This window comes from Massilia rubra, assembly GCF_011682065.1.
Taxonomy (GTDB): domain Bacteria; phylum Pseudomonadota; class Gammaproteobacteria; order Burkholderiales; family Burkholderiaceae_D; genus Telluria_A; species Telluria_A rubra.
In genome coordinates, this window is record NZ_VUYU01000009.1 from 1 (window position 1) to 57,671 (window position 57,671).

The 57,671-nt window shown below is 64.9% G+C and carries 47 protein-coding genes and 1 riboswitch (1 of these 48 running past the window's edge); of the genes, 14 read left to right on the plus strand and 33 right to left on the minus strand.

The features are described from left to right. Positions 1–124 precede the first annotated feature (124 nt). Complete coding sequence (locus tag F0185_RS15510; protein ID WP_167225853.1) at positions 125–607, minus strand: chemotaxis protein CheW; 483 nt, start codon at positions 605–607, stop codon at positions 125–127. A 200-nt stretch (positions 608–807) separates the two neighbouring features. Here F0185_RS15510 and F0185_RS15515 point away from each other — a divergent pair, with 200 nt between their 5' ends. Then, positions 808–1,860, plus strand: coding sequence for an HDOD domain-containing protein (locus tag F0185_RS15515; RefSeq protein ID WP_370664022.1), 1,053 nt, complete (start codon positions 808–810; stop codon positions 1,858–1,860). After that, positions 1,857–2,255: an alternative ribosome rescue aminoacyl-tRNA hydrolase ArfB gene (gene arfB / locus F0185_RS15520; protein ID WP_167225855.1), complete on the plus strand. Its 399-nt coding sequence runs from the start codon at positions 1,857–1,859 to the stop codon at positions 2,253–2,255. Before F0185_RS15515 ends, arfB begins: the two co-directional genes overlap by 4 nt. Before the next feature lie 6 nt (positions 2,256–2,261). Here arfB and F0185_RS15525 read toward each other — a convergent pair whose 3' ends face one another. Together F0185_RS15525 and F0185_RS34840 are read right to left on the minus strand one after the other, a co-directional pair. Continuing rightward, positions 2,262–4,091, minus strand: coding sequence for a flagellar assembly protein A (locus tag F0185_RS15525; RefSeq protein WP_229477053.1), 1,830 nt, complete (start codon positions 4,089–4,091; stop codon positions 2,262–2,264). Between the two features lie 268 nt (positions 4,092–4,359). Further along, positions 4,360–4,743 carry a hypothetical protein gene (locus F0185_RS34840; protein WP_229477054.1) on the minus strand — a complete coding sequence of 128 codons (384 nt, stop codon included), beginning with the start codon at positions 4,741–4,743 and terminating at the stop codon, positions 4,360–4,362. A 272-nt stretch (positions 4,744–5,015) separates the two neighbouring features. Here F0185_RS34840 and ompR point away from each other — a divergent pair, with 272 nt between their 5' ends. Both ompR and F0185_RS15540 read left to right on the plus strand, forming a co-directional pair. Further along, positions 5,016–5,717 (plus strand): osmolarity response regulator transcription factor OmpR, encoded by a 702-nt coding sequence (gene ompR / locus F0185_RS15535; RefSeq protein ID WP_229477061.1) that lies wholly within the window; start codon positions 5,016–5,018, stop codon positions 5,715–5,717. A gap of 38 nt (positions 5,718–5,755) precedes the next feature. Continuing rightward, the gene (locus tag F0185_RS15540) at positions 5,756–7,090 is read left to right on the plus strand and encodes a sensor histidine kinase family protein (protein ID WP_167225859.1); all 1,335 of its coding nucleotides are present in this window, start codon (positions 5,756–5,758) and stop codon (positions 7,088–7,090) included. On the opposite strand, the gene F0185_RS15545 is transcribed toward F0185_RS15540, so the two are convergent. From F0185_RS15545 to F0185_RS15560, 4 genes are all read right to left on the minus strand, one after another. Further along, complete coding sequence (locus F0185_RS15545; RefSeq protein ID WP_167225861.1) at positions 7,087–8,163, minus strand: hypothetical protein; 1,077 nt, start codon at positions 8,161–8,163, stop codon at positions 7,087–7,089. The genes F0185_RS15540 and F0185_RS15545 overlap by 4 nt on opposite strands. A 214-nt stretch (positions 8,164–8,377) precedes the next feature. Beyond that, a complete protein-coding gene (locus tag F0185_RS15550) occupies positions 8,378–9,826 on the minus strand; it encodes a flavin-containing monooxygenase (protein WP_167225863.1) in 1,449 nt (482 codons plus the stop codon). Next, entirely contained in the window at positions 9,826–11,274 is a 1,449-nt protein-coding gene (locus tag F0185_RS15555) for a flavin-containing monooxygenase (RefSeq protein ID WP_167225865.1), read from the minus strand. The genes F0185_RS15550 and F0185_RS15555 overlap by 1 nt, the downstream gene beginning before the upstream one ends. Continuing rightward, positions 11,271–11,822, minus strand: a complete 552-nt coding sequence (locus F0185_RS15560) for a TolB-like translocation protein (RefSeq protein WP_167225867.1) — start codon at positions 11,820–11,822, stop codon at positions 11,271–11,273. The genes F0185_RS15555 and F0185_RS15560 overlap by 4 nt, the downstream gene beginning before the upstream one ends. A gap of 161 nt (positions 11,823–11,983) precedes the next feature. On the opposite strand from F0185_RS15560, the gene F0185_RS15565 reads away from it, so the two are divergent. Continuing rightward, entirely contained in the window at positions 11,984–12,352 is a 369-nt protein-coding gene (locus F0185_RS15565) for a YXWGXW repeat-containing protein (RefSeq protein ID WP_167225869.1), read from the plus strand. 63 nt (positions 12,353–12,415) lie between these two features. On the opposite strand, the gene F0185_RS15570 is transcribed toward F0185_RS15565, so the two are convergent. Next, on the minus strand, positions 12,416–12,763 hold the full coding sequence (locus F0185_RS15570; protein ID WP_167225871.1) for a hypothetical protein: 348 nt from the start codon (positions 12,761–12,763) through the stop codon (positions 12,416–12,418). A 282-nt stretch (positions 12,764–13,045) separates the two neighbouring features. After that, positions 13,046–13,360: a thioredoxin family protein gene (locus F0185_RS15575; protein WP_167225873.1), complete on the minus strand. Its 315-nt coding sequence runs from the start codon at positions 13,358–13,360 to the stop codon at positions 13,046–13,048. A 138-nt stretch (positions 13,361–13,498) separates the two neighbouring features. On the opposite strand from F0185_RS15575, the gene F0185_RS15580 reads away from it, so the two are divergent. After that, on the plus strand, positions 13,499–14,287 hold the full coding sequence (locus F0185_RS15580; RefSeq protein WP_167225875.1) for an oxygen-binding di-iron domain-containing protein: 789 nt from the start codon (positions 13,499–13,501) through the stop codon (positions 14,285–14,287). Here the strand turns inward: F0185_RS15580 and F0185_RS15585 are convergent. Next, positions 14,284–15,201 (minus strand): LysR family transcriptional regulator, encoded by a 918-nt coding sequence (locus F0185_RS15585; protein WP_167225877.1) that lies wholly within the window; start codon positions 15,199–15,201, stop codon positions 14,284–14,286. The two genes, F0185_RS15580 and F0185_RS15585, sit on opposite strands and share 4 nt — an antisense overlap. Positions 15,202–15,361: 160 nt before the next feature. Between F0185_RS15585 and F0185_RS15590 the strand changes: the two genes are divergently transcribed. Beyond that, complete coding sequence (locus tag F0185_RS15590) at positions 15,362–16,567, plus strand: MFS transporter (RefSeq protein WP_167225879.1); 1,206 nt, start codon at positions 15,362–15,364, stop codon at positions 16,565–16,567. Positions 16,568–16,746: 179 nt separating this feature from the next. Here the strand turns inward: F0185_RS15590 and F0185_RS15595 are convergent, their stop codons facing one another. After that, positions 16,747–17,457 carry a glutathione S-transferase gene (locus F0185_RS15595; RefSeq protein ID WP_167225881.1) on the minus strand — a complete coding sequence of 237 codons (711 nt, stop codon included), beginning with the start codon at positions 17,455–17,457 and terminating at the stop codon, positions 16,747–16,749. Between the two features lie 134 nt (positions 17,458–17,591). Between F0185_RS15595 and F0185_RS15600 the strand changes: the two genes are divergently transcribed. The 3 genes from F0185_RS15600 (at position 17,592) to F0185_RS15610 (ending at position 21,704) form a co-directional block, all read left to right on the plus strand. Next, positions 17,592–18,119 (plus strand): SRPBCC family protein, encoded by a 528-nt coding sequence (locus F0185_RS15600; protein ID WP_167225883.1) that lies wholly within the window; start codon positions 17,592–17,594, stop codon positions 18,117–18,119. Between the two features lie 86 nt (positions 18,120–18,205). After that, complete coding sequence (locus F0185_RS15605; protein WP_167225886.1) at positions 18,206–19,363, plus strand: iron-containing alcohol dehydrogenase; 1,158 nt, start codon at positions 18,206–18,208, stop codon at positions 19,361–19,363. Positions 19,364–19,421: 58 nt separating this feature from the next. Further along, a riboswitch (TPP riboswitch) is annotated at positions 19,422–19,520 on the plus strand. A 75-nt stretch (positions 19,521–19,595) separates the two neighbouring features. Beyond that, the gene (locus tag F0185_RS15610; protein ID WP_167225888.1) at positions 19,596–21,704 is read left to right on the plus strand and encodes a TonB-dependent siderophore receptor; all 2,109 of its coding nucleotides are present in this window, start codon (positions 19,596–19,598) and stop codon (positions 21,702–21,704) included. Positions 21,705–21,846: 142 nt separating this feature from the next. Here F0185_RS15610 and F0185_RS15615 read toward each other — a convergent pair whose 3' ends face one another. The 3 genes from F0185_RS15615 to F0185_RS15625 form a co-directional block, all read right to left on the minus strand. After that, positions 21,847–22,368 (minus strand): AAA family ATPase, encoded by a 522-nt coding sequence (locus tag F0185_RS15615; protein ID WP_167225890.1) that lies wholly within the window; start codon positions 22,366–22,368, stop codon positions 21,847–21,849. Then, a complete protein-coding gene (pnuC, locus tag F0185_RS15620) occupies positions 22,365–22,961 on the minus strand; it encodes a nicotinamide riboside transporter PnuC (protein ID WP_167225892.1) in 597 nt (198 codons plus the stop codon). Before pnuC ends, F0185_RS15615 begins: the two co-directional genes overlap by 4 nt. Positions 22,962–23,047: 86 nt before the next feature. Further along, positions 23,048–25,207: a S46 family peptidase gene (locus F0185_RS15625; RefSeq protein WP_167225894.1), complete on the minus strand. Its 2,160-nt coding sequence runs from the start codon at positions 25,205–25,207 to the stop codon at positions 23,048–23,050. 192 nt (positions 25,208–25,399) lie between these two features. Here F0185_RS15625 and F0185_RS15630 point away from each other — a divergent pair, with 192 nt between their 5' ends. Next, positions 25,400–28,705, plus strand: coding sequence for a WG repeat-containing protein (locus F0185_RS15630; protein ID WP_167225896.1), 3,306 nt, complete (start codon positions 25,400–25,402; stop codon positions 28,703–28,705). A 2-nt stretch (positions 28,706–28,707) separates the two neighbouring features. Here F0185_RS15630 and F0185_RS15635 read toward each other — a convergent pair whose 3' ends face one another. From F0185_RS15635 to F0185_RS15675, 9 genes are all read right to left on the minus strand, one after another. Continuing rightward, entirely contained in the window at positions 28,708–29,232 is a 525-nt protein-coding gene (locus F0185_RS15635; RefSeq protein WP_167225898.1) for an SET domain-containing protein, read from the minus strand. Between the two features lie 9 nt (positions 29,233–29,241). After that, the gene (locus F0185_RS15640) at positions 29,242–30,639 is read right to left on the minus strand and encodes an efflux transporter outer membrane subunit (RefSeq protein ID WP_187362552.1); all 1,398 of its coding nucleotides are present in this window, start codon (positions 30,637–30,639) and stop codon (positions 29,242–29,244) included. A gap of 8 nt (positions 30,640–30,647) precedes the next feature. Next, positions 30,648–33,857 carry an efflux RND transporter permease subunit gene (locus F0185_RS15645; protein WP_167225902.1) on the minus strand — a complete coding sequence of 1,070 codons (3,210 nt, stop codon included), beginning with the start codon at positions 33,855–33,857 and terminating at the stop codon, positions 30,648–30,650. Next, the gene (locus F0185_RS15650; RefSeq protein WP_167225904.1) at positions 33,854–36,952 is read right to left on the minus strand and encodes an efflux RND transporter permease subunit; all 3,099 of its coding nucleotides are present in this window, start codon (positions 36,950–36,952) and stop codon (positions 33,854–33,856) included. Before F0185_RS15650 ends, F0185_RS15645 begins: the two co-directional genes overlap by 4 nt. Positions 36,953–36,992: 40 nt before the next feature. After that, on the minus strand, positions 36,993–38,279 hold the full coding sequence (locus F0185_RS15655) for an efflux RND transporter periplasmic adaptor subunit (protein ID WP_167225906.1): 1,287 nt from the start codon (positions 38,277–38,279) through the stop codon (positions 36,993–36,995). Between the two features lie 419 nt (positions 38,280–38,698). Then, a complete protein-coding gene (gene sppA / locus F0185_RS15660) occupies positions 38,699–40,558 on the minus strand; it encodes a signal peptide peptidase SppA (protein ID WP_167225908.1) in 1,860 nt (619 codons plus the stop codon). 34 nt (positions 40,559–40,592) lie between these two features. After that, positions 40,593–42,086, minus strand: coding sequence for a sodium:solute symporter (locus F0185_RS15665; RefSeq protein ID WP_167225910.1), 1,494 nt, complete (start codon positions 42,084–42,086; stop codon positions 40,593–40,595). Positions 42,087–42,146: 60 nt separating this feature from the next. Beyond that, positions 42,147–42,614, minus strand: a complete 468-nt coding sequence (locus tag F0185_RS15670) for a metallophosphoesterase family protein (protein WP_167225912.1) — start codon at positions 42,612–42,614, stop codon at positions 42,147–42,149. Next, entirely contained in the window at positions 42,615–43,040 is a 426-nt protein-coding gene (locus F0185_RS15675) for a hypothetical protein (protein WP_229477055.1), read from the minus strand. A gap of 84 nt (positions 43,041–43,124) precedes the next feature. Between F0185_RS15675 and F0185_RS15680 the strand changes: the two genes are divergently transcribed. Next, positions 43,125–43,304, plus strand: coding sequence for an SDR family oxidoreductase (locus tag F0185_RS15680; RefSeq protein WP_167225914.1), 180 nt, complete (start codon positions 43,125–43,127; stop codon positions 43,302–43,304). Positions 43,305–43,355: 51 nt separating this feature from the next. On the opposite strand, the gene F0185_RS15685 is transcribed toward F0185_RS15680, so the two are convergent. Both F0185_RS15685 and F0185_RS15690 read right to left on the minus strand, forming a co-directional pair. Next, on the minus strand, positions 43,356–44,882 hold the full coding sequence (locus F0185_RS15685) for an NYN domain-containing protein (protein ID WP_167225916.1): 1,527 nt from the start codon (positions 44,880–44,882) through the stop codon (positions 43,356–43,358). A 43-nt stretch (positions 44,883–44,925) separates the two neighbouring features. Further along, a complete protein-coding gene (locus tag F0185_RS15690) occupies positions 44,926–45,534 on the minus strand; it encodes a cysteine dioxygenase family protein (RefSeq protein ID WP_167225918.1) in 609 nt (202 codons plus the stop codon). A gap of 332 nt (positions 45,535–45,866) precedes the next feature. Between F0185_RS15690 and rsgA the strand changes: the two genes are divergently transcribed. Further along, on the plus strand, positions 45,867–46,928 hold the full coding sequence (rsgA, locus tag F0185_RS15695; RefSeq protein ID WP_167225920.1) for a ribosome small subunit-dependent GTPase A: 1,062 nt from the start codon (positions 45,867–45,869) through the stop codon (positions 46,926–46,928). A gap of 79 nt (positions 46,929–47,007) precedes the next feature. On the opposite strand, the gene F0185_RS15700 is transcribed toward rsgA, so the two are convergent. From F0185_RS15700 to F0185_RS15715, 4 genes are all read right to left on the minus strand, one after another. Further along, complete coding sequence (locus F0185_RS15700) at positions 47,008–47,415, minus strand: hypothetical protein (RefSeq protein ID WP_167225922.1); 408 nt, start codon at positions 47,413–47,415, stop codon at positions 47,008–47,010. Between the two features lie 154 nt (positions 47,416–47,569). Continuing rightward, the gene (locus tag F0185_RS15705; protein WP_167225924.1) at positions 47,570–49,540 is read right to left on the minus strand and encodes an alpha/beta hydrolase domain-containing protein; all 1,971 of its coding nucleotides are present in this window, start codon (positions 49,538–49,540) and stop codon (positions 47,570–47,572) included. 45 nt (positions 49,541–49,585) lie between these two features. Continuing rightward, positions 49,586–50,479, minus strand: a complete 894-nt coding sequence (locus F0185_RS15710) for an NAD(P)/FAD-dependent oxidoreductase (RefSeq protein ID WP_167225926.1) — start codon at positions 50,477–50,479, stop codon at positions 49,586–49,588. A gap of 174 nt (positions 50,480–50,653) precedes the next feature. Then, positions 50,654–51,673 (minus strand): Fic family protein, encoded by a 1,020-nt coding sequence (locus tag F0185_RS15715; RefSeq protein ID WP_167225928.1) that lies wholly within the window; start codon positions 51,671–51,673, stop codon positions 50,654–50,656. A gap of 114 nt (positions 51,674–51,787) precedes the next feature. On the opposite strand from F0185_RS15715, the gene F0185_RS15720 reads away from it, so the two are divergent. Further along, positions 51,788–52,003 carry a DUF3820 family protein gene (locus F0185_RS15720; RefSeq protein WP_054263608.1) on the plus strand — a complete coding sequence of 72 codons (216 nt, stop codon included), beginning with the start codon at positions 51,788–51,790 and terminating at the stop codon, positions 52,001–52,003. 9 nt (positions 52,004–52,012) lie between these two features. On the opposite strand, the gene F0185_RS15725 is transcribed toward F0185_RS15720, so the two are convergent. The 4 genes from F0185_RS15725 to F0185_RS15740 all read right to left on the minus strand — a co-directional run. Continuing rightward, positions 52,013–53,905 carry a glycosyltransferase gene (locus F0185_RS15725; RefSeq protein ID WP_370664023.1) on the minus strand — a complete coding sequence of 631 codons (1,893 nt, stop codon included), beginning with the start codon at positions 53,903–53,905 and terminating at the stop codon, positions 52,013–52,015. A gap of 86 nt (positions 53,906–53,991) precedes the next feature. Further along, positions 53,992–56,178 (minus strand): putative bifunctional diguanylate cyclase/phosphodiesterase, encoded by a 2,187-nt coding sequence (locus F0185_RS15730; protein ID WP_167225930.1) that lies wholly within the window; start codon positions 56,176–56,178, stop codon positions 53,992–53,994. After that, positions 56,171–57,196: an EAL and HDOD domain-containing protein gene (locus tag F0185_RS15735; protein ID WP_167225932.1), complete on the minus strand. Its 1,026-nt coding sequence runs from the start codon at positions 57,194–57,196 to the stop codon at positions 56,171–56,173. Before F0185_RS15735 ends, F0185_RS15730 begins: the two co-directional genes overlap by 8 nt. Before the next feature lie 77 nt (positions 57,197–57,273). Beyond that, positions 57,274–57,671 carry the 3' portion of a LysR family transcriptional regulator gene (locus F0185_RS15740; RefSeq protein WP_167225934.1) on the minus strand. Its footprint extends 538 nt past the window's final position, so 398 of the gene's 936 nt are visible here — the last part of the coding sequence; its start codon lies beyond the right edge, outside the window; its stop codon occupies positions 57,274–57,276.

Sequence of the window (57,671 nt, forward strand, 5' to 3'; positions counted from 1 at the left end):
CATAGCACCTCAGATCATAAGTGCTATGGCCCCCCGCCTGCGCGGGGGCGACGGTGGTTTACGCGCGGCGCCATGCAGGGACGACTGTTACCACGGCAGCTTGTCCAAGGGAGACGGTGGGTTGTTACGCAGCCTGCTGCGCCACCGTCTCGCGCCGGATCGACATCAGCTTGTCGATATCGACCAATATCAAACGCCGCCCGTCGGTTTCGCCCAGTCCCATCAGATAATCGCAGCCGTTCTCGCGGGTCATGCCAGGAATCGGCGTGATCTGGTCCGGATACATGCGCACCACGTCGGTCACCCCGTCCACCAACATCCCCATCACGCAGCTCGACAACTGCAGGATGATCACGTCGGTCATCGGGCCGGGCGAGGCGGCGCGCTCGTTGAACGCCACCCGCATGTCGACCAGCGGCATGATCACGCCGCGCGACACCGCCACGCCCTTGACGATCGTCCCTTCCGAGGCGAAACGCTCGAGCGACTGGAACGTAAGCAATTCTTTCACCTTGCAAAAATCCACCCCGTATTCCATGCCCCCTAGCTGAAAGCTCAGGAACTCCAACTTCCCGACGGGGGCAGACTGCGTTGAAATCGTGTGCATGGTGGTCCTTTCGTCTCTGCGGGGCTGCGGCAAGGTCGCGAAACCCCATCGTAATGCGCGTGTGCAAGCGTCTCGTTGAGCGCGATCAAGGTTTGGGGCAGTCTGGCCGCGCTTGCAATGCAACGGGAAGTCTTTACAATGGGGCGGCAATATTCCACGGGGATCATTGCGAACTTGAAGGACGGACAATGTATCAATGGGTGAAGCGACTTTTTTCTGCTTCCGAGCCGGCGCCCGACGCGCCAGGCGCGGCGCAGGCCAGCCGGCCATCAACCGTCGCAGCGACCGGCGGCGCGCCACCCGGATCGGCGGCCCAGTTATCGTTCGAGCAGCGCGACGGCGTCAATGGCACCTATTTCAACTGGCTGTTCGAGAATGCCGACGTCACTGGCCTGGACACCACGCCGCACGAAAACCAGGTGCTCGACGCGCTCACGGCCATCCTGGAGTCGCAGCAATCCGGCGCGGCGCTGGTGCGACGCCTTCCCGGCCTGCTGCCGCAACTGCTGCAAAGCCTGCGCAGCGATAACTTCTCGGGCGCGCAGCTCTCGCGCACCATCTCCAACGACGTGGTGCTGGTGGCGGCCGTGATCCGCATGGCCAATACCTCGTTCAAGGGCAGCGGCACCACGATTACCAGCGTCGAACACGCGGTCATGCTGATCGGCCAGGAAGGCTTGCGCCACCTGATCACCAGCGTCGCCTTCCGCCCCATCATCGACCTCAATTCGGGCCAGTACACACGCTTGCTGGCGCCGCGCATCTGGGACCAGTCCGAGCGCTGCGCGGTGGCCAACCGCATGCTGGCCGAAGCCATGGGCGTCGATCCTTTCGAAGCCTTCCTCGCCGGGCTGGTACAGAACGTGGGCTTGATCGTCACCCTGCGCATCATGGACCAGATGAGCCAGGGAGAGAAAGAACTGGGCTCGGAGATGTTCTGCGCGCGCCTGGTGCGCGACGCCCGCATCCTGAGCTGCAGCATCGGGCGCGAATGGAATTTCCCGGAGAACGTGGTCACCGCCATCGGCGAGCAGGCCGGCATGCGCAAGGGCGTGCCGGTGTCGCCGCTAGGACGCTTGCTGACCCAGTCCGATTACCTGAGCAAGGTGCGCATCCTGGTCGATAACGAACGCCTGGGACAGGACGATGCCGTGTTGTTCAAGGGACTGTCGGCGCAGGCCATGGCGTGTTACCGCGCGCTCGACGCGATCGAAGACGATGTCGTGGCGGCGCCGGCGGCCGCGGCGCCGTGAACGCAACGATCGATCCGGGCGAGGTGGAGTTTTCCGCCATCCGCGCCCAGGGGCCTGGCGGCCAGAATGTGAACAAGGTCTCGTGCGCGGTGCATGCGCGCTTCGACGTGGGCGCGTCCTCGCTGCCCGAGGCGATCAAGGAGCGGCTGCTGGCCCTGTCGGACCAGCGCATCACCCAGGCCGGCGTGGTGGTGCTCAAGGCGCAGCAGTCGCGCAGCCTGGAACAGAACAAGGAAGATGCGCTGCGCAGGTTGCAGGAGCTGGTCGACAGCGTGGCGGTGCTGCCCACGATACGGCGCGCGACCAAGCCGACCAGGGGCTCGCAGCGCCGCCGGCTCGATTCGAAGACCAAGAGCGGGCAGACCAAGGCGATGCGGGGCAAGGTCAGCGAGTAGCGCGTCTCACGCCCCGCTCTTCCAATCGACCGCCCCCTCCTCCCCCGCAAAAATCACCTCCCCCTCGGCGCGCTTGCGCAGTTTGAGCTTGATGTCCTTGGCCGGCAAGTCGTAGATGCTGGCGCCGTCCGGCTGGTAGCTCATCCCCCGCACCACCGTCTCGCCCTCGATCCGCTTGACCGTCACCGAACTGACGCCGGCGCTGTCGACGCGCTGGCGCACCAGTTCCGCCAGCAGCGCGGCGCCGGCCTGCTGCTCCGTTTCGGCCGCCTTCACGTCCAGCGACACCCTGGCGATCGCCTTCAAGGCCGGCCCCGCCGCCAACGCCATCTTCTGGAACATCGGCACCTGCTCGTCGGTCAAGATCAACTCCTTCTTGCGCACCTTGGAGGCCAGCATGACGTACTTGCGCACTTCCGGCTCATTGGTCATCGCGTCCATCTCGGCCTTGCGCCGCAGCGCCAGCGCGGCGAACTGCGCGACCCGCGCCGTCATCGTCTCGATCACCTCGTCCAGGCGCGCGCTGTCGGGTTGCAGCGCGAAGATGGTCATCTCGCTCTGCCGGCGCGGCCCGGCGCTGTTGACCGTCACCGTGCGCGCCGCGATGGCGCAGCCCTCGGCCTGGCTGATCGTCACGTCCTCGCCCATGATCTCGCAGTTCACCGCGTGCATGATGGTCACGCGCGTGCCGGAAATGACGCAGCTCTCGGCGCGGTTGAGCACCACCTCGCCGGCGCTGGCCTGGATCACCGAGCCCGACGCCACGCCCTTGACGCGGATATCCCCGCGCGCGTTATGCGCCGTGCCGCCGACCAGGTTGCGGTTCAACAGCACCGTGCCGCCGCGCGAGATGATGTTCCCGAACACGTCGGCGTGAATTGTGATGCCCTCGCCTTCGACCACGCGCTTTTCCTGCACTTCGCCGAATTCTTCGAAGTCGCCGGTCAGTTTCAGGTTGCCGGTGGTGCGCGCGCTCACGCCATCGCGGCTGATGATCTTGTCGCCCACCGAAATCTGGCCGCTCTTGCTGTCCACATTCAAAAAACCGGCGTGCTGCGCGATCAGGAATTCACCCTCGCCCGAGACCTCGACCACGGTCCCCGGTCCGGCCATGGGCGCCACTTCGGTATCCTTCGGCACGGGCGCTTCGATGCGCAATCCGGACAGCTCAAAACCCGGCTTGCCCGCCACGCGCGGCACCTTCTTGAGCAGCCGCACCCCCTTCTCGACCTGCGGAAAGCGGTTCTGGAAGGCCATCAGATCGAGCTTGCCGTTGGCCAGTTGCAGCGGCGCGTCGCTGCGATGCAGGTCGCTGGTCACTTCGATCACATGCGCGTCGCGCCCGGCCCGTGGTTCGAGCAGCCTGGCCACCACCACGCGCTCGGACTTGCCGCCGTCGATGGCCTGGCGCACCGCCTCGACATCGATCCCGAAACGGATGCCCTTGCCCCACATGTCGGCGATGAATTCGTCCACATCGAGCCGCTCGGGGGTGCCCGGGCCATCCGGGTCGGCGGGGTCGGCCACGTACACCGGCTCGAAAAAATATTCAGCCTTGCCGCGGTTGATCTTGACCGCCTTGTAGAGCGGGCGCCGCAGCGGGCTGAAAGGCCGGATGGCCGAGGCCAAGCGGATGATCACATGGCCCTCGGCGGATTTGGGCAAGGGCGGGCCGGCGCCGTAAATGGCCTTGATCAGCAAGGGATAGTCGAGCTCGACCAGATAACTGGTGGCGAAGATGCGGTCGATGGCGGCGCCGAAGGTCGTGCCGAGCACGCTCGGGTCGCCGTACACGCCGTCGTGACGCTCGATGATGCAGTGATCCAGCTCGGGCATTGCATCGCCCGGGCCGGGGGCCGGACGGGGCGAACTTGCGCCAGAAAATTCAATCGACAAGACGTCACTCCATTGCTGATGCAAGCTTATACACCTGGCAAGTATATTTCGCTATTGGTAAGTTTTTTCTAGCGTAACAGGTTGTCTCATCCAAATAAACAATTGGATGCGCGAAACTCAGCAAATGTAACAATCGGGGGAATGGGGTGGTGCGCGGGGGAGGCAGGTGCGCGATGGCGCCGGGCGCCGTGGCGCGCCCGGGAGTGGGTCAGCGGCGCGGCGCGTTCTTGTAGATGTCGACGCCGGCTTCGTTGATCTGGCGCCGCAGGTCGCGCCGCTCGTCGGCCGTCATGCGGCTGCCACGCCGGGCGGCGTCGGCATTCTGGGCGTTTTGGTCCTGCTGGGCCTGCAACTGGCGACGCTGGTCGTCGGCGCGCGCTTCGAACTGGCGCTGGGTATCCTGGCGCTGCTGCTGGGCGCGCTGAGCGTCGGCCATGCGCTGGGCATCGCGTTCCTTGTCGCCGGGATTGGCTTGGGCCACGGACAAGCCGGCGCAAGCGAACAGGCAGCACACAGCAACGCGACGGACGAACGCATGCCTGCAACGATCTGCGAGGGTGGCTGTCTTGGTTTCGGTGTGTGCGTTATTCATCGTGATCCTCTTCCGCAGTGCCTGATAAACATATAAGCTTGACCTGCTACTGGAACTCAGTGTATGACCATTTGCATCTGGGCATAAGCCGAATTGGGTAAAGTTTGTAACAGTATGTAATGACCTTCGCGCATCGTGTTCTATCGGGCGATAAGACGTTACCATAGCGACATGAATCTGACAAATCTGACAGCCAAATGAACACACCAGCCTCCCCTACCTCAGGCAACAATACAACGCAGGCGAACGCCAATGGTCACGCCGCCAAGATTATGGTAGTCGACGACGACGTGCGCCTGCGCGATTTGCTGCGCCGCTATCTTACCGAACAGGGCTTTTTGGTGGTCACCGCCGAGAGCGCGCCCGCCATGAACAAGCTGTGGCTGCGCGAGCGCTACGACCTGCTGGTGCTCGACCTGATGCTGCCCGGCGAAGACGGCCTGTCGATCTGCCGCCGCCTGCGCGGCGCGGGCGACCAGACCCCGATCATCATGCTCACCGCCAAAGGCGAAGACGTGGACCGCATCGTCGGCCTCGAAATGGGCGCCGACGACTACCTGCCCAAGCCCTTCAATCCGCGCGAACTGGTGGCCCGTATCGGCGCCGTCCTGCGCCGCAAGGGGCCGGACGAGATTCCGGGCGCGCCATCCGAAACGCCGCAGTCCTTCGAGTTCGGCCAGTTCGTGCTGGACCTGGGCACGCGCACGCTGAAGAAAAATGGCGAGACGGTGCCGCTGACGACCGGCGAATTCTCGGTGCTCAAGGTGTTCGCACGCCATGCGCGCCAGCCGCTCTCGCGCGAAAAGCTCATGGAGCTGGCGCGCGGACGCGAATACGAAGTCTTCGACCGCAGCCTGGACGTGCAGATTTCGCGCCTGCGCAAGCTGATCGAGCCCGATCCCTCGTCCCCGCTGTACATCCAGACCGTGTGGGGCCTGGGCTATGTGTTCATTCCTGAAGGCCAGCCACGCTAGTGTTTGCACGCGATTCAAGCACGCCTCACAGCACGCAAATGAGCTGGCTCAGGAGCGGCCTGTTCTGGCGCACCTTCCTCTTGCTCAGCATCCTGACCACGGTGTCCATGGCCTCGTGGATCGGGATGATCAGCGCCGTGCAGCGCGGTCCGCAAGTCGAACAGACGGCCGACCTGGTCATTTCGGTGGTGACCATCACCAAAGCCGCCCTGACCCACTCCGCGCCCGAACTGCGGCGCGAGCTGCTGTTCGAATTGGTCAGCAACGAAGGCATCCGCATCTTTACGCTGGAGAGTTCCGACGCGGTCGATCCGCCGCCGGACAGCACGCTGATGCCGGAAATCGAAGCCATCATCAAATCCAAGCTGGGCGCCGACACGCGTTTTTCGAGCCGCGTGAACGGCACCGCCGGTTTCTGGATCAGTTTTAAGATCGACGACGACAGTTACTGGCTGATGCTCGAACGCGAACGCCTGGAAGGCTTGACCGGCGTGCAGTGGCTCGGCTGGGCCACGGTGGTGGGCGCCTTGTCGGTGGTCGGCGCGGCGCTCATTTCGAGCCTGGTCAACCTGCCGCTGGCGCGCCTGACAGCCGCGGCGCGCGCCATCGCCCAGGGCAAAAAACCGGACCGGCTGCCGGAAAAAGGCTCGAAAGAGATCATCGAAGCCAATCGCAGCTTCAACCAGATGGTGGAAGACTTGCAGCAGGTCGAATCGGATCGCGCCGTCATCCTGGCCGGCATTTCGCACGACCTGCGCACGCCGCTCACGCGCATGCAGCTCGAGCTGGAAATGGCCAAGCTCAGTAACGAAGCGCGCGAAGGCATGCAGTCCGATATCGAACAGATGGACGCCATCATCGGCCAGTTCCTCGACTACGCCAAGCCGACCGAGGCGGCCACGTTTGTTCCGGTCGATATCGGCGAACTGCTGCAGGACACCGCGCGCGAAGCGGAGCGCATGCTCGACATCCATGTCACGACCCATATCGAAGAAGGCGTGCACGTGATGGGCAACGCCACCGACCTGCGGCGCGTCTTCAACAACCTGGTGGAGAACGCGCGCCGCTACGGCAAGACGCCGGGCAGCGACTTTACCGAACTCGATATTTCGTGCCGCATCAAGCCGCACGGCCTGGGCAAGCGCGTGGTGATCGAAGTGCAGGACCACGGCCAGGGCGTGCCGGACGATCATATCGAACTGCTGCTCAAGCCGTTCACGCGCATGGACAGCGCGCGCGGACAGGCCAACGGCGCCGGGCTCGGACTGGCGATCGTGGAACGGGTGGTCTTGCGCCACAACGCCGAACTCCAGGTCAGCAACCGCGACGGCGGCGGCCTGCGCATCGCGCTGGTGATGGCGCTGGCGAGCTAATTGCTCTCCAGAAAGCGCCAGGTGCCGCTCTTACCGTCGCGGTCGCGGGTAGGGCTTGCCGACACGCAGAACAGATTTTGCTGGCACCCCGCGCCCCGGATATCCAGATACGAAAAATAGCCGTACGGTGCAAAGTTATTCAGCAAATGAATCCCCTGGCCCGAATAAATATGGTGGCGCGGCGCTTCCACTGTCCAGATACTGGAATCGATGCCGGTATTTTTGGTCAGCGAGGCCGATACGCAGAAGATATTCTCCTTGCAGCCAATGCCGCGCACGTCAAGATAACCGCCGAAAAGGCGATATGGCGGCATGTCGTCATTTGCCAGCGGATATTGGCTTTTCAAAAAGACTTTATCTCCCGGCCTGACTTGCTCACCTGCCATCTTGGCCTGCGCCGAGACAATCATCCAGGTACCGGTCAAACCGTCGCGATGATCCGAGGCCGACGTGGAAACACATAAAGTATTGCCATTGCAACCGCTGGCGCGCACATCCAGATAGCCGCCACCCCAGTTCCCGTAGCCGTTCTGCACATGATAAAGCTGGCCGTAACGGACCACGGGACCGTGGGCACGCGCCTGCGCAGTGACCATTGAGCACCACACCGTGCCGGTAATCTGGCCAGGAACGCCTTTGTACATGCAGACATTGGCGTCATCTTGCAAGGCGAGGAAAAATGGTCCGTCGCCACGCGCACTGTTCGACAGGCACCACGCGACATAACCGTCGGTCCTGTAGGTACACAGATTGCCGTCGGTCTGCACATTGGTGGCATAGGTTCCGGCGGGCGCCGCCGACGAGCGCGTGCACCAGATATAGCTACCGTCAACTTCATGGTAAACGCAGAAATTCCCGTCGGCCTGCGTGAGCAGGTAAAAATCTCCTTTAGGTGAACTGAGATATTCCCCCATTTTGATGGAATTTCCACCGACAACGGTTGATCCTTTATCGACCTCGGCCGCGAAGACGGGCGCGATGGAGAACAGCAGCAGCACGGCCCCCATCAATACGATCAGCTTCGACCATGTGATCGCACTCGGCAAAGGGAATCTAAAAGTGTTATTAAGCATGTTTTACTCCAGTTGAGATAGCTGCATGAACATGAATGACACGTCTGGTCGCTGCGCTGTCTTTACTGGACGAGCCCGGCTTGAGCTGATTCTACTGGGAATAAAATTGTTATTTAATTAATTTCCGGCGTGACCGATTCTTTGTGTTTCGATGTAGCTATAGCGCGACATTTAGTCGAATGAAGGAGGTTGAGCGCTATAAACACCGGCAAACTCAGGTTCGCAAGACGTAGTTGCCGATGTCAAAGCGGCGCGTGGCCCAGCGGTAGGCAAAGGTGAAACCCGGCCAGATGGCGTAATTACGGCCCTTGCCGTCGAGGTACCAGTTCTTGCAGCCGCTGCTCCACACCCCGCCGCGCAGCTTGCGTTGCAAGTTGTCGTTCCAGGCGCGCTGCGCTTCCTCCTTCACCTCGACCGACACCAGCTTGCGCGCGCGAATGGTCTTGATGGCGGCGAGCGCATAGTGTACGCCGGCCTCGATCATGTAGATCATCGAGTTGTGGCCCAGGCCCGTGTTCGGCCCGACGATCGTGAAATAGTTCGGAAAACCGGCCACCGTGCAGCCCTTGTAGGCTTCCAGGCTGTGGGCGAACATGCGCTTGCCGCCGCGCCCGCGCACGTCGACCGCGTGGAGCACGCGCTCGACTTCGAACCCGGTAGCGAAGATGATCACGTCCACCGCGCGTTCGGCGCCGTCGGCGCTGGCGATGGCGTTGGCGCTTACCCGGCTGATGCTGTTTGTGATCAGCTTGACGTTGGGGCGGGCCAGGGCCGGATAAAAATCGTTCGCCATCAGCACCCGCTTGCAGCCCATCTTGTAGCCGGGCGTGAGCTGGCGCCGCAGCAGCGGGTCGTCGATCTGGCGCTCCAGATGACGGCGCGCCACCCACTGCGGCAGCGCCAAGAGGCGCGAGGTGGTCAGGAACAGCGGCGCGCGCGATTCGTACAGCAGGTAGTTCAGGGCGCGGTACGCGAGCCGCAGCGGCGCCACGCGCGCCAGTAACGAGCGCTCGCGCGGGCCGATCATGCGGTCGGGACGCGGCATGATCCATTGCGCCGTGCGCTGGTACACATCGAGCTGCGCGACCAGCGGCGCAATCTGCGCAATGAACTGGACTGCGCTGGCGCCGTTGCCGATGACGGCCACGCGCTTGCCGCGCAGGTCGACCGCGTGGTCCCAGCGGCTCGAGTGAAAGGCGGGGCCGGCAAAGTCGGCCAGTCCCGGCAAGGCCGGAATGGCTGCGCGGCTCAGGGCGCCGGGCGCGCTGATGACCGACCTGGCCGTGAGCGTGCCGGCGCCGGTGCGCACCAGCCAGTAGCCGCCCTCCTCGTCGAATTGCGCGCCTTCGCAGGCGCAGCCCAGGCGCAGGTGCGGCGCCAGGCCGAAGTCGCGCACCAGCGAGCGGGTGTAGGCCAGCAGTTCGTCCTGCCCCGCGAAACGGCGCGTCCAGCGCGCATTGGGCGCGAACGAGAACGAATACAGATGGCTGGGAATGTCGACCGCGCAGCCGGGATAGGTGTTCACCCACCAGGTGCCGCCGAAGTCCTTGTCTTTTTCGAGGATGATGAAATTGTCGATGCCGGCCTGCTTGAGCTTTACGCCGGCGCACAAGCCGCCGAAGCCGCTGCCGATGACGATGACCTCGAAGTCGGGCGCGCCCATCAGGTGCGCACCACGTAATTGCCGATGTCGAAGCGGCGCGTAGCCCAGCGATAGGTGAAGGTAAAGCCCGGCCAGGCCGCGTAATTGCGTCCGCGCGCATCGAGGTACCAGCTTTTGCAGCCGCTGTTCCAGATCGTGCCGCGCAGCTTGCGATGCACCCTGGCGACGAAGTCGCGTTGCACCTGCGCCTTGACGTCGACCGAGTGCAGGCCCTGCGCGCGGATCGCCTTGATGGCCTCGACCACGTAATTGACGCTCGACTCGATCATGTAGATCATCGAATTGTGTCCAAGCCCGCTATTCGGCCCGGTGACCGTAAAGTAGTTCGGAAAGCCGGCCACGGCGCAGCCCTTGTAGCAATCCTGGTCATGCTCGAACAGGCGCTTGCCGCCACGTCCGCGCACGTCGATGGCGCCCGGCGCGTGCCCCACATGAAAGCCGGTCGCGTAGATCAGCACATCGACCGCCCGCTCGCCGCCGTCGGCGCTGACGATGCTGTTGGCGCGCACCTGCGCCACCGCGCTGGTGACCAGGCTGACGTTGGGGCGCGTGAGCGCCGGATAGTAGTCGCTCATGACCAGCACCCGCTTGCAGCCCATGGTGTAGTCGGGCGTGAGCCGGCGCCGCAGCGACGGATCGGCCACCTGGCGATGCAGGTGGCGCAAGCCAACCGCCTGCGCGAGGCGGAACAGGCGCGGGAAAAACACGTACAGCGGCGCGTTGATCTCATACAGGGTGTAATTGAAGGCGCGGTACAGCAGGCGCATCGGCGCGAGCCTGGTCAACAGCGAGCGTTCGCGCGGGCCGATTGCGCGGTCGTGGCGCGGGACGATCCACTGCGCGGTGCGCTGGTACACATCGAGCTGCGCGACGATGGGCGCAATCTGCGGGATGAACTGGATCGCGCTGGCGCCGTTGCCGATTACCGCCACGCGCTTGCCGCGCAGGTCCACATCGTGGTTCCAGCGGCTCGAATGAAACGCCGCGCCGGTAAACGTGTCGATGCCGGGCAAGGCCGGAATCGCCGCCCGGTTCATCGCGCCCAGGGCCGACACCACGCACTTGGCGCTCAATGGCCCGGCGCTGGTGCGCACACGCCAGTAGCCGCCCTCCTCCTCGAACTGCGCGCCTTCGTAGGCGACACCGAGGCGCAGGTGCGGCGCGAGGCCGAAGTCGCGCACGATGGCGCGCGTGTAGTCGAGCAGTTCGGACTGGCTGGCCAGGCGGCGCGTCCAGTTCGGATTGGGCGCGAACGAGAACGAATATACGTGGCTGGGAATGTCGACCGCGCAGCCGGGATAGGTATTGACTTGCCAGGTGCCGCCAAACTGCGCGTCTTTTTCGAGGATGACGAAGTTGTCGATGCCGGCCTGCTTGAGCTTGACGGCGGCGCACAGCCCACCGAAGCCGCTGCCGATGACGACCACATCGAACCGCGGCGCGGTCATCTGTTCGGCACGCGCGTTTGCAGCAGCTCGGCCCGAAAGCGCTGCTTGCCGTCGCGCTCTAACACATAACTGAGTTTGCTCCCGTCCGGCGAGACCGAGAGCGTCCAGACGTTGGTGGCGGCGGCGGGAATCAGGCGCGCCGTGTAGGCATCGGCGCGGAACATCTGGGCGATGGCGCTGCCGTCGCTGCCGGCGGCGCCGCCGTACATGGTTTGCTCGTCCGGCGCGCCGTCGGCATGGCGGTGGTCGTGCTGCAAGGTCAGGCCGGCCGGGGTGCGGGTGACGATCCAGGTACGCGAAGCGTCCTCGCCGACGACGAAGGGAATCCGGATCTCGCTGGCGTTGCAGGCGCTGACGGTAGCGACCAGCTTCTTGCCGGCAAAGGCTTCGCCGCCGTCGTCGGGCGCCACCGAGGCGCCCTCGTACACGGCGCCGCACAGCTTGCCGAGGTTGGCGAAAAAGGCGTCGCGCGCGTCACCGGCGGGGACCGCGTGGCACGGCAGCGCCAGCATGCCGGCCAGGACGATGGCAGTGGTGCGCAGGATCATGGAGCTCGCTCTCGGGTGGTGATGGTGGCAATGACGATAGGCGCGGCCCGCGCAAAAGTCAACGTTTTGCAAACGCAAGCTTATGAGCGATTCCGCACATACATGCATTTATGCAAGGGGTATAAAGATCAGACACCATTCGTAACCAGGAGAAGAAGATGATGAAAAAACTGTTAATTGCCGCCCTGATTGCCGGCTCGCTCGGCAGCATCGCCGCCCCTGCCATCTCGGCAGTGATCATCGTGCGCGAAGCGCCGCCGGAACCGCGCACGGAACGCACACCGCCGCCACGGCGCGGTTATGTCTGGGCGCCGGGCCACTGGGACTGGCGCAACAATCATCACGTCTGGGTCCGTGGCGCGTGGATTCGCGACCGCAAGGGCTACCATTACACCGCGCCGGCGTGGCAGGAGCGTGATGGACGCTGGGAAATGCAGCGCGGTAACTGGGCTCGTGGACAGCGCGACAATGATGGCGACGGCGTGCCGAATCGTCGCGATGAGCGCCCGAACAATCCGAATCGCCAGTAATTGAGGTTCCGCGCGGGGCACGCCAGCCCTGCGCGGCGATGCTGCCGGATGACAAGGCCTGATTCAGGCCGGAGAAACCTGGCCGCCGCATTGCATGACCAGATAGTCGCGCACCGCGCGCACATCGGTAAACGGCAATTCCCCGATCACCTGGCGGATATGCCGTAGCGCATCCCATAAAAATTCATAGTGACCCTCGTTCACCGGAACCAGGCTGTACACACCCGTGGTGGTGGTGAACAGGTGCCGCTCGTTGGGCACAAGAAAGGCCGGCATCAGCGGCGTGCCTTCGTCATCCCAGAAACGCCACAAAGTTGCCTCGACATCGACCGCGTCGCAATAGACGGACGCCGTCAGCGCGTCGGGAAAGACGAGCAGCGAACATTCTTCGGTATCGGCGGCAAAGATCATCTGGTCCTCGGGGGCGCGGGATGATGGATGCTTCGGCAGCACCCTTCCCTTAACCGTAACACATAAAACAACATTATGCGTTTGGTCGACCCGCTAATGAACCGCCCCCACCCGCGCGTGCAGATTCCTAAGTAAGTGTGCAGAAATTATTGTCATTTGTAGCGAACAGAAGCGGATGCCTGGCAAGGCGCACGCCGCGACGCAGTGCGAGCACTGCTAGCGGTGGGCAACGCAGCAAGGCACCGCTTATGGAAGCTAGAAATGACAAGAATTTATGCGCACTTACTTAGCTTCAAGCGCCTTGCGCAGCTCGGCCACGGCGTCCGGGCGCACCACGCGCGCGACTTCCTTGCCGTCCTTGATGACCACCACCGTCGGCCACAGCTTCACCTTGAATGAGCGGCCCAGCTTGCGGCCACTGCCATCCTCGACCTTGATATGACGCGCCTCGGGCATGGCGGCGAGCGCCTGTGCGATCAGCGGCGCCGCCGCGCGGCAATGGCCGCACCAGTCGGTGCCGAAATCGAGCACCACCACGCCCGGCGTGGCATCGATCTCGCTGCGTTCCGGCTGCGCCGGTAAATACGGTGTGCTCATGCGGCTGCTCCTGATGTCGGTTGCATAAGCCTACCGCAAAACGACGCGCCGCACTGCACAACTCACGAGTTTGAATTGGAAACATTGCCAAGAGCCAATTAAAGGTCTACAATAAACCCTTTCAAATGTAGGGTTATCATGGCGATCGAACTGTTCAATAACGGCAAGCACATCTGCCTGATGTTCTCCGATCTGGTCGATGAAGGCGAGGCCTCGGTCCAGTCGAACCAGTTTTTGATTGTCCAGGATGGCACCGGCATCTTGCTCGACCCGGGTGGGGTGCTGACCTACAACGAACTGTTCATGGGAATGAGCAAGTATTTTCCACCAAAACAGCTTCGTTATGTCTTCGCTTCGCACGCCGATCCCGATATCATCGCCTCGCTGCCGCGCTGGCTGGCCGGTTCGGACACCAAGCTGCTGATTTCGTCGATCTGGTCGCGTTTCGTGCCGCACTTTTGCGCGCAGGGCAAAACCGAGGGCCGCATCATCGCCATTCCCGACGAGGGCAGCCTTTTGCCGCTGGGCGACACCGAATTCCAGATCCTGCCCGCGCACTTTTTGCACGCGGAAGGGAACTTCCAGTTTTACGATCCGGTCAGCCGCATTTTGTTCTCCGGGGACATGGGCGCATCGATGCTGCCGGACGGCGTGGCGATGGACCCGGTGCAAGACTTCGACAAACACTTGCCTTACATGCATGGATTCCACTCGCGCTACATGGTGTCGAACAAAGTCTGCCGCTACTGGGTCGAGATGGTGCGCAAGCTCGATCCGGAATGGATGGTGCCGCAGCATGGCGCGCCGTTCAAGGGACGCGAGATGATCGGGCGCTTCCTCGACTGGATTGAAACGCTGCCTTGCGGTGTCGATCTGATGACCCAGGAGATGTATCAGGCTCCGCGCAAGATCACCGTCAGCCTTTAGCCGCTCGGCGTCAGCACCGTCGCGCCGAGCCGGTCCGCCAGGAAATCGACCAGCGCCGCCACCCGCGGCGCCAGCGCGCCTTGCTTGTAGAACACCGCCCATACCGGCTGCGACCATGGCAAGGTCAGCGGGTCGAGCACGGGCACCAGCCTGCCCGCCTCGACATCGGCGCGCGTCAGAAAATCCGCCAGGCAGGCGATCCCCGCACCCGCCAGCGCCAGGTGGCGCAAGGTTTCCCCGCTCGACGCCAGCACCGCCGGGCTCACCGTCACCCCCTCGCTACCCGTGTCCCCGCCTTGGTCCGCCAGCGGCCAGGTGTTGAGCGAAGCCGGCGCGGTGAAACCGAGCAAGCGATGCGCGCTCAATTCCTGCACCGTGGCAGGCGTGCCGTGGCGCGCCAGATAGGATGGCGCGGCCAGCAGCCGCAGCGCGCTGCTGCCGAGACGGCGCGCGTTGAGGCTGGAGTCGGCCAGCTGGCCGATGCGAATGGCCACATCGGCCCGCTCTTCGATCAGGTCGACCAGGGTTTCGCCGCTGGTCAGTTCGAGCCGGATCAGCGGGTAGGCGTCGAGAAAGGCCGGCACCAAGGGCGCCACCAGATGATCGAGCGCGGGCGTGGCGGCGTTGACGCGCACCAGGCCGGATGGCTGCGAACGGCGCGCCGACACTTGTGCTTCGGTATCTTCCAGCGCGGCCAGGATGGTGCGTGCGCGGCCGAGCAGCCAGTCGCCCTCTTCGGTCAGGTCCTGGCGCCGGGTGGTGCGATGCATCAGGGTCATGCCCAGCTGCGATTCGAGCCGGGCAATGGCGCGGCTGATGCCGGACGGCGTTTGCCCGAGCCGCTCGGCGGCGGCGGAAAATGAACCGGTATCGATGACTGCGGCAAACGCACTGAGCGCGTCGACGTCGATCATGTCTTTCTCCACAGTCAAAAAGCCATTGTACGGGAAGGCACAGCCTCGCCCTGTGATTAGTGACTGCCAGTCAAAAGTATAGTGTGCTGCGGGGCATTTTTCTTCCCGATCTTTGCGCGCAGACTGCATGCCATCGCAAACCGCCTCAACTGGAGAATCCATGCCACTCGCACTCTGGGCGCTGACACTCAGCGCTTTCGCCATCGGGACCACCGAATTCGTCATCGTCGGTCTCATTCCCACCATTGCCGCCAGCCTCGGGGTGTCGGTTCCCTCGGCTGGACTGCTGGTGAGCCTGTACGCGCTTGGCGTGGCCATCGGCGCGCCGGTCCTGACCGCCCTCACCGGCCGCGTGCCGCGCAAGCATTTGCTGCTGGGTTTGATGGCACTGTTCACCGTCGGCAACCTGGTGGCCTGGATGGCGCCCGGTTACTACGCCCTGATGGCCGCGCGCGTCCTCACCGGCCTGGCGCACGGCGTGTTCTTTTCGATCGGCTCGACCATCGCCACCAGCCTGGTGAGCAAGGAAAAGGCCGCCAGCGCCATTGCGCTGATGTTTACCGGCCTGACCGTCGCGCTGGTCACAGGCGTACCGCTGGGAACCTGGATCGGCCAAAGCTTCGGCTGGCAATCGACCTTTTTGGCGGTTTCCCTGCTGGGCGTGATCGCATTTATCGGCAGCTATTTCCTGGTACCGTCGCAGATCGCCATGAGTCCGCCGGCAAGCCTGCTGACGCAACTGGCCGTGCTCAGGAAACCGCGCCTGCTGCTGGTGTACGCCATGACCACCCTGGGCTATGGCGGCACCTTTATCGCATTCACCTATCTGGCGCCGATTTTGCAGGAAGTGTCCGGCTTTTCAGCCTCGAGCGTGAGTTTGGTGATGCTGGTGTACGGCGTGTCGGTTGCATTCGGCAATATCTGGGGTGGCAAACTGGCCGACAAGAAAGGCCCGATCAAGGCCTTGCAGATCGTCTTTGCGCTGCTGGCCGCCGTCTTGCTGCTGCTGACCTTTACCGCCTCGAACACCTGGCTAGCGCTGGGTACGGTGTTGTTGTGGGGTGCGGTGGCGTTTGGCAATGTGCCGGGACTGCAAGTGTACGTGGTGCAACGCGCCGAACGGGATGCACCGCAGGCGGTCGACGTGGCGTCGGGGCTCAACATTGCCGCATTCAACGTCGGCATCGCACTCGGCGCCTGGGGCGGCGGGCTGATCGTGGCGCACCTGGGCCTGATGGCCACGCCATGGATCGGCGCCATTGTCGTGGTCGGCGCGTTGGGACTGACCACGCTCGCAGGCTGGCTCGACCGTCGCGACGGACTGGTGCATGTGGCGGGCGCAAGCCGCGCAGTCGGGGCGCACTAAGGAAATCCTCGGGCGCACGGATGACCGTGCTGCGCGGCTGTTGAGCGCGCAGCACGCGACCACACCATGTGCGGCTGGACGAGCACAGCAGGTGGCCCCTCGCTAGGCTGACCGAGCGCAATTCGCGGCCGGCAGCCATCGCCAGCAACGGTCAAGCGGTCACAGTCAATAGCCAGCGGTCAGCGGTCCAGCTCCGGATAATGCCGGAAAATCCCATCTTCATTAAACGCGATCCGACGCTTCGACGCGAGGTAGGCGGCAATATTCGGCCGCTGCGCCACCTGGTCGTGCAAAGCCACCAGCCCGGGATAGTCGCCTTCGAGCCGCTTCATCGCCTTGGGAAACGCATAGCGCAAACCCTCCATCACCTGGAACATCGATAAATCCGCGTACGACAGGCGCGTGCCTACCAAAAAACCGCCGCGGCGCTTGGGCTGCTGCAGCACACCCTCAAAGTAAGACAGGAACTTGGGTATCCGGTTCCCTACAAAATCGGCGGCGCGTCGTTTCGCTTCCTTTTTCTGGTCTTCGTAATACAGCGACACGCCCACGGGATGGTGCGTGTCGTGCGCTTCGTTGACGAGGTCGGCAATCGTCAACTGCAACTGATGGGTCCACAGGCGGCCCGCTTCGGCCCGTGGCGCAAGACCGTGGCGCGCACCCAGATACAGCAGGATATTCGCCGTCTGCCCGATGGTCAGCGCGCCCGCCTTGAGAAACGGCGGCGCGAACGCCGGGGTCGCCTGCACGGCAAGCTCGGCCGCGACCTTGTCGGCGCCATTCTTCTGGCGCCCGACGTCCACATACGCCGCGCCCGCCTCCTCCAGCGCCAGGCGAACGAATTCGCCGCGCCCCTGGATCGTCGGCCAGTAGTAAAGTTCATACGTCATCGCGTCTCCCCTGCATGGATCAGTTGTGCGGCGATTATCGCCGATCCGCTTGAACGGGCAACGCACGCCGTGCTAATCTGCCAATGCTGCCGATCCGACAGCGCATGCTCCGACCTATATATAAGGGGAACGCCATGATACGAAGAATCGCTCTGGTGCTGGTGCTCTTGTTCATCGGCATTCTGGGCATGGCGGCGATGCAGCCGAACACGTTTTCCGTGACCCGCTCGGTGACCATCAAGGCGCCGCCGGAGAAAATCCTGGGGCTGGTCGGCGACTTCCACCAATGGCAGGGCTGGTCGCCGTGGGAGCGGCTCGACCCAGGCATGCAGCGCGTCCACAGCGGCGCGCCGAGCGGCAAAGGCGCGCTGTACGCCTGGACCGGCAATGACGACGTCGGCGCCGGCAAAATGGAAATTACCGAACTCACGCCCCCGTCCAGGGTCGTGATCAAGCTCGATTTCATCAAGCCGTTCGAGGTGTCGAACGTGACCGAATTCACGCTCGTGCCCAAGGACGGGCAAACGCAGGTTAGCTGGACCATGTCCGGCCCGATGCCCTTCATCTCGAAAATCATGAGCGTCTTCATGAGCATGGACCGGATCATCGGCAGGGATTTCGAGAAGGGGCTGGCGAACCTGAAGGCCGCGGCCGAAAAGTAAGCCTGGGTTTTTGGCCCCCTCCCCGCAAGAATCCCGTGCTTGAGCGATAATCCCGCATCATCATCGAGCCAACACGAGGATCCATTTTGCTTAACTTCGACTTCTACAATCCGACGCAGATCCTGTTCGGCCAGGGCCAGATCGCCGCGATTTCCAAACACATTCCCGCGTCCGCGCGCGTGCTGCTGGTCTACGGCGGCGGCAGCATCAAACAGAACGGCGTCTACGACGAGGTCATGGCCGCACTGGCCGGCTTTAGCGTCACCGAATTCGCCGGTATCGAACCGAATCCCAGCTACGAAACGCTGATGCGCGCCATCGCCCAGGTCAAGGCCGAGAAGATCGACTTCCTGCTCGCCGTGGGCGGCGGCTCGGTCATCGACGGCACCAAGTTCATCGCCGCCGGCGCCTTGCTCGACGCGGACCCGTGGACCATCCTGGAAAAACGCGGATCGAACATCACCGCCGCCCTGCCGTTCGGCGCGGTGCTGACCCTGCCCGCCACCGGCTCCGAAATGAACAGCGGCGGCGTTGTCACCCGCAAGTCGACGCACGAGAAGTATTCGTTCATGAGCCGCAAATGCTTTCCCGCCTTCGCCGTGCTCGATCCGGGCAAAACGTATTCGCTGCCCACGCGCCAGGTCGGCAACGGCGTGGTGGACGCCTTTGCCCACGTCATGGAACAGTACATGACCTATCCGGTGGGCGCCAAAGTCCAGGACCGCTTCGCCGAGGGCCTGCTGCTCACGCTGATCGAAGAAGGCCCGCAGGCGCTGGCCAATCCGGACGATTACGACGTGCGCGCCAACATCATGTGGACCGCCACCCTGGCCTTGAATGGCCTGATCGGCGCCGGCGTGCCGCAGGACTGGGCCACCCACATGATCGGCCACGAGCTGACCGCGCTGCATAATCTCGATCACGCGCAAACGCTGGCCATCGTCCTGCCAAGCATGCTGCGCGTACGCAAGGAAGCCAAGCGCGCCAAGCTGCTGCAATTCGCAGAACGCGTGTGGAACCTGTCGGGCGGCGATGAAGACACCCGGATCGAGGCCGCCATCACCCGCACCGAAGAATTCTTCGAGCAGATGGGCGTCAAAACCCGCCTGGGCGACTACGGCCTGGGCGCAAAGGACATCGACGGCGTGCTGGCGGCGTTAGAGGCGCACCGCATGGTCAAACTCGGCGAGCAGCGCGACGTTACGCTCGATGTGAGCCGCAAAGTGCTGGAAATGAGCCTGTAAAGCGCACCACGCACAGCTGGCGCGGGCCTTCTGCGCCCGCGCCAGCTGTGATAAAATCGACATTCGCTAGGGGTCCTGGAAGTCATTTTCCGGGTGAGAGATACCCTCCGTACCTGATCTGGATAATGCCAGCGAAGGAAAGCGCAAAGTAGTTCCCTCCTTTGTTTGCTCCCCCGTTGGCTCCGGCTTTTTAAGCAACGCCCCGCACGCCGGCGCGTAATACGAGCACATTATGTCATCGCCAAAATTCAAGCAGTCCGTCATCGCCCTGGCCATCGTCCAGGCGTTCGCCTTTTCCGCACACGCGCAAACCAGTTCGCAATCGATGCCTGAAGTCGTCGTCAGCGGCGCCAGGCAGATCAGCGCCGACCGCGCCAGCGTAGCCGGCTTTTCCGACACGCCGCTGCTGTACACGCCGGCCACGGTGGTATCCATCGGCCGCGAGCAGATGCAGGACTACAGCATCCGCAACAGCACCGACGCCATGAAGTTCGACGCCAGCGTGAGCGACTCGTACAACGCGATCGGCTACGCCGAACAGTTCTCGATCCGCGGCTTCATGCTCGATAACGGCGCCAGCTACCGCAAGGACGGCATCGCCATCTCGGGCGACACCCAGATCCCGCTCGAGAACAAGGAGCGCATCGAGATCCTCAAGGGCCTCTCGGGCCTGCAGGCCGGCGTGACCGCGCCGGGCGGCATCGTCAACTACGCGCTCAAGCGCCCGACCGCCGCGCCCCTGCGCTCGGTCACCGTGGAAGCGCGCGAGCGCGGCACCGTGTACGGCGCGCTCGACCTGGGCGGCCGCTTCGAGGACAAGCGCTTCGGCTACCGGGTCAACGCCGCCGGCGAGCGCCTGCGTTCCTACGTCAAAGGCGCGGACGGCGAGCGCTCGTTTGTCTCGGGCGCGTTCGATTGGCAGATCTCGCCGCAGGCGCTGCTGCAGCTCGACATGGACTACCAGAAAAAATCCCAGATCACCGCGCCGGGCTACCAGCTCATTCGCGGCGTTGCGCTGCCCACCAACATCTCGGCCAAGACGCTGCTCAACAACCAGCCGTGGACCAAGCCGGTCGACACCCGCACCAGCAATATCGGCCTGCGCTTCGAATACCTGATCAACGACGCCTGGCGCACCACCGTCAGCGCCAACAAGCACCAATTCAAGCGCGATGACTACACCGCCTTCCCTTACGGCTGCGGCAACGAGGGCGATGGTTTCTATCCTGGTTACTGCTCGAATGGCGACTACGACGTCTACGATTACCAGAGCGTGGGCGAGCGCAAGTCGCCGCTCGGTGCGCAGGCCCTGTTGCAGGGTAAGTTCGCCACCGGCGCGATCGGCCACGAGCTGACCTTCGGTGCGACCTATCTGGAACGCAGCGACAAGGCGGGCGCGTATGTGTACGACTACGTCGGCTTCAGCAATATCTACAACAACCTGGTGGTGCCGCCGGTTGACGCCAGCCGCGTCACCGGGCCGCTGACCGAGCGCCGCAACGACCATGAACGCGGCTTCGTGGTGCAAGATATCCTGTCGCTGGGTGCGCAGTTCAAGCTGCACACCGGCTTGCGTTACGTGGGCATCAAGCGCAACGCCACCACCGACACCACCTTCCTGCTGCCGAACGTCGCGCTGGTGTACAACCCGACGCCCGACTGGACGGTGTACGGCTCGCTGGCGCACGGCATGGAGCATGGTGGCGTGGCGCCCAAGCGCACCGCGAACGAATTCGCCTCGCTCGATCCAAGCCGCTCGAAGCAGGTGGAGTTCGGCGTCAAGGCCATGGTCAATGATGCGCTCAGCATGTCGGCCTCCTTGTTCAGCATCGTCAAGGGGCTGGAGTACACCAACGCGGCCAATACCTTTGTTCGCAGCGGCGAGCAAAAGCACAATGGGCTGGAACTGGCTGCGCAGGGCAAGGCTGGCAAGGACCTGAAATACAGCGTCTCGCTGATGGCGCTCGATACGCAGCAGGAAGGGACCGGCACCGCCTCGCTGGACGGCAAGCGCGTGACCAATGTACCGAAGTTCAAGACGGCGACGGTGCTGGAGTATGCCGTGCCGGCGGTGGCTGGCCTGAAGGTGAACGGGATGTGGCAATACACTGGCAAGAAGGCGTTCGATATCGAGAACAAGACGCTGGTGCCGGGGTACAGCGTGTTCAATCTGGGGGGCGCGTACGCAACGCGCATCGCGGGCGTGTCCACGACGGTGCGTGCGACGGTGGACAACGTGGCCGACAAGTTTTACTGGCGCGATGTAACGCAGGAACTGGGCGGGTATTTGCTGCCGGGCGCTCCGCGTACGGTGCGGGTGTCGGCGCAGTTTGATTTTTAAGCACCAATCGGCAAACCGTCGCGAGAGATTAGAACACCACTAGACTCAAGACCGTCGTTCCCGCGAAGGCGGGAATCCAAGGCATCTTCGCTACGCAACTATACCTTGGATTCCCGCCTGCGCGGGAACGACGGTCTTTTAGTCAGTGGATAAAAGTAAGCAATCGCACTGCCTGCATCAAGCGCTCTTCCAGGCTCCCCGTTACCAGCGTATAGCCGATCGCCCGCTCATCGAGCACCTGCAGCACCTGCTCATGAATCGTCTGGCGCACCGCCGCCGATTCACGCTGCAATCCATCCGCTTCCCACGGCCCATCCGGCGCCGTCACGAGCGTCATCGCATAGTCATGGCGCCGCTCGAGCACCGACAACTGCGCATCGACCCTGCTCCAGTACCAGCGGCTGTAAATAGCCGTCATCAGCGGCGTGGTGTCGCAAAACAGGAAGCGCGTCGCTTGCCGCGCCGCCGCGTCTTCGCGCGCCATCTGGGTCAGCGCGATTTGATACTGATCGTCCTCGCGCGGCACGCGCCCCGTGGTATCGACAAACTCGCGCAGGTACTCCGGCACCCACACCGTGCCGAAGTGCGACGCCAGCGCCGCAGCCAGGGTCGACTTTCCCGACGATTCGGCGCCCAAAATGGCGACCCGTAAAAACGGCGTCATGGCTTGCCGTCCGCTGCGCGTGCCCAGGCGCGCCATCCGAACACCGCCATCACCACGAACGCCGCATACAGCACCGCCGTCGCATGCAGGTCCTTGTGGATGTACAGGCCCACATACAGCACATCGACCACAATCCACACGATCCAGTTTTCGACTTTCTTGCGCGATAAAAGCAGCTGGCCGAGCAAACTGCCTGCCGTGAGAAAACCATCGATATGCGGCACGTCGGTATCGGTGAATTTGCGCAGCGCATAGCCAATCGCCACGAACAGCACCAGCCAGCCGGCGATGCCGCCGATCCAGCCGGCGCGGTTCGAACGCGTGGCCACCAGCGGCGCATGCTGTTCGCCGCCATACAGCCACTGATACCAGCCCCATACCGACACGGCGATGAACACGCCCTGCAAGCCCATGTCGCCATACAGGCGCGCATTGAGGAAGACGATGCCATATACCGCCGACGAGGCGATCGCGAACAGCCACGCCCAGTGCGTCTGGCGAATATTGAGTACAACGGTGATGACCGACAGGACCAGCGCCGTCAGTTCGAGCGGTGTGGTGGCCAGGCCAAGCAGGACAAAGGAATCGTTCATACGGAGGGAGTGGCGGAAAGTGGCGCAATTGTAGCGTATGCGCCGCTTTCCAAAAGGCGGGGACGGCGTCCCCACCTCGAGCGCGACTATTTGCCTGCTTGTTTGCGCGGGTACTTGATGGTCATTTCCTTGAGCAGGTTGTCGGCATGGTCGACTTCCTTCATCACCCACAGCATGTAGCGGATGTCCACATGAATGGCGCGCGTGATGTCGCTGTCGAAGTACCAGTCCTTGGTCACCGACTCATAGGTCGAATCGAAGTTCAGGCCAACCAATTCTCCGCGCTTGTTCATCACCGCCGAACCCGAATTGCCGCCCGTAGTATCGGCGCTGGACAGGAAGTTGACCGGCACCGTGTTCAGCACAGGGTCCTTGAACACGCCATAACGCTTAGCCTTGACCGCATCGAGCAGCGGCTTCGGTGCGTTGAACGGCTCGGCCGCCGTATGCTTCTCGACGATGCCTTCGACCGTCGTGAACGGGCCTTTGACGACGCCATCGCGCGGCGAGTAAGGCGCCACCGTGCCGAAGGTTACGCGCAGGGTCGAATTGGCGTCGGCGTAGACCGGTTTGCCTTGCGACTTCTTCCACGCGATCACGGCCGACATGTACTGCGGGATGATGCGTTCGAGGTTGCCGTCGATTTCCTTGCGGCGGTTCTCGAGGGCCATGGTCACGTCATGCAGCTTGACAGCCAGCTTGATGAAGGCGTCGTCCGACTTTGCAAACGCCGCCGCATCCTTGCCGATCCAGGCCAGGCGCTTGGCGGTCTCGCCAAGTTCCGATTGTTTGTACAGTGCGCCGATGGCGCCTGGTTCCGGCAGCAGCGCGTCCAGGCCTTGCGGATGCATCTTTGCGGCCATCTTCTGGTAGCGCTGCAAACCGGCGGCAAAGCGCGCCTCGTCCACGCTGCCTACGTACGATTGCTCAAGGCGGGTCAGGCGCGCCTTGATGAACGACACGTCGCGTTGCTGGTAGCCGGTCTCGCGCCTGGCATCCGGCTTGGCGCTTTCCAGCGCAAGACGGTACAGCGTGCGCGCGGTTTTCAGCAGGTCGCTGTTGCCGGCGACGGACCAGGCAAATTCCGGCTCCGACAACGCCATATCGGCGGCGATGGCGGCGTCCAGGTCGGCCAGCAAGGTCGGCGACACGTCTTTCTGGTTACCCGGCTTGTTGAACCAGGCGCGGAATTCGGCGTCCTGCACGTCCTTGATCGCGGCGATATCCTTGCGCGCAAAGCCGTCGAGCAGGCCCTGGGTTTTCTTGAGCACGTTGTTGATGCCCTTGACCACGCTGGCGTAGCGCACGTCCTGGGCGGCGTTGCCCTTGGTGGCGGCAGCGATGACGGCCAGGTCGGCATGCATCTCGGCCACGCGCACAGGGAAGTTGGCGTCGCGCGCGAAGCGGATCTCGGACGGCAGCTTGTAGCGGCTGGTGCGGCCGGGGTAGCCGGCCAGCAGGATCGGATCGCCGTTCTTCAGGCCTTCGGCCGACACCACCAGGAAGTCTTTCGATTTGTACGGCACATTGTCGGGCGACGGATCGGCCGGACGGCCATCCTTGCCGACGTAGGCGCGCAGGAAGGAGTAGTCGCCAGTCTGGCGCGGCCACTCGAAGTTATCGACGTCGCCGCCAAAATTGCCGATCATGTCCGACGGCGCGTACACCAGGCGCACATCGCGGATCATCAGCTGGCGGATACGGTAGTACTCAAGGCCGCGGTGAAAGCTCGGCACGGAGCAGCGGTAAGCCTTGTCGGTCTCGCATTCGGCGGTCAGCGCCTTGATGCGGTTCTGGACTTCTTCATGGCGCTCGAACCCGGACAGGGTCGGCGACAGGCCCTTGAGCACGCGGTCGGTGACGTTTTCGACTTTTTCGGTCACGTAGACCAGCGTATTCGGGCCGCCCGGCAGTTCGGCGTCGCGCGTCTTGGCGAGAAAGCCGTTGACGATGTAGTTCTTTTCAGCCGTCGAATTGCGTTGAATCGCGCCGTACGCGCAGTGGTGGTTGGTGACCACCAGTCCATCGCCGGAGACAAACGACGCCGAGCAGCCGCCCAGCGACACGATGGCGCTCATGGGGTGCTTGGACAGGTCGGCCAACTTCTCGGCGGGGATGGTGATGCCGATGCGTTTGAGTTCCGACGACAGTTGCGGAAGCTGGTATGGCTGCCACTGGCCTTCATCGGCATTTGCGGTAGCAAATACGCCAAGCAGGGCGACGGGTAAGGCGATGGATTTCAACAAGATATACCCCAGAAGATAAAAGCAAGCGGGGAGTATATCGCCGATGCATAGCGCTGCAAAATGATTTTGTCGGACCGTATTGACGGTTTGAGCGCGGGCGCGCAGATCGCTGCATGACGGGCAAGGGCCGGTGGTACAGCCAAAAGACCTGCGCTACAATCAACTGTTAACAAATAATCACAACATCGCTCCATGCCGACACAGCCCCTCCTCGTCCGAAACTACTTTCATCCAGCCGGCACCGACGCCGATCTGCTGCTGTGGATCGATGGCCGGGTGATCGCGCCGGTCACGCCGTTGCGGTGGATCGGGCGCTTTGCCGACGACGGCCATGGCGGCATGATCGCGCCGGCGCACACGATGGACCAACGCGCCGGCTATATCGGCGCCGACGGCGCATGGCTGGCCGGTCCCGGCATGGACAAGGCGCTCGCCTTCACCGCCGACGGGCTGGCGCGCTTTTGCGACGGCGGCCTGTGGGGCTTCGTCAACCTGGCGGGCGAGCGCGTCATCGCGGCGCAGTACGCCGGGGCGGAAGGGTTCTCGAACGGCCTGGCGGCGGTCAAGGTATCTGACGACCAGTGGCGCTACATCGACTGCGATGGCCAGTTTGCCTTCGACGGCGCGTTTTCCCATGCGGGCAAGTTCAGCGCCTGCGGCCTGGCGGCGGCCGCGCCGGCGCAAGACCAGCCATGGGGCTACATCGACCGGCAAGGCCAGTGGGCGATTGCGCCGCGGTTTTACCGCGCATGGGCCTTCTCGGCCGGCGGCGTCGCGCCGGCCGGCGCCAGCCAGGGAAAGTGGGGGCTGATCGATACCGGCGGCCACTGGATCATGCCGGCGTCGTTTGAATTCATCGCGCCATTCAATGACGACGGCTATGCCAGTTTCTCCGATTCCGATTCGGACGACGAACCGGGAGGCTACCTCGACCCGCTCGGCGTCAAGGTCATCGGCGGAAAATGGGTGTCGACGAAGATGCACGCCGGCGTTGCGACCAACGGGGATCGTGGCTTCGTTACGGCCGACGGGCCGCTGACGTTCCCGGTCGAACTGCGATGGGTGCGCAAGTTCGACGACAGCGGCTATGCACTGGCGCGCACGGCGGACTTTGCGCCCGGCGTAAAGGCGATGCCTGTCGCAGCGGTGTGGGGCTTCACGCACCGCGACGGCCGCTTCGTGCCGGCGCCGGAGAACGCGCTCGAACCGCTCACGCTCGACGGCTTCATTCCCGACAACGAAAGCGACACGCCGTTGACGCCTTTCCTCATGCGCGACGGGCAAATTCATTTGCTCGACAGCGAGGCACGTACGGTCCTGATCTGGCAACGCGAACTCTGCGCCGGTGGCGCATGCGCAGCCTTGTACGACCATGCCGGCCAGGCGCTCTGGCGCGGAATGCCATGTGGCTCACTGACTGTCCATGCGCCCTTCTTCGTCCTGCCGCCCGAGTCCTTCCTGGTCGCTGTCGACACCTTCGAACAGATACCCGGCTTCGCAGCGTCCATGCTCGACGATATCGAATCCAGGCTGCATGAACTTGTGCAAAGCCGGGCGGGAACCCCTCGCACGACCATCTCGCACCGCGTGATGCGCATCTACATCAGCGAACCGCACAACACGGAGTATGATTTTCTTGGCAGGGTGCGTTCGGGGACGCGTGGCGTGGCGCGCGAGCGCATCATCGCCGCGCTGGAACAACGCTTCGGCCCCAGCGACACCGATCCCGATCTGGCGGGGGCCGGCGAGCGCACAGATTCGATCGCATGGCCGGTGCAGCTGCGGCAACCGGTCAATACGGCGCACGGCGCAAGAGAAGACGCTAACCGCTTATGGATCGCCATCTATTGCGATGACGGCAGCGAGGACGCCGACGCGTGGTTCGACATCTGGATGGACTGCGGTCCGAGCATCGAAACACTGGAAATGGCGTCAGCGGGCACGATCGCAGGGCAGGAAGACCCGGATGACGATGACGACTACGAAGAAGACACGGCACAAGACGAACAGGAAGATGAAGCACCCGCGGGAACGCCCTACGAGCAATGGATCGCCGCTGTCAAACGACGCGAATACGCCATCGAAGAAGTCCCCGCCGAATTGATGGACGATGTCCTGTGCGAGACCGCGCTGGCCCATGGCAGCGGCGCACTGCTGTACCTGTCCGCACGGTGGCAGACGCCGGAGCGCCTGGCGTCGCTGGTCCGCAAGGATGTCTACAGTGCGGTACGGATTCCGCCCGCTTGCATGACCGCCGCCGCACTTGCGCTGGCACGCGCGCTGTACGGTACGGACCCGGACTGGCAAGAGGCAGATGCGGAGGCATCGACAGTGCCGCCCTACCTGAACGACTACAGCATCGGCAAGGTGTGGGGCTGCCTGCTCGACTACGAGCAATGCCTGCGGGCAGTCAGGGAACGCGCAAGCCTGGCGTCGATTCCGCGCTGGTTGCGCACCCCTGAGCTGGAAGCGATCGCCTTGGACAACGATATCGGCGACATCCGCTGGCTCGACAAGAGCGATATCACACCGGATCTGGTGCGCCGGGCCCTGTCCACCCCGGACGCCAACGCCAACGCCGTGCGATGCATCCCTGCCGCGCTGATGACGACGGAAATGTGTTTGCTCGCGGTCCGCACCGAGGCGACCACGCTACGCAGCATGGCGCCAGAGCTGCGCACGGCCGAGATATGCGCCGCAGCCCTGGAAAAAGACCGGTACATCCTGGCCGATGTACCGGACGCCGTGCGCGAACCTGCCATCACGCGCCTGATCGACAAGGACCTGCGCTCGTCCACGGCGATACGCGACCAGCGCACCTTCAGCAAATGGCACAAGCTGCGCGCCTGGATCAAGTTATTTCAAAAGGATTACCAGGGCGCCATCGCCGACGCCACCCTGGCCTTGCAAGCGATTCCGGACTCGGCCGACGCGCACTACATCCTCGCACACGCCTTCAGGGAAACGGGCGAGCATGACGCGGCGGCACGCGCGGCATTTCTGGCGCTGTCGATCGACAGCGACTACCGCGAGGAGTTCAACCACAACGCCAGCACCGGCTGGCTGCGCCCCCTGGCCAAAAGGGCTGTCACCAACGTCGACGACGCCGCGTTGCTGGCCCGGGTGGCAACCAATCCGGGCGCACTGGCCGGCATTCCGCGCTGGCGCGTTACCCGCGAGATGGTCGACCTTGCGCTTGGCGCAGACGCCGCAACCGTGGCGTTCGTTCCCAAGCGGCTCATGACGCCAGAACTCTACGCCCTGGCGCTGGCACGCAACGTCAAGCAGTTCAGGCAGATCCCGGCCGCCTTCAAGAACGAGGCATTTTGCCTGGCGGCGGTGCATCACGCGAGCTTCGGGCTTTACTACGTGCCGGAGGCGCAGCGCACGCTCGCGCTGTGCATCGCCGCCGCGCGCGACAGCAGCATGGCGCTCGATTATGTTCCGGCAGCGCTGCTGGACGAGGTTCTGCGGGCGCCCGGCGTACGCAGGTCTTGAGATCAGCGTCCACCCTGTCCAGATAAACTCAGCCGGCCCTGGCGCTTGCGCTTTTTAGGCGCCAGCATGCTGCCGGTGCAGGTGGGCGCGCCACAGCGGCATTCGAAGGCTTTTTTGACAGCGGGCGTGTGCCGCTCTTCGTAGATCAGCGCGTAGTTGTATTTGAGTTCTTCGTCGCGCATGATCGGATGCAGTGCGTAGATGAACACCCTGCCCTCGTCTTCCTGCGCTTCGCAATTCGGTTCGCAGGCGTGATTGATGAAGCGCGAATCGTTGCCGCCACGGCCACCGTCGATGACCATGCCGTCGGCCAGCGAAAAGAAGAACGTGTGGTTGACAGGCCCGCCACCGGCGTCGGCGCGGACCGCCGATTCGTCAGACGTGATGCGCTCGCCCGTGTATTCGGCGATCTGCTCGCCCGGCTCGATGTCGCGCGTGGCAAATACGCCGTTGCCGTGGATAGTGGAGCGGCGTACTTCGTAGCAGGCTGGCTCGGTTTGACTGGATTGGGAGGGTGTACTGTTCATCCGCCTATTTTACTGCGCTTGCCACCCGCCCCCCAATGCCTGAATCAACGAAATCGCGGTGCTCTGGCGGTCGCCCTGCGCCTGCACCAGCGCGCGCCGCGCCGACAGCGCGCTGGCCTGGGCCTGCACCACTTCGCTGTAGCTCACCTGCCCCGCCTTGTAGCGATTGAGGATCTGCGCCTCGACCTGGTCGGCCGAGTCGGATGCCTCGCGGCGCAGCACCAGTTGCTGCGCCAGCACGCGCGTGGCGGAGAGCTGGTTTTCCACGTCGCCGAAGGCATCGAGCACCGTCTGGCGGTAGCGCGCCACCGCCGCCTGCTGGCTCGCTTCGGCCCCGGCCACGCTGGCGCGCGTGGCGCCGGCGTTGAACAGGGTTTGCGCCGCGTTCAAGCCGAATGACCAGAGCGCGCTCGAGGCGCTGAACAGGTCCGATACGCGGCTGCCGCTGTTGCCCACCGACGCGCTCAAGCCGATGTTCGGATAGTAGGCCGAGCGCGCGATGCCGATCTGCTCATTGGCCGACGCCACGCGCCGTTCGGCGGCGGCGATGTCGGGCCGGCGCTGCAACAGCGCCGACGGCACGCCGACCGGAATCTCGGGCACGAACGCTTGCCACGGTGCGCTCGCCAGGCTGAAGTCGGCCGGGGCCTTGCCCAGCAAGACGGCGATGGCGTGTTCGAACTGGGCACGCTGGCGCGCCAGCGACAAGGCGTCGATGCGGGCATTGGACAATTGCGTCTGCGCCTGCAGCACGTCGGACTTGGTGGCGATACCGGCGTCGAAGCGGTTGCGCGTGATCTGCAGCACGCGCTGGTAGCCTTCGATGGTGGTGGCCAGCAGCGCCGCCTGGGCGTCGGTCTGGCGCACCACGAAATAGTTGGCCGCCAGTTCGCCCTGGGCCGACAGGCGCGCCGACGCCAGGTCGGCGGCGCTGGCCTGGGCATTGGCGCTGGCCGCGCCCACGCTGGCGCGCAGCCGGCCCCACAGGTCGGGCTCCCAGCTGGTGCCGATGTTGAGGCGGTAGTTATTGTCCGCGCCGGCATTGCGCGTGCCCGAGCGCTCGCCGCTGGTACTGAGCGATACGCTCGGGAACAGCGCGGCGCGCTGCTGCGCTACCTGCGAACGGGCTTGCGCGTACGAAGCGACGGCGGCGGCGACGTTCTGGTTCGATACCTCCACTTGCGCGGCCAATTCGTTCAGGACCGGATCGTTGAACAGCATCCACCACGGGCCACGGTCAAGCGCATCGGCCGGGGCGGCAGGCGACCATCCCTGCGCCTCCTTGAAAGCAAGCGGTTCGGGCGTGGTGGGCTTGACGTACGCCGGACCGACGGCGCAGCCGCCGAGCAAAAAGGCGGCCAGCGGCAGAAGATGAAGAAGCGGACGAAGGAGCGGAATGGCGCGCATAGGATTACTCATTGTGGATTGGGTGAGGCAGCGTTGTCGGCGTGATGGCCAAGCTGGCGCTCGGCGGGACTGCGCCGGCGCAGCTTGTCCATCACGACGTAGACGACGGGGGTGGTGAGCAGGGTCAGGACCTGGCTGGCGATCAGGCCGCCGATGATGGCGATGCCGAGCGGGCGGCGCAGCTCGGAGCCTTCGCCGAAGCCGATTGCCAGCGGCAAGGCGCCCAGTGCGGCGGCCAGGGTCGTCATCAGGATCGGGCGAAAGCGCAGCAGGCACGCTTCGCGCACCGCTTCCAATGGAGACAGGCCGCGCGTGCGCTCGGCTTCGAGTGCAAAGTCGATGATCAGGATCGCATTCTTCTTCACGATCCCGATCAGCAGAAACACGCCGATCAGGGCGATGATCGAAAATTCCATCTTGAACAGCAGCAGGGCCAGCACAGCGCCCACGCCAGCCGACGGCAGGGTCGAGAGCACCGTGATCGGGTGCACCAGGCTTTCGTACAGGATGCCGAGCACGATGTAGATGACAACGATGGCCGCCGCGATCAGCATCGGCTGCTCCTTGTTCGACTCGTCGGCCGCGCGCGCCGTGCCCTGGAAGCTGCCGCGCACATTGTTCGGCATGCCGATGTCGGCCTCCGCCTGCTTGACGGCGGCCTGTCCGTCGGCCAGGTTGCTGCCCTGCGCCAGGTTGAACGACACCGTCGTCGCCAGTTCGCCGTCCTGGTGGTTGACCGAGGTCGGGGTCGAGCTTTCGGCAAAGCTGGCGATCGCCGACAGCGGCACCATGGTGGTTGCCGCGCTGCTCAGGGCTTGCCCGCTGGACGGGTCGCGCGCGGCCGTGGTGTTGGCCGGCGTGGCGGCGCCGCCGGCGCTGGACGTGCCGCGCGAAGGCACGTACACATCGTTCAACGCTTCGGGGGACTGCTGGTACTGCTTTGCCACGCCCATGATCACGCTGTACTGGTTCAGTTCATCGTAGATGGTGGTGACCTGGCGTTGGCCGAACGCGTTGTAGAGCGCATTGTCGACGTCGCGCGGGTTGATGCCGAGGCGCGCGGCGCTGTCCTTGTCGATCTGGACGAACATTTCGACGCCGTTTTCGGCCTGGTCGGTGTCCACATCGACCAGCGGCGCTTGCCGCTTCATGGCATCGGCCAGCTTGCCGGCCCATAGTTTGAGGTCGGCGCGGTTGTCGCTCTTTAAGGTGTACTGGTAGGTCGAGTTGGACTGGCGCCCGCCCATGCGCAGGTCCTGCACCGGGTTGAGGAACATCGACACGCCGGTCACCTTGGCCAGTTGCGGACGCAGGCGCGCGATCACGGCTTGCCCGCCATCGCTGCGTTCGGACACCGGTTTGAGGTTGATGAACATGAAGCCGCCCCCTGCCCGCCCGCCGCCGGTAAAGCCGACCACCGTGGCCACCGCCGGATCGCGCCGGATAATATCGACCAGTTGCTTCAATTTCGCCTGCATGGCCTGGAACGAGATGCTCTGGTCGGCGCGCAGGCCGCCGCTGATCTGGCCCGTGTCCTGCTGCGGAAAGAAGCCTTTCGGCGCGGCGGAAAACAGGTAGACATTGAGGCCGATCACGAACACGAAGATCAGCATCACCAGCGCAATGCTGTCCAACGCCCAGTCGAGCGAATGTTCGTACGCTTTGTGGATGCGGTCGAAACCGCGTTCGGCCCAGCGCGCAAGGCGGCCCGGCTGGCGCTCGATGTCGGTCGGCTTGAGCAGCCAGGCGCACATCATCGGCGTGGTGGTGAGCGAAATGACCAGCGAAATCATCACCGCCGCCGACAAGGTCACGGCGAACTCGCGGAACAGGCGGCCGACCTGCCCGCCCATGAACAGCAGCGGGATGAACACGGCCACCAGCGACAGGCTGATCGAGAGCACCGTAAAGCCCACTTCGCGCGCGCCCAGCAGCGCCGCCTGCATGCGGTCCATGCCGTTTTCGATGTGGCGCGCGGTGTTCTCCAGCACGACGATGGCGTCGTCGACCACGAAGCCGGTGGCCACCGTCAGCGCCATCAGCGACAGGTTGTTCAGGGAAAAACCGAGCATGTACATCACGCCGAAGGTGCCGAGCAGCGACACCACGGTGGCCACCGCCGGGATGATGGTGGCGCGCACGCTGCGCAGGAACAGGCTGACCACCAGCACCACCAGCAGAATCGAGATCATCAGGGTCAGTTCGATCTCGGCCAGCGACGAGCGGATCGAGTTGGTGCTGTCGGACGCCACTTCCAGCTTCACGTCCTGCGGTAGTTGCGCCTGGAGCATTGGCACCAGGGCGCGTACCCCGTCCACCGTTTCGATGACGTTGGCGCCGGGCTGGCGCGTGATCAGCACGATCACCGCCGGCTGGCCGTTGAACAGGCCGAGCGTATTGACGTTTTCGACGCCGTCGATCACTTCGGCCACGTCGTCCAGGCGCACGGCCGCGCCGTTGCGCCAGGCGACCACCAGGCTGCGGTAGTCGGCCGCGCTGCGCCCGCCGGTGGCGGTGCTGGCCTGCGAGTAGATCTGCAGGCGCATGCCGTTGCCTTCGATGGCGCCCTTGGGCCGGTTGGCGTTGGTCGACTGGATCGCGGCGCGCACGTCCTCGGTCGAGACACCGTAGCGATTGAGCGCGTACGGCAGCAATTCGACGCGCACGGCCGGCAGCGAGCCGCCACCGATTTCCACGTCGCCCACGCCCTGCACCTGCGCCAGCTTCTGCTGCACCAGGTTCGATACCGACTCGAAGATCTGGCCGGGCGACTTGGTCCTGGAGGTCAATGCCAGGATGATGATGGGCGCGTCGGACGGATTGGCCTTGCGGTAGGTCGGGTTGCTCTTGAGCGTGGACGGCAGGTCGGCGCGCGCGGCGCTGATCGCCGCCTGCACTTCGCGCGCGGCCGAATCGATCTTGCGGTTCAAGTCGAACTGCAGGCTCACGCGGGTCGAGCCGCTGCCGCTCGACGAGGTCATTTCGTTCACGCCCGAGATAACGCCGAGGCGACGCTCGAGCGGCGTGGCCACGCTGGTGGACATGGTGTCGGGACTGGCGCCCGGCAGCGACGCGCTGACCGAGATGGTCGGAAAATCCACCTGCGGCAGCGGCGAGACCGGCAGCACGAAGAACGCGCCGATGCCGGCCAGCGCAATGCCCAGCGTGAGCAGGACGGTGGCGATCGGGCGCCGGACAAAAGGCTCGGACAAGTTCACTTGGCAACCTCGCCCGAGGCAACGACGTCTTTACGCGACCAGCGCCGCGCCAGGCTGTCGAAGCCGAGGTAAATCACCGGCGTCGTAAACAGCGTGAGCAGCTGGCTGACGATCAGGCCACCGAAGATGGCCAGGCCGAGTGGGCGGCGCAACTCGGCGCCTTCGCCCCAGCCCAGCATGAGCGGCACCGCCGCGAACAGGGCGGCCAGGGTCGTCATCAGGATCGGGCGAAAGCGCAGCAATGCGGCCTGCTGGATCGCCTCGCGCGGGGCCATGCCCTTCTCGCGTTCAGCCTCGATGGCGAAGTCGATCATCATGATGGCGTTCTTCTTGACGATGCCGATCAGGAGAATGATGCCGATGATGCCGATCACGCCCAGGTCTTGCCCGCTGATCATCAGCGCCAGCAGCGCGCCCACGCCGGCCGACGGCAGGGTCGACAAAATCGTCAGCGGATGCACATAGCTTTCGTACAGTACGCCGAGCACGATGTAGACGCAGACCACCGCCGCCAGGATCAGCCACAGCTGGTTCGACAGCGACGCCTGGTAGGCGCCGGCGGCGCCGAGGAAGGTCATGCTGACCGACGCCGGCAGCTTGATTTCCAGCGCGGCGGCGCGGATCGCCTCGACCGACTGGCCGAGCGAGACGCCCGGCGCCGTGTCGAAACCGATGGTGGTGGCCGGGTATTGCGCCACGTGGGTGATCTGCAGCGGCGCCGGCTGCTCGGTAATGTTCGCCACCGCCGACAACGGCGTGGTCTTGCCGGAGCCGGTCTTGATCGGCAACTGGCCCAGGCTGGCGATCGACATCTGCGCGTCGCGCTGCGCTTCCAGGATCACGCGGTACTGGTTGGTCTCGGTGAAGATGGTCGAGACGATGCGCTGGCCGTAGGCGCTGTACAGGGCGTCGTCGATCGAGGCGGCGGTGACCGACAGGCGCGAGGCCGTGTCGCGGTCGATGCTCACGAACGCCGAGGTGCCGGTGGCGCCGGCGTCGGTGACCACATTGCTCACCTGCTTGTTCTGCTGGAGGTGCTTGACCAGGGCTGCTGCCCACTGGCTGACGGTGGCGCTGTCGGCGCCCTCGAGCGAAACGCGGTACAGGGTCGGGCCGCTTTCGGCGTCGATGGTCAGGTCCTGGGTCGGTTGCAGGTACAAGGTGACGCCTGCCACGTCGGCCACGCGGCGGCGCAGGCGCTCCATGATCTCGGCCTGGCTGGACGCCTTGTCGTGCTTCAGGTTGATCAGCATGCGGCCGGTGTGCAGCATGGTGTTGTTGGCCGCATCGACGCCCACGTTGGAACTGAGCGACTCCACATCGGGATCGGCCAGGATCGCCTTGCCGGCCGCTTGCTGCAGTTCGGCCATGCGGTCGTACGAAATCGACTGGCGCATCTCCACCCGCGCCTGGAGCTGGCCGGTATCCTGGGTCGGGAACAGGCCCTTGGGAATCAGGATGTACAGCACGGCCGTGAGCACCAGGGTGGCCAGGGCGACCAGCAAGGTCAATCCCTGGCGCGCCAGCACCCAGGTCAAGGCATGGTCGTAACGCACGATCACGCGCTCGAAAAAGGCCTGGGTGCGTTGCGCCATGCGCCCCGGTTTTTCATCTTCATGGCTGCGCAGCCAGCGCGCCGACATCATCGGCACCAGGGTCAAGGACACCACGCCCGATATCAGGATGGTGATCGCCAGCGTGATGGCGAACTCGCGGAACAGGCGCCCCACCACGTCGCCCATGAACAACAGCGGAATGAGCACGGCGATCAGCGACACCGTCAGCGAGATGATGGTAAAGCCGATCTGCGCGGCGCCCTTGACGGCGGCCGCCATCGGCGTTTCGCCTTCTTCGATGTAGCGCGCGATGTTTTCGATCATGACGATGGCGTCATCGACCACGAAACCGGTGGCAATCGTCAGTGCCATCAGGGACAGGTTATTCAGGCTGTAGCCGAGCAGGTACATGGCCCCGCAGGTGCCGATCAGCGAGATCGGCACGGCCAGGCTGGCAATGACCGTGGCGCGCACGCTGTGCAAGAAGGCGAAAATGACCAGCACGACCAGCGCCACGGCCAGCAGCAGTTCGAGTTCGACGTGAGTGACCGAGGCGCGGATGCCGGTGGTGCGGTCCGACAGCACGTCGAGCCGCAGCGCGCCGGGCAGGCTCGCTTGCAGTTCGGGCAGGCGCGCCTTGATGGCGTCGACCGTGGCGATGACGTTGGCGCCGGGCTGGCGCTGCACGTTCAGGATAATGGCCGGCTTCATGTTGGCCCAGGCGCCCAGCTTGACGTTTTCGGCGCTGTCGACCACCTTGGCAACGTCCGACAGGCGCACCGGGGCGCCGTTGCGGTAGGCGACGATCAGTTTTTCGTAATCGGGCACGGTCAGCAGCTGATCGTTGGCGTTGATCGCGTAAGAGCGCGTGGGACCGTCGAAATTGCCCTTGGCGCTGTTGGCGTTGGCGCCCGAAATCGCACTGCGCAAGGTGTCCAGCCCGAGGCCGTAGGTTGCCAGCGCGCCGGTATCGGCCTGGATGCGCACCGCCGGCCGCTGTCCGCCGCTCAGGGTGACCAGGCCCACGCCCGACACCTGGCTGATTTTCAGCGCCAGGCGCGTGTTGACCAGGTTCTGCACCTCGGTCAGCGGCACCGTGTCCGACGTGATGGCGAGCGTGAGCACCGGCGCGTCGGCCGGATTGACCTTGGCGTACACCGGCGGCGCCGGCAGGTCGGCCGGCAGCAGCGAGCCGCCGGCGTTAATGGCCGCCTGCACTTCCTGCTCGGCCACGTCGAGCGTTTGCCCCAGGCCGAACTGCAGGGTAACGATGGACACGCCCGAGGCGCTGGTGGAACTCATGCGCTGCAAGCCGGACATCTGGCCGAAGCGGCGTTCCAGCGGAGCCGTGACGGTGCGCGCCATCACTTCGGGACTGGCGCCCGGATACAGGGTTTGCACCTGGATGGTCGGGAAGTCGACCTGCGGCAGCGCCGACAGCGGCAAAAACTTGAAGCCGACAAAACCGGCCAGCACGATCGCCAGCATCAGCAGCGACGTGGCGACCGGGCGGGCGATAAACGGGGCTGAAGGATTCATCGCGCGCCCCTCGCATCATGTGCCAAGATCGGCGCTACCATCATCGCGGCGCTCCTTCGCGCTGGCGGCGACGACCGCCAGCGGCGCCGGCGGCCGGCTTGTCGGTCGGCAGGGTCACTTTGGCGCCATCCTTGAGGCGGTCGGCGCCTTCGGTGATCACCTGTTCGCCGGCTTTCAGGCCGGTTTTCACTTCGACCTTGTCGACCGTGGCCTGGCCGCGCGTGACGGGCCGCACGGCGACAGTGCGCTCGCTTGGATTGAGCACATACACAAAGTCGCCCGTGCTGCCATGGCGCAGCGCGGTCACCGGCACCACGACGGCGTCCTTGATCGTGCGCAGTTCGAGGCGCAGGTTGACGAACTGGCTGGGGAACAGCGCCTGGTCATCGTTGGCGAAGCGCGCCTTGGCGCGCACGGTGCCGGTCTGCACATCGACCTGATTGTCGAGCGCCTTGAATTCGCCTTTGGCCAGCGAGGTGGTACGGGTGCGGTCGAACGCGGTGGCGGGCAGGCTGGCGCTGTCGCGGATGCGCCCCTGCAGGTCGGGCACGCGGTCTTGCGGCACCGCGAATTCGACATCGATCGGCGAGAGCTGGGTGATGACGGCGATGCCGTTGGCGTCGCCGCTGCCGACCAGGTTACCCATGTCGATCACGCGCAGGCCCACCCGGCCCGTGATCGGCGCCTTGACCTGGGTGTAGCCCAGGTTCAGGCGTGCCACCCCTTCGGCGGCGCGGTCGGTCATGGCGGTGCCTTGCAACTGCTTGACCAGCGCGGCCTGGGTGTCGACTTCCTGGCGCGCGATCGAGTCCTGCGTGAGCAGGGTGCGGTAGCGCTCCAGCGTGACCTTGGCGCTGTCGAGCTGCGCTTCGTTGCGCTGGCGCGTGCCGCTCGCCTGCATCAGCGCCATCTCGAACGGGCGCGGATCGATCGTGGCCATCACCTGGCCGGCCTTGACCAACTGCCCTTCGCTGAAGTGGACCTTTTGCAGGATGCCCGAGACCTGCGGGCGCACCGTGGCCGTGGCGGCCGCAGTGACGGTGCCGAGGGCGTCGAGGGTGACCGGGATGTCGGTGCGCTCGGCGGTGGCCACGCCGACGGTGGTGGCCATGCCGCCGCCGCGTCCCCCACGCCCGCCGCCGCCGCCACCGCCCGGGCCACCGGGTCCGGCCGCCGCGCCGGGAGCGCCGCCCGGGCTGCCGGCCGGGCTTTGGTGGGTCAGGTACCAGGCCAGTCCGCCGAGTCCGGCCATGGCGAGCACGGCAATCACGCTACCGATGATCTTGGCACGACGGCTGCGCCGTGGCTGGGAAGGTGATGAGCTCATGCTTTTCCTTGTCTTGATTGCAACGATTGTTGAAGCAACTCTAGCATGGAGAAGGCGAAAAGCATGTTTCGCGGAAGGGGCAACGGGCGACAAAACGAGGCGATTTGTGCACTGTAAGGACGTGCGCACGCCGCCACCGGCGCGGGCGGCGCGGCGGCGGCTGTGTTTTCATAGGGAGACGAGGCGCGGTGGGCGAGTTTGTAACAAACTACATGGCGTTACAAAGTCGCTACAAATTGACGGCGGGAGCCTGGGCCGCGCCGGGCATGTCGGGGCGTTCTGACTGACGCCGAGGCAGCACGGGCCGGCCTCCAACCGAGAACCGTCGCCCCCGCGCAGGCGGGGGTCCAAGTTTCGGCGGCTATCGCGGGACTTGGGCTCCCGCCTGCGCGGGAGCGACGATGCTTACGTCAGCAGTGTTACGGCGCGGTGCACATGCAGTGGGTGACCGCCGCGAACGGCTTGCGGCCGTTGGTCATTTCGGACAGCCAGCCCAGTTCCTTGGTCACCTCGGTCATGGCGCTCGCCGGCACGCCGGTTGGCATCAGGCCCAGTTTGACCTCGATGTTGACAGCTTGCGCGGCGCTGGCGCCGAACATGGTCACGAAGCGCTCGAACGCCGACACATCGCGCTCGATGTAGGCCACGCGATAACCCTCGGCCAGCTTGGCGCGCTTGGCGGCCGACTTGAGCGCGTCGGTGTAGCTGCCGATGGTGTCGACCAGGCCGCGTTCCTTGGCCTGCACGCCGGTCCATACGCGACCCTGCCCCACTTCGTCGATCTTCGGCTGGGTGGTCTTGCGCGCCGCCGCGGCCTTGGTGGTGAACTCGCTGTAAATATGGTTGATGCTGCTCTGGATCACCTGGGTAAAGCGCGGATCGAGCGGACGCATTGGATTGTAGGCGTCGGCCAGCCAGGTGGTGGTGGTGCCGGCGGTGTGGATGCCCAGCTTGTCGACCACTTTTTCAGCCGTCGGCAGGATCGCGAACACGCCGATCGAACCGGTGATGGTGGAACGGTCGGCGAACACTTCGTCGGACGCCATCGAAATCCAGTAGCCGCCGGAGGCCGCCACGCTGCCCATCGATACCACCACCGGCTTGCCGGCGGCGCGGGTCAGTTCCAGCTCGCGCCGGATCAGTTCCGAACCGAAGGCGCTGCCGCCCGGCGAATCGACGCGCAGCACGATCGCTTTGATCTGCTTGTCTTCGCGCGCCTTGCGGATCAGGTTCGCGGTGGACAGGCCGCCGATCGAGCCGGCCGGCGCATTGCCGTCGCTGATTTCGCCGGCGGCCACGATCACGCCGACGCCGTCGCCGAACATGGGCGGACGCAGGCGCGCCAGGTATTCGTCGAAACCGACCTGGCGGAAGCTCTTGCCGTCATCATCGGGCGCGCCGCGCGTGATCATCATGGCGCGCACTTCGTCGCGCGTTTTCAGGCCGTCCACCAGTTTGGTGGTCAAGGCCAGCTTGCCGGTGTCGCCGCCGGCTTCTTCCATCAGCGCCGGCAACGCGTCGATTTTCTGGGCGATCCAGCCGGCCGGCAGCTTGCGGTTTTTCTCGACGTCGGCGGTGTAGCCGGCCCACAGGGCGTTGTACAGGAAGGCGTCGGCTTCGGCGGCGGCCGGCGACGGACCGTTGCCGATGTAAGGCTCGGCGAAGCTCTTGTAGGTACCGACCTTGATCAGGTTAACCGTCACGCCGACCTTGTCGAGCGCATCGCGGTAGTAGTTGCGATAGCGGCCGAAGCCTTCGATGTGGACGGAGCCCATCGGATGCATATATACCTGGGTGGCGTGCGAGGCGATGCGGTACTGGCGCTGGTCGAAGTTGCTGCCCCAGGCGATCACTGGCTTGCCGGCCGCCTTGACCCGTTCAACGGCCAGGCCGACTTCATTGAGCATGGCAAGGCCGGCGCCATCCATCTGGTCGAGCAAGAGCAGCACGCTGCTGATCTGCGGGTCCTTGGCGGCGCTATCGAGCACGGTGAGCACGTCGCGCAGCTGGACCGACTTGCGCACGTCGCCGCCGCCGACATTGGCCATGAGCGCGTCGCGCACATTGCCGCTGTGCTGCTCGACCAGGTCGCCCTTGACTTCGAGGACCAGCGCGGTCTTGGTCGCCATCGGCTTGACGCCGCCGCCGAAGATCGCCATCAGCAGGATGACCACGATGATCAGGAAGAGCACATTGAGCACGCCCCGGCGCGTGCTGTCGACCGCGCTCCAGAACATGCCGAAACCTCGGCGAAAGGTGGACAAAGGTTTAAATGACATCGGTACTCCGGCGGAAAATGAGATGGGTAAAAAGCTAAACGTCTACTGTAAGCGAAATCGCCGCATCCCGTTCGGAAATGCGGGACTGGGCGGGCCGGGAAATAGCCCACAAGCCGGCAAACACCAATATGCCATTAATCATGAGCAACTCAAGCCCGAGGCGATAACTTCCCAACAGCAATGTTTGATTATATTCAAGGAAAGCGCAGATAAGCGGTCCGCCGATGGCCACCAGCGGCACCCAGCGGTCCCTGAGGGTGCGTTCGGTCAGCATGCCGAAGGCGAACAGGCCAAGCAGCGGACCGTAGGTGTAGCTGGCCACTTTGAGGATCACGCCGATCATGCTGGGGCTGTCGACCAGCTTGAAGGCCATCACCAGCACCAGGAACAGGGCCGCGAAGCCAAGGTGCACGCGCTGGCGCCAGCGCACCTTGTCCCGCTCCGACAAGTCCTGGCGGCGCGTCAGGCCAAGCAAGTCGATGCAGACGGTGGAAGTGAGCGCGGTAATGGCCCCGTCGGCGCTGGGGAACAGGGCCGAGATCAGCGCGATCAGGAAGATAATCTGCAGCGTTACCGGCAAGTGGCCCATGACGACGGCGGCGAACAGCTTGTCGCCGCTGGCGGTCACGCCGGCGCCCGGCGCGTACAGGTGCAGCAGGCCGCCGAGGAACATGAACAGCGACAGCACCACGACCAGGATCGCGGTCAGGCTGAGGAGGTTTTTCTGCGAGTCGGCCAGGGTCTTGACCGAGATTGTCTTTTGCATCATCTCCTGGTCCATGCCGGTCATGGTGAGGACGATGAAGGCGCCGGCGATGATCTGCTTGAGGTAAAAATTGGGGCTGTCGACGGCAGTGGTGAACACGCGCGACAAGCCCTGCTCGTGCATCCGGGCCAGGCTCTGGCCGACCGAGAGGTCCATCTGGCTGAGCAAAATGGCGATGCAGGCGAGCAGGCCGAACAGCATGCAGCTCGTTTGCAGGGTGTCGGTCCAGACGATGGTTTTCACGCCGCCCTGGTATGTGTACATCAGGATCATGCCGAGGATGACCAGGGTGGTGAGCCAGAACGGCACGCCGAGGCTGTCGAGGATGATGGCCTGCAAAATGTTCACGACCAGGTACAGGCGCGCGGTGGCGCCCAGCAGGCGCGAAAGGATGAAGAACGACGCGCCGCTCTGGTAGGCGCGCCGGCCCAGGCGCTGGTTCAGGTAGTCGTAGATCGAGGTCAGTTTCAGGCGGTAGTAGAGCGGCAGCAGGATATAGGCGACCGCGATATAGCCGATCACATAGCCGATCAGGATCTGCATGTAGCCGAAGCCGTCGCGCCCGACCGCGCCGGGCACGCTGATGAAGGTCACGCCGGACAGCGTGGTGCCGACCATGCCGAAGGCGACCAGTTTCCAGTTGCTGCTTTTGTTACCGATGTAGAAGCTGTCGTTGGTGGCGTTGCGCGAGGTGGCCCAGGCCACGCCCAGCAACAGGGCGAAGTAGGCGATGAGGATGCAGAGAAGTAGAGCCGGTGACATGACATTCCGTTGGATGATCGAACCGGCAGCAATATACACTGTGCCGCGCCTGTCCCGCCGTCAGGCCCGTGGAATCAGCAGGGCGATGTTGGCCCTCACCTGCCCGCCATCGACCAGCAGTTCGGCCGCCGTCACAGGCAGGCTGAATCGGCGCGGCCCCGCGCTGCCAGGGTTCAGGTACAGGACCGCTCCCCGCTGCTCGACCAGCGGCCGGTGCGAGTGTCCATACACGATCACCTCCACATCGCCCGGCAGCGCGGCCGCATCGAGATCGGCGATATCGTGCAGCGCGTACAGGCGCACGCCGCCCACCTCCAGCGTCGCGCTTGCCGGCACGCCGGCGGCCCAGCCGCCCTTGTCGTTATTCCCGCGCACCACCGTCAAGGGTGCAAGCGCGGCCAGCCGGGCCAGGATGTCGGCATTGCCGATATCGCCGCCATGCACGATGGCGTCGCTCCCGGCGAGAAAATCGATCGCCTCCGGGCGCAGCAAGCCATGCGTGTCGGAGATGACGCCGATGCGCAGCATTCAGATCCCCTGCCCCGCCACGCGCCGGAACGGGCCGATGCAGGCGTCGAACGATTCGGCGGCGCACATCACGAACAAGGTGCCGGACGGGTGAAAGCGGACGAAGTGCGTGACCGAGGCGTCGGGCTTCATGATGGCGCCCGAACAATCCTCCTTGCCGTTACCCTTGACGTAGCGGTCGACCAGCTTGTAGAAGCCCTTGGCGCTCGGCTTGGCCGGTATATCGAAGCGGCTCTCGGACACTTCGGCCGCGCTGGTGACGAGCGTGGTGCCGTCGCCGCGAAAGCGATAGGTCTCGGAGCAGCTACGGTCGGGCAAGGTCAGCTTCCAGATGCCGAGAATGGGATGGCTGGCCGCCGGCGGCGCGGCCTGCGCAGCGGGCGCGAGGACGGCCAGAAACAGCGCAACGGCAGTGAGCATACGCATGGCGGTCTTCCTTTTCGGGCGTTCGTGGCGGGAGCATGAAGTTTGCACCATTTTGCGATTGCGTGCAGCGGCCGGCTTTGATGCGTGGGCCCGACCGACGGCGACATGAATCCGGCCGACGCAGCGATTGCCGAGGCGGTCAGGCCGGGCATTGCGATGGGACGCTATGGAACGGGGGCCGATGCGGTCGCTTACCTGGCGGGGCCGGGAGCGTCGTTCGTGACGGGGACCGGGATGCTGGCCGCTGGCGGATTGACGGCGTAAATCCGCCAGCGGCATCGCGCAAGGGCATGGCGCCCCTGCGCGTGGTGCTTGCTATTTGCTTTTGGCCGGGGCCTTCGGCTTGGCCGGACGGCGGCTGCGCGGGATGGCTTTTTTGGCTGGCTTGGCCGGCGCTTCCTCATCGCCCTGCTCCGCCGGCAGCTCCAGCGCTACCGGTTCCGGTTCCGGTTGCGGCTCTGGCGCCACCTCGGCAGCCGGGGCCACGTCGACATGCTTGGCCGCCTTCTTGGCCGCAGGTTTGCGCGCTGGGCGACGCTTTTCCTGTACCGGCGCTTCGGGCGTCACTTCAGCGTCGACCGGCTCCACCGGTTCGTCGGCCTGCGGCGCCGGGTCGTACCATGCGGGGGCCGCTGCCACCGGCTCCACCGCTTGCGGCACGCTCGCCTCGACAGGCTCGTTGCGGTTGCGTCCTCCACGGCCACGACGGCGCGACGACTCGGGAACGACCGGCGCCGCTTCCACCGCTTCCGGCTGCGGGTCGTACCAGGCCGGCACGCTTGCTACCGGCTCGGCTTCCGGCAGCTCCGCCGCATCCTCGGACTCCACAACGTCCGGCGCGAGCGCCTCGACGGTGTCGTTGTCGTTGCGGTTGCGGCCACCGCGACCACGTCCGCGACGCGACGATTCCGGCTTGGCTGGCGCTTCTTCCGCGACATCGACTACCGCTGGCGCGTCGTCCTGCACTGCGGACGCTTGCAGCTCCACCGCGTGCGACTGGTGGTTGTTGTTGGCGCTGGCATTGCTGCTGCGGTAAACGTAGGCGCCGGATTTTTCGTCACGGCCGAATTCGAGCATGCCACGGTTTTGCGCTTCTTCCAGCAGGTTGCCGAAGGTGCGGAAGCCATAGTAAGTCTCGTTGAAATCGGGACGACGGCGCTTGAGCGTATCTTTGAGCAGCGAAGCCCAGATCTTGCCGCTGTCGCCGCGTTCGGACACGAGCGCATCGAACATCTCGACCACCAGGTCGATGGCCTGGGCCTTGCGCGATTCGAGTTCTTCCTTGCGGCGGTTGCCTTCGTCGGGCGAGCGTTTTGCCTGCGGCTGCACCTTGCGCTCGTCGCGCTTGGCGGCCGCGCGCTTTACTTCGCGCACCAGGTCATCGTAGAAAATGAATTCGTCGCAGTTCGCCACCAGCAGGTCCGAGGTGGACTGCTTGACGCCCACGCCGATCACCTGCTTGGCATTTTCGCGCAGCTTGGACACCAGCGGCGAAAAGTCGGAGTCGCCGCTGATGATGACGAAGGTATTGACGTGCGACTTGGTGTAGCACAGGTCGAGCGCATCGACCACGAGGCGGATGTCGGCCGAGTTCTTGCCGGACTGGCGCACATGGGGAATCTCGATCAGTTCGAAGTTCGCTTCATGCATGGTGGCCTTGAAGCCCTTGTAGCGCTCCCAGTCGCAGTACGCCTTCTTGACCACGATGCTGCCCTTGAGCAGAAGCCGTTCGAGGACCGGCTTGATGTCGAATTTTTCGTAGTTCGCGTCACGCACGCCGAGCGCGACGTTCTCGAAGTCGCAAAACACAGCCATGCTGATGTTGTCTGAGGATGAAGCCATATGATCTGTTCTCTAATGATGGTTTTGCCAAGCTGATCTTGGATTATACGCAACAACCCGATCCGGGCAATGGCTGCCCGGCGTCGGGTGTGGCGATGTTGGTGTAACCGGACACAAAACGGCTGGCCGCGCCGGTGACGGGATCGTACACATGGCGTGCGATGCGGCCGATATCCGCGCCGTACACGTGGATGCTGACCGAGACCGCGCCCTCGCTGGCGTTGGACACGCGGTGAATGTCGCCCACGCGCGGCGACACCACGTCGATCGCGCCGGCCGGCAGATGGTGCGCACCGATGGCGGCAAGCGGCCCGTGGCCGGCCGGCGGCGCGAATTCCTCGCACCGTTCCGCCCCGCGCAGCACGCCCACCATGCCCCACACGGTATGGTCGTGCACCGGCGTTGCCTGGCCCGGACCCCACACGAAACTGACCACCGAAAAGCGCGCGTGCGGGTCGCAATGGAGCAGGTATTGTTGATAGCGGTCCGGGTGAGGTGCGGCGAATGCGGCGGGCAGCCAGTCGTCGTGGGCGATCAAGGCGGCCAGCAGCGGCCTGCCCTGTTCGAGCATGCGCGCCTCGTCCTGTGCGGCCGTATCGACAAGGCGGGTGAAGGCAAGTAAGAAGTCGTGCAGGCGGGACGGGTTGTTCATCGCTATATCTTCCTGTGGGCCGGGTGCAGCGAATATAGCATCCTCCGCGCGCTTGACGCGCCCGCGCCCGGCTGGCACACTGCCAGCTTCTATTGACTTCCACAGGAGATTACACCATGCATACGAATGATATTGCCCTCCTGTCGGCCGCCTGATCCCGCCACAACCCGCCTGCCTGCCGTATTTTCCGGACTGAGTCCGGACTGAGCCTCGTGTGTTGATGCGCGCCCGATCGCGCGCCGACCTCCGTTTTCTTTTTGCCTGCGTGCTGTTGCGCGCGGCTTGTGCCCGCGCGCGTCGCGGGCGAACGAATCCGGGAACACACCCTCATCATGATCCACATCGATTTTGAATCACTGCGCACTATCGGGCTGACGCAATCGGTCGCCAGCCAACTCGCCACCATCGAACAAGCCCCCGAAGGCACGCGCCTGGTGCGCGTGACGGAAGTTCACCGCGACTGGGCCGTCATCCACGACGGCGTCGCCGAATCGCGCGCGCGCTCACTCAATAAACTGGTCCAGTCGCTGCAGGCAGGCGACGCCGCCCTCGCCGTGGGCGACTGGGTGCTGGCCGAACCCCATGCGCACGGCGAACAGTGGCTGTCGGAGCGCCTGGCGCCGGTCACGCATATCGCGCGGCGCGCCAGCGACGGGCGTCGCCAGTCCCTGGCCAGCAACGTCGATACCGCGCTGCTGGTCATGGGCCTGGATAACGACTTCAACCTGCGCCGCCTGGAGCGTTACCTGGCGCTGGCCGAATCGTCAGGCGTCGAGCCGGTGGTAGTGCTGACCAAGGCGGATATCGGGCTGGACGTCGACGAGCGCATGCGCCAGCTCACGGAGCGCCTGCCGCGCCGGGTGCAGGCGTTCGCACTGAACGCCCTGGACGACGAACCGGCGCGCATCCTGGCGCCCTGGCTGGCGCCGGGGCAGACCCTGATCCTGCTCGGCACCTCGGGCGCGGGCAAGTCGACCCTGACCAACGCGCTCTCGTCAAGCCACCAGGAAACCGGCGGCGTGCGCCGGGGTGACAACCGCGGGCGCCACACCACCACCGCGCGCTCGCTGCACCAGTGCCCGAGCGGCGCCTGCATCATCGACACGCCCGGCCTGCGCTCGTGGCAGCCGGATGCCGATGAAGAGGCGCTGGCGGCCAGTTTTGACGATATCGGCGAGCTGGCGCGGCATTGCCAGTTCCGCGATTGTGCGCATGAAGAGGAACCCGGTTGCGCGGTGCGCGGGGCGGTCGATCCGGACCGCTTGCTGAACTACCGCAAGCTGCTGCGCGATGCACGGCGCAGCCAGCAAACGCCGCTGGACCGGATCGCGGCGCGTAACAAGTGGAAGGTGGTCATCAAGGCGCACAACGCCAAGACCCGGCAGCGCGACTGAGCGATCGGGAGCGGATCAGCGCGGCGCTGTGATGGCGCCCGCTTGCGGCGCCCGCTTGCGGCGGGGAAGCAGATGCGAGCTACGCCGCAGGCGGGCGGTCCGGGGCCAGTGCGGACGGCACGCCGACAGGTGCTACCCGCGCCGCGATATCGGCAATCTGCTTGTTCAAATAGAGTCCCTGGCCGACGACGCTCAATACCACGGTCATGGCGAGTGCGATGCACCACCTCATCGTGCTCGTCAATGCGGTGTGGACCTCAACGGTCAGCGTAGTACGGAGATCGAGATGCATTCTTTCAACGTCCAGACGCAACTCAGCCAGATCGGCTTTGGTGGCCAAGGTCGGCAAGATTGTGTCGAAACGCGTTTCGAGCACGGTGAGGCGACGCTCCATATGGGCATCATATGGCGGTCCACCGCCGCCCGCAACAGACGCACGTTTGTTTTCAGGGTCAGGTGGACCGCTATTCACCGCATTCATGCTCATCAATTTCTCCCGTTGGCGCGGCAAGTACCGCACCACCAAGTTTACGCTTGCACGATTGCCGCCATCGCGCTTTTGCAGCGCGCTTTGCCGTGAATCAGACAATCAACGGACGAGGGGAACTAATTGAACTTATCGATGGTCGTAAAGAATGACGTTACGGCCCAACCCGCTGGTCCACTTTGGCGCGCTCGATGAAGCGGGTAACGTCTTCGTCGAGCAGCAGTCCGTCGTCGCGCAAGGCCCGCGCGGAAATCGCCACCGCCTTGGCGTATTCCAGCCGCGTCGCGTAGCGCTGCGAGAGCGCACGACGCGGATCGCCCGCGCGCGGCACTGCTGAGAACGGCACCGACAAACCATTCAGTCCGCACAGCTGGTCTTCGGCAAAGCCGCGCCGGCGCAGGTTCCAGCCGGCATAGGTCGCCAGCGGCACCTCCACATCGGGCAGGCGGATGCCGGCGATATCGTGGCCGTCCAGATCGGCCATCGGCACCAGCACCTGGTAGCGCTTGTCCGGCGCAGGCTTGGGCGGCAGGCTGGCGTAATCGACCAGCGTCAACTCATTCAACCCGTCCGGATAGCCGACGCCAAGCGCGCGCAGATCCGGGAAACCGACCGCGTCGCGCTGCGGGAGCGTGAGCATGGCGCTGCCGATCTGCGGAAAGCGGCTGGGCGGCGGCTCCTTGCCGCTGCGCGCCCACGCCACCAGGCGGTCGAGCAGCACGCGCACCGTTGGTCCCTGCTGCGCCGTGTTATTCGTCCACTTGCAGATGCCGACCGTGGCCCGCTCGGCCGTCATGTGCTGGGTCGACGACATGAGGTAGGCGCGCACGCCGGCCGGCAGCGCGATGTCCTTGCCGGCGCCGTCGGTCACCACCAGCGAGGCGCGGCCCTGCCAGAATTCGGTGCTGCTGTCGACGTGCATCAGCTTCGGGCAGGTGCCGGTCGCCAGGCAGCGCGCGAAGATGCCATCGGTTGCGCCGCCGACCGGGTCGGTCGTCACCGCGTAACTGAACGGGAACTGGTCGCCGTAGGTCCAGTGGTTCAGGTGCAGGGTGGAGTAGCGTTCGGGCCGGCCGAAGCGGCGGTTCACAAAACTCTTGCGGCTGCCGGCGATGAGCGGCATGGCGCCGTCGAACACCTTGCCGCCGCGCGGGTCGGCGTTAAAACCCTGCCAGATCAGGTCACGCAGAAAGCGCCCCGACTGCGACACGCCCAGCGCCAGCGCGACGTCGGGCTTGATGTCGGCCAGCGGGTTGGGCTGGCCGGCGCCATCGGCCATGCCCGACTTGAGATGGCTGGTCACATCGCGCAGCGCCGCCATGCCCAGGCCCATCACGACCGGATCACGCGCCTGGTACTGGAACTGGTAGATCGCGCCGGCGTCGAAGCCGCGTGGACGAGTGACCTCAATCCGGGTCGCACTGGTGTAGCTCCACGCGCTGGCCGGCAGGATGAGCGGCGCGGCGGTGGCGTGCGCGCGCACCGTCAGCAGCGCGCCATCCTGGCTGGTCGAGGCGGCGGGATACGCCAGGTCGATCGCGCCAAGCGGCTTGATGTCGTCGAAGACCTTCTCTTCGACGCTCTGGCCGGTGATCGGCTGGCCGTCCAGCAGCGCCGTCGGAAACGCCGTCCCGGCCAATTCGCCGTTGGCCGCCAGGCCGATATTGCCCTGCCAGCCGATCCACGCGAGCGTGTGCCCGCGCCGCATCAGGAAGCCGTTGCCGGCGTCGCGCGCGCCGCCTTCGTTGACCATCTCGAGCGCCAGCTTGCCGCCACGGTTGGGGATGTCGAGCACCATCACGCGCGACGCCTTGGCGGCGTCGCGCGGGCGCAGCAGGATCACGTCGGTATCGTACTTGACCCAGCCGCCGGTCGTGGGCGCCTTGTCCAGGTCCACGATGGCGCGGTTGGCCGGATGATGCGGGTCGATGCGCAGGTGCGCGATGGCGACGATTTTCTCGTAGGCGCCGGCGTCGTCGAAGACCTTGCCGTCAAAAGCGGGAGCACGGCTGACGATCTCGAAGCGCTCGACCTGGGCCGCCGGCGAACCCGCGCCGCCGGTCCCCGCGCAGGCGGCCAGCATGGTCAAGACGAGAAGGCAAGGCAGGTGGCGCAGGCGGGTCAATTTCAGCTCCTTGTGATCTGCCAGACGATAGCACGGCGGGCCGCGTCAGGCAAAGACCACCGAACGGTGCGCCGCCGTGCCGGCCATCACCCCATCGGCGGCGGCCCAGGTGGCGTTGTGCGGCATGCGCGCCACGTCGCCGGCGGCGAATACGCCGGCGACGGTGGTTTCCTGGAACTCGTTGGTGCGCACGTAGAGACCGAGCGGGCCTTCGTCGAATTCGCATCCGAGCTGCCGCGCGAGCGGGCTGGTGGACACTTGCGTCGCCAAAAATGCGGCATCGGCCGGCACCCGCGTGCCGTCTTCGAGGACGATGCCGTCCAGCGCCGGCGCCACGCCACCGAGCGAGGCGACTTTACTGTGTTCGATGCGGATGCCGCGCGCTTTCAGTACCTGCTCCTGCTGCGCGTCGAGCGCGATGCCGTTGGCGCAGTAGGTGACGAACGGCGACCATTCGGCAATCAGCTGCGCCATGTGGGCCGACATCGGCATCATGCCGATCACGGCGAGCCGGCGGCCCAGGAATTCGTAGCCGTGGCAGTAGGGACAGTGCAGGATGGAGGCGCCCCAGCGCTCGCGCACGCCGTCGATCGGCGGGAACTGGTCGACCACGCCGCTGGCCAGGATCAGGCGCCTGGCACGCATGCGTTCCCCGCCGGCGAGTACGACTTCGAAGCCGCCGTCGATGCGCGCCGCGCTGTCGACCGTGGCGTCGATCACGCTGGCGCTGGGGTAGGCCAGCAACTGGCGGCGCGCGTCGGCCATGATGGCGTGCGGGGCGCGGCCGTCGTGGCCGACGAAGCCGTGGGCGGCGGCCGCGAAGCGGTTGCGCGGCTGGCCGGCGTCGATCACGCGCACCGGACGGTTGGCGCGCGCCAGTTGGATCGCGGCGGCCATGCCGGCGAAGCTGCCGCCGACGACGATGAAGTCAGTATCCATGTTGTGCTTTCTCAGATTTAATCGTAACAATCATAGTTACGATAAAGGTCGGTGTCAAGCGCGTCGTGAATGAGAATGAGAATGAGAATGAGCGTGCGGCCGGGGCGCGCGCTTGCCGCTGACGCGCGAGATGCCTTACGATAAATACAAAGGGAGCGCGTCGGCTTCTTGCAACTACTCGAAGGTGACGGCGCGACTCGGCCGAATGGCGTCACGCAGGAGGTTGGGCAAGTCGCGGTTGCCTTCGAGCTGATCCATGCTCAACGCAATATCGCGCTGCGTGCCTGGGTGCGCAATGTGCGCCAGGGCGAGGATGTTCACGCTGCGGTCGCGAGCGATGTTGAGAACGTCGCGGCCGGCCGGCGACTTGCCGAACCGCTCCCAATCGAGTTTGTAGCCGCACGCCTGCGCCAGCTGCCGCGTGAACTCGCGCAGCGTGCGGCTGTTGCCGTCGCTGAAAGGGTGGAGGTAATCGACCTCGGCATACAGTGCGCCGATCGCCGTCGTGAACGCGGCCAGGTTGAGCTTGGAAAGGACGGCAGGGTCCACACCGTTCAGAACAGTGTCGAGACGCGCTTGCGCGGCCTCGTCCATGGATGAATACGCGACATTCGACGTTGCACCGACCGATGCGAGGCTGCGGCTCTTGATCCAGTCGTTGCCAGACGCAACGGCCGGCCGGAATTCGCCCGGCGTCACATCGTCGAAGCCGAGGCCGGGAAGGTCTTGAAAAATGCGGCGGTTGATTTCTTTCAGGTGTGCAGGGTCGAAGTTGGGGCGCACCGTGTCAAGGCGAAGTTCAACGACGCGCTGCCAGGCATGGGTCGCCTCCAGCGCCTGGCGCTGTCCAGCCGTGAGCGGCTTAGCGCTCTGGGCCGGGTCATTGCGCACCTTCACGAACTCGGCGAGTTCAATGTCGCCATTGATGAAGCGCTGCGCATGCTTCTCGTCGGTCGTGCTGAGATTGAAATCTTCCAGGCCGACCGACGCCCGCGCATAGTTGACGGCCTCTTCACGGCGCTTGCGCTCGGCTGGACTGACGACCGGCGCGCGGGTGCGAGCATGCTCGACGTACTCGCGCATGAAATCGCGCAACACCTGGGCGGCTGGCCGATGCTCTTGCTCGGCCGCTTCCAAAAAGCTGGAACGCAAATCCGATGCAAGCCGGATCGTCATCGTGACCTCTTTGCTCATGCACTCTCCTGATTCCCGGTCACTGGGAACCGTCATGTCATTGTACGGGAAATGACATGACATAATCGATGAAGGCCGACCGGAGCACGCCGTTTTTGCTACAGTAGCGGCATCATGAAACCAGAACATCTCCAACTGCTGCTGACCCGTGAAATGCCTTACGGCAAATACAAAGGCCGCGTCATCGCCGACCTGCCCGGCCACTACCTCGGCTGGTTCGCGCGCGAGGGCTTTCCGCGTGGGGAAATCGGCGAACTGCTCGCGCTGATGTACGAACTCGATCACAACGACCTGCGCAGCCTGCTCGATCCCTTGCGCGGACGGCGTTAAGCGCCAGCGTTACGGTCGCAACGCGCTCGTCCTGCGATCGCCGCCGTCGCGTCGATGCGCCTGCGCGATCACGCGCCTGAAGAATGCCACCAGTTCGGGCACATGCGCGTCGAACGTGAATTGGGCGCGCTGCGACCACACCCGTTCGCGCAAGGCGTCCATGTGGGGCCGGTCGCGCAGCAAGGCCCCCAGATGCGCGATTTCATCGTAGAACACGCCCGTGCCGAGCTGGCGCGACAAGGTCTGGGTGGCCACGATGGCGCCCTCGTTACTACGCTGGATCATCGGCAAGCCGGCGGCGGCCAGGGTCGCCATGCGGGCCGGATAATTCAGGTCATCCCAGTTGGCGCGCCGCAGCTCGCCGTCGTTGGTGCTGGCAAAGGCGTGCAGCCAGCCGGCGTCGTAGCGCGAAAATTCCTCCACCCAGCGCGCTTGCTCGACGTTGGCGTGCAGGTGCAGGTGGCGCGGCGCCAGCCGGCGCGCATCCTCGATCCATTGACGCCACTGGCCCTGGGTAAAGTCGCCGTAAAAGTGCAGGTGGATGCCCTGCGCGGCCAGTTCGCCCACCGTGTGCGGATGCAGGCCGATGGGACGCCCCGGCACCACCGTGTGGATGTCGCCCTCGCCCGCGGCGGACAGCAAGGGCGTGCGTTGCTCGCCAAACCAGCTGGCCTTGGGCAGGTCGCCATCGAGCACGTGGCACGGCTTCGAGATCGACAAACCCGGCAAGACGGTATCGAACCAGTCGCGCATTTCGGGGCTGCTGAAGATGCAGCCGTCGGCCTGCGCGAACAACTCCACCAGTTGCGGCCACGTGCCTTTTTCGAGGCAGATGAACGGCCCCTCCTTGAAGTGCCAGACGAACGGCACGCCAGGCGTGGCCAGCATCAGTTCATGACAAAACGGCACCGCCTGCCAGTTCAACTGGGCGTGGATGATGTCAGGGCGCAGCTCCCCGACGGCCCTGCGCCAGTCATCGAACGGCAGCTCGCGCACATGCCCGAACGCCAGCGGCCCGACCGCGTTGTACCAGTACGGCGCGCGCATCCACAGCCCGTGCAGCGTGTGGCCCCGCTCTTCCAGCGCCAGCACGCGCTCGGCGTTGTAGGCCAGTTCGCCGGCCAGGAGGATATTGAGGCCGTCCGCCGCCGCCGGCGTGGGCGCGCGCTCGCGCATGGCGCGGTACTGCGCCACCTCGTCGATCGCGTTACCCATGGTGGAGTGAAAGCGCAGCGGCTCGCGCACCCGGTAGTGCTGGCGGAACGGGTTGATGCCGCCGACCGGCTCCTGCATCAGCTTGTGACGCTGGGCCGGGTGGCTGGTCCACTCGCAGCTGACCTGGCCGGTGGCGATGAAGGTCCCGCGCGCGCGCAGGCGGCCCCAGTACAGCCGTTCGAGGTCGTCGGATTCGAGTTCGTCGCGCGCGCTCCAGCGCAAGCCGGTGCGGCGAAACATGCACTGGACCAGTTGCAGCGCGACCCCGGCAAGCTGGCCCTCGGCCTCGCGGTTGTAATGATGGCGCATGCCGGAAAAGGCCAGCACGGCATCCCGATCTGCGTGCAGCGCCGCGCGCAAGGTCGCCAGGTGGTCGCGGTAGAACACATCGTCGCTGGGCAGGCAGGCGACCAGCGGCGCGCGCGCCTGGTCCAGCGCCACGTTCAGGGCATTGCCAAGGCCCGTGTTGTGCGGCAGGCGCTGGTAACGCAGGCGCGCGTCGAGCAAAAATGGTTCGACGGCGCGCGCCGTATCGTCGCCGGGCGAGCCGTCGTCGATGACGATGGCTTCCCAGGCGGTGAGCGACTGGGCCAGCAGGCTGTCGAGCGCGCGGGGCAGAAAATGGGACTGGCCGTACGTCGGCATCAGTACGGTGACCTGCGGAGTGGTTGGGAAAGTGCTTGTCACGGCGAGCTCTTCATAGGATGGTTGACCTGTGAAGACAGCATGCGCGGAAAATACGCGACTTGTTTGATGTTGAACAGAAGTGCGCGCTATCGGCTCACTGTCAAGCGCTTGCTTTCGCGCTGCATGCGGGCAAATTCATCGCCGCCGACCGCCGGGCTGAACAGGTAGCCTTGCAGCTGGTCGCAACCCAGGTCGCGCAAGAACGCCATCTGCTCGGGCGTCTCCACGCCTTCGGCCACGATTTCCTGGCGCAGTTGCTGGGCCATGGTGACGATGGCGCGCGCGATGGCGCAATCGTTTTCCTCGTACGGCAGGCCGATCACGAAGGAACGGTCGATCTTGAGTGTACTGATCGGGAATTTTTTCAGGTAGGCCAGGCTCGAATAGCCGGTGCCGAAGTCGTCCAGCGCCAGCGCCAGGCCCATGGCCACCAGGTCGTTCATGATCGCGATCACGCTGTCGGTGCCGCGCACCAGCAGGGACTCGGTGATCTCCAACATGATCTGGGCCGGTTCCACGCCGTGCCGGTCCAGCACTTCGTTCACGCGGGCCGGCAGGCTGCGGTCGAACTGGCGCGCCGAGACGTTGACGGCGACCGGCGGCATCGACAGCCCCGCATCGTCCCAGGCGCGGATCTGGCGGCACGCTTCATTCATGACCCAGTTGCCGATATCGAAAATGAGCCCGGTCTCTTCGGCCAGCGGAATGAACACGCCCGGCGAGATCATGCCGCGCTCCGGATGGCGCCAGCGGATCAGCGCTTCGGCGCCCACGATGCGCCCGCTGCGCAAGCTCACCTTGGGCTGGTAGTGCAGCTCGAACTGGTTCTCGGCCAGGGCGGTGCGCAGTTCGGTCTCCAGGCGCAGGCGTTCGCGCGCGCGCTGGTCCATCTCGTCGCGGTAGAACAAGAAGCCGCCCAGGCCGAATTCGCCCGCCTTGGCCAGCGCCACCTCGGCAAAGCGCAGCAGCGAGGCGGTATCCATGCTGTCGTCCAGATACAGCGCGATGCCGATATTGGCGCTCACCTGCAGGCCATGGCCGGCCACCAGCAGCGGCGCGGCCAGGGTCGCGAGCAGCTTTTGCGCGACGATGCCGGCGTGCTCGCGCTGGCCGATGGTCGGCAGCGCGACGGCGAACTTGCTGCCGTCGATCCGCGCCAGGATGTCGGGCTCGCGCAGCACGCTGCGGAACTGGCGCCCGACCGTGCAAATGACTTCGCTGGCCACGTCGTGACCGAGCGTGTCGCTGATGGCGCCGACGCGATTGACTTCGATGACCATCAGCGCGCCATACTCGTTGCCGCGCCGCGCTTCGTTGAGCACCTGTCCGACCAGGTGATTGAACAGCGAGCGGTTGGGCAGGCCGGTCATGCCGTCGTAGTTGGCCATGCGCTGCATGCGCGCCTCGGCGTCCTTGTGCACGCTGATGTCGGAGAACAGCGAAAAGGTATGCGTAATCCTGCCCTCGGCATTGCGCACCACGCTGATGGTGACCGACTGCGGAAACAGTTCGCCGTTCTTGCGCTTGCCGACAATCTCGCCGCGAAACGGGCCGTTGCCCTGCATGGCGGCGCGCACCTTGGCGCGGAAGTCGGCGTCGTGCACGCCGGAGCGCAGCAGGTCGGGCGTCTGGCCGATCGATTCGGTGGCCGAGTAGCCGGTGATGCGGGTGAACGAACTGTTGATCGACACAATCCGCTCGCTGGCGTCGGTAATGAGCACGCCCTGGTCGCTGTCTTCGATGATGCGCGCATACAGGCGGATCTTGTCTTCTTCGGTCAGGTGTTCGGCCAGCGGCGAGAGGTGCACCAGCATGCCGATCGCTTCGCCGTCGTCATCGTTGATCAGCGAGAGCGCCAGGCGCACCCAGATCACGTCACCGCTCTTGCGGCGGCGCCGCACTTCGACCAGGCAGCTGCCATGTTCGAGGAACAGTTCGGCGATGCCCGGGTCGTCGGCGCCGGCATCGTCGGCGTACAGGAACAACACGTGCTGGCCGATCGCTTCGTCGCTGGTGTAGCCGAACACCGCTTCGGCGCCGCGGTTCCAGCTGGTGAGGTAGCCCGACAGATCGAGCACGATCACGGCGTCGTCGGAGTGCTCGTAGGTGTCGGCGTGGTGCTGCAGCAGGCGCCGCGACAGCGGCAGTTGCGCCTGTTTGGCCAGCAGCAGTTCGGCTTCGAGCCGCACCAGCATCTCGGCCAGGGCATTGCCTTGCATCGCGCGCGCATTGCGCACCAGGTCCAGGCTGCGGTCGAGCGCCGATTCAGCCATGGCCACTCGCCCCGCTGTCGCGCAGCGCCGCCAGCATCCAGCGGTGCGCTTCCAGGTTGGCGCTATTGAAGTCGTCCGCTGCGATCTGCAATGCCGCCAGCGGTGGCGCCAGCGCATCCGGTTCGCCCTGTTCGGCCAGTTCGACCAGCGCCAGCAGCGCGCCCAGTTCACCGTCGTGATGCAGCAGCGCGCCCTGCACGGCCTCGCTGATCGATAGCGGCGCCAGCAAGGACGCCAGCGGCAAGCCGAACAGAATGCCGAGCAGCGAGAACATGCCGGTCATGAAGGCTTGCTCCTGGGTGAGCTTGTCCAGGCCGCGCGTGCGCGCCAGCAGTTCGAGGGCGCGCGCGCGCACCGCCACGCGCGCCAGCAGCATGGGCGAACGGATGTCGCCTTTCTGGGCGGCGAACAGCATCAGGTTGAGCCAGCGCCGCAGTTGCTGGCGTCCCAGGATCAGCAGCGCCTGGCCGAAGCTGGTGATGCGCCGCACCGCGCCCATGCCGAGCGAGTTGACAAGGCGCAGCAGCTGGTACGACATGGTCGGGTCGAGCCGCAGCAGCGCTTCGATTTCGTGGGTGTCGGCGTCGGCGGCGACCAGTTGCACCAGTTGCAGGGCGAGCGTGCGCGAGGCGGCCTGGCTGGCCAGCACCTTGGCCGGCGCGCCGAGGCACCAGTCGCCGTCGATCCAGCGCGCCTCGGGCGGCAGCGGCATGCTGGTGAAGCGCTCGCCGGCGCGGAACAGGGTGCGCTCGGCCAGCGCGCTCCAGCCGTGCCCGGCCAGCGCCGCAGCCAGGCGCGGGTCGGCACCAGGGCGGTACAGGCACGGAAAATCCCGGCACAGGGCGCCGAGATCGTCCACCAAGGCGCTCGCGAGGTGAGCCTCGCCCATGGCGGCGCCGGCTTCGATCAGCAGGCCGGACGGCAAGCCGCGACGGTCCGCCAATACGCGGAAAACAAGCAAAGGGGCCGGGCTCGAGCAGGTCATTGGGATCGAGATGGTGGGTGGCAACAAATCCATGTTACCTCCGGGGAATTCCCCCTCACCAAGGTTTAGATCAATAAGCGAGGCGATTCACGGAAAATATCCGGGATGTCCTAAGCGGGTGTTGCAGATCCACCCGGCAGGTATCCGGACAGTTGCGCGAACAGGCCGGATACCTGCATGCGCTCGCGCCACCAGCGCAGCGCCGCGCCCTCCTCGCCCACGCGCCAGGCCACGTAAAAGGTTTCGGCGCCGCGCACTTCCTCGACTTGTTTTTCTACCAGCAGGCCGCGTTCGATGGCCGGGCGGGCGCACGATTGCGGCAAGAAGCCAAAGCCCAGGCCGGCGACCTGCAGGTCGAACTTGGCTTGCATGGTCGGCACCGTCAGCGCGTCCTGGCCCAGCAGCAGGCCGACGGTGCGGGCCGCCATGTTGCGGGCCGAATCGGCCACCACGATGGCGCGGTGGTTTTGCAACTGGCTGCGGCCGAGCGGCTCGGGCAGGCCGGCCA

Coding starts and splice junctions, on each gene's coding strand:
- F0185_RS15585 (WP_167225877.1), bottom strand. CDS start 15,201: ATGATCGACGTCGACGCGCTCAGTGCGTTTGCCGCAGTCATCGATACC.
- F0185_RS15690 (WP_167225918.1), bottom strand. CDS start 45,534: ATGAACAACCCGTCCCGCCTGCACGACTTCTTACTTGCCTTCACCCGC.
- F0185_RS15685 (WP_167225916.1), bottom strand. CDS start 44,882: ATGGCTTCATCCTCAGACAACATCAGCATGGCTGTGTTTTGCGACTTC.
- F0185_RS15710 (WP_167225926.1), bottom strand. CDS start 50,479: ATGGATACTGACTTCATCGTCGTCGGCGGCAGCTTCGCCGGCATGGCC.
- F0185_RS15635 (WP_167225898.1), bottom strand. CDS start 29,232: ATGAACAGTACACCCTCCCAATCCAGTCAAACCGAGCCAGCCTGCTAC.
- F0185_RS15735 (WP_167225932.1), bottom strand. CDS start 57,196: ATGGATTTGTTGCCACCCACCATCTCGATCCCAATGACCTGCTCGAGC.
- sppA (WP_167225908.1), bottom strand. CDS start 40,558: ATGTCATTTAAACCTTTGTCCACCTTTCGCCGAGGTTTCGGCATGTTC.
- F0185_RS15545 (WP_167225861.1), bottom strand. CDS start 8,163: ATGCTTAATAACACTTTTAGATTCCCTTTGCCGAGTGCGATCACATGG.
- F0185_RS15570 (WP_167225871.1), bottom strand. CDS start 12,763: ATGATCTTTGCCGCCGATACCGAAGAATGTTCGCTGCTCGTCTTTCCC.
- F0185_RS15610 (WP_167225888.1), top strand. CDS start 19,596: ATGTCATCGCCAAAATTCAAGCAGTCCGTCATCGCCCTGGCCATCGTC.
- F0185_RS15590 (WP_167225879.1), top strand. CDS start 15,362: ATGCCACTCGCACTCTGGGCGCTGACACTCAGCGCTTTCGCCATCGGG.
- F0185_RS15595 (WP_167225881.1), bottom strand. CDS start 17,457: ATGACGTATGAACTTTACTACTGGCCGACGATCCAGGGGCGCGGCGAA.
- F0185_RS15565 (WP_167225869.1), top strand. CDS start 11,984: ATGAAAAAACTGTTAATTGCCGCCCTGATTGCCGGCTCGCTCGGCAGC.
- rsgA (WP_167225920.1), top strand. CDS start 45,867: ATGATCCACATCGATTTTGAATCACTGCGCACTATCGGGCTGACGCAA.
- F0185_RS15650 (WP_167225904.1), bottom strand. CDS start 36,952: ATGAATCCTTCAGCCCCGTTTATCGCCCGCCCGGTCGCCACGTCGCTG.
- F0185_RS15555 (WP_167225865.1), bottom strand. CDS start 11,274: ATGACCGCGCCGCGGTTCGATGTGGTCGTCATCGGCAGCGGCTTCGGT.
- pnuC (WP_167225892.1), bottom strand. CDS start 22,961: ATGAACGATTCCTTTGTCCTGCTTGGCCTGGCCACCACACCGCTCGAA.
- F0185_RS15550 (WP_167225863.1), bottom strand. CDS start 9,826: ATGGGCGCGCCCGACTTCGAGGTCATCGTCATCGGCAGCGGCTTCGGC.
- F0185_RS15575 (WP_167225873.1), bottom strand. CDS start 13,360: ATGAGCACACCGTATTTACCGGCGCAGCCGGAACGCAGCGAGATCGAT.
- F0185_RS15600 (WP_167225883.1), top strand. CDS start 17,592: ATGATACGAAGAATCGCTCTGGTGCTGGTGCTCTTGTTCATCGGCATT.
- F0185_RS15700 (WP_167225922.1), bottom strand. CDS start 47,415: ATGAGCATGAATGCGGTGAATAGCGGTCCACCTGACCCTGAAAACAAA.
- F0185_RS15615 (WP_167225890.1), bottom strand. CDS start 22,368: ATGACGCCGTTTTTACGGGTCGCCATTTTGGGCGCCGAATCGTCGGGA.
- F0185_RS15630 (WP_167225896.1), top strand. CDS start 25,400: ATGCCGACACAGCCCCTCCTCGTCCGAAACTACTTTCATCCAGCCGGC.
- F0185_RS15670 (WP_167225912.1), bottom strand. CDS start 42,614: ATGCTGCGCATCGGCGTCATCTCCGACACGCATGGCTTGCTGCGCCCG.
- F0185_RS15580 (WP_167225875.1), top strand. CDS start 13,499: ATGGCGATCGAACTGTTCAATAACGGCAAGCACATCTGCCTGATGTTC.
- F0185_RS15675 (WP_229477055.1), bottom strand. CDS start 43,040: ATGCGTATGCTCACTGCCGTTGCGCTGTTTCTGGCCGTCCTCGCGCCC.
- F0185_RS34840 (WP_229477054.1), bottom strand. CDS start 4,743: ATGAATAACGCACACACCGAAACCAAGACAGCCACCCTCGCAGATCGT.
- F0185_RS15655 (WP_167225906.1), bottom strand. CDS start 38,279: ATGAGCTCATCACCTTCCCAGCCACGGCGCAGCCGTCGTGCCAAGATC.
- F0185_RS15510 (WP_167225853.1), bottom strand. CDS start 607: ATGCACACGATTTCAACGCAGTCTGCCCCCGTCGGGAAGTTGGAGTTC.
- F0185_RS15715 (WP_167225928.1), bottom strand. CDS start 51,673: ATGAGCAAAGAGGTCACGATGACGATCCGGCTTGCATCGGATTTGCGT.
- F0185_RS15665 (WP_167225910.1), bottom strand. CDS start 42,086: ATGTCACCGGCTCTACTTCTCTGCATCCTCATCGCCTACTTCGCCCTG.
- F0185_RS15560 (WP_167225867.1), bottom strand. CDS start 11,822: ATGATCCTGCGCACCACTGCCATCGTCCTGGCCGGCATGCTGGCGCTG.
- F0185_RS15640 (WP_187362552.1), bottom strand. CDS start 30,639: ATGCGCGCCATTCCGCTCCTTCGTCCGCTTCTTCATCTTCTGCCGCTG.
- F0185_RS15525 (WP_229477053.1), bottom strand. CDS start 4,091: ATGCCCGAGCTGGATCACTGCATCATCGAGCGTCACGACGGCGTGTAC.
- F0185_RS15540 (WP_167225859.1), top strand. CDS start 5,756: ATGAGCTGGCTCAGGAGCGGCCTGTTCTGGCGCACCTTCCTCTTGCTC.
- F0185_RS15720 (WP_054263608.1), top strand. CDS start 51,788: ATGAAACCAGAACATCTCCAACTGCTGCTGACCCGTGAAATGCCTTAC.
- F0185_RS15730 (WP_167225930.1), bottom strand. CDS start 56,178: ATGGCTGAATCGGCGCTCGACCGCAGCCTGGACCTGGTGCGCAATGCG.
- ompR (WP_229477061.1), top strand. CDS start 5,016: ATGGTAGTCGACGACGACGTGCGCCTGCGCGATTTGCTGCGCCGCTAT.